Genomic DNA, 56220 nt, shown 5'->3' with positions numbered 1-56220 from the left:
AGTCGACCAGCACGCGCTGGCCGTTGGCCTCGACCAGGTAGCGCGAGCCGGTGACTGTGCCCGCGGCGCCGAGGAACTGCAGGGTGGGGTTGGAAGACGCTGTCATAACGTGACTCCTGTCTCGGAAAGAAGCGATTGCGGGAGGCGTTGGAAGGGCCGATGCGCATCCCCGTGCGACGCGCCTGGTCAGGGGCGAACGAGCTCCACCGTGTCGTTGACCTTGGGGCTGCCGGAGATCACTTCGGCATCCGCGTAGTGACCGTCGAACAGTTCAACGATCCGCACTTGGCCGACGTTTTCACGGCGGTAGCGTGGACCGCCGGTCCGCGAATGCCGGATGCGGCGCTTGTGCCGGATCACATCCAGCACCTGCCCGACCTGAGCGCCGTCGGCCTGTCCGACGCAGACGACGAGCGTTTCGTCCTGCTTCTCCAACACTTGGCCGCGCATCAGTACGTTGTGACGGAACCCACCTTCACTCGCCGAGGCGACACCCGGCAGTGCGAAGGCGAACAGAGCAGCCAAGGCCAGCGCGGCATGCCAGCGGCGGGGATACGTGCCTCGGGCCCTTGGGTGGGCAAGGTGCGTCGCGGGATTCATGGCGTGGACTCCTTGGACTGGATGCGAGGGGAGGCGGCAACGTCCGCCAGTGGAAGGCGTTTGAGAAGCAAGGCATTGAGGGCCACGATCACCGAACTTCCCGACATCGACAGGGCGGCGATTTCCGGCGACAGCACGAACGGATAGAACACGCCGGCCGCGAGCGGGAAGGCCAGCACGTTGTAACCCACGGCCCAGCCGAGGTTCTGGTGCATCTTGCGCAGGGTGGCCCGGGCGATGGAGGTCGCGCGCACGACGTCGTAGGGGTCGCTGTGCATGAGCACGATGTCGGCGCTCTCGATGGCGACGTCCGTGCCGGCGCCGATCGCGAAGCCGACGTCGGCCTGCGTCAGCGCCGGTGCGTCGTTGATGCCGTCGCCCACCATGCCGACCTTGAGGCCCTGCGACTGCAGCTTGATGACCTCGTCGGACTTGCCGCCAGGCAACACGTCTGCCAGTACGATGTCGATCCCCAGATCCTGAGCTACGCGTTCGGCGGTGGGGCGATTGTCGCCGGTGATCATCGCCACTTTGATGTTGCGACGATGCAGTTCGTCGATGGCGGCGCGCGAGGTCTCGCGGATCGCGTCGGCAATTGCGAAGAAGCCCGCAAGCTCGCCGCCTACCCCTGCATAGATCACGGTGCGGCCGGCGCCGGTAAGGCGCGCGGCCTCCGCTTCCAGCACGGATAGATCGATTGCGTGTTCGACCATCAGGATGCGATTGCCCAGCAGGACCTGCACCCCGTCAACCACCCCGGTGGCGCCCTGGCCGTCGATGTTGGTGAAGGCCGTAGCGCGTTCGGCTGCCGGACCGGCGCGCTTGAGGATCGCTTGCGCCAGCGGGTGCTCCGAATGCGCCTCGACCGCAGCGGCCGTGGCCAGTAGCCGCTCCTGCGTCCAGCCCGGTGCGACCGCCATGTCGACCACCTCCGGTGCACCGACCGTCAGGGTTCCAGTCTTGTCAAAGATCACAACGTCCAGCCGGGCGCTCTTCTCGATGGCTTCGGCGTGTTTGAACAGAATGCCGTGTCGAGCGCCCAGGCCCGTGCCGATCATGATCGCCATCGGGGTGGCCAAACCCAGTGCGTCGGGACAGGCAATGACGAAGACGGTGATCGTCAGCGTGAGCGCGAACATGAGCGGCTGTCCCTGCCACCAGAACCAGACCGCGAAGGTCAGCAGCCCGATCACGATCGCGGCCAGCACCAGCCACTGCGAAGCGCGGTCGGCGAGCAGTTGCGCGGGCGCCTTGGAGTTCTGTGCGGTCTGGACCAGCTTAATGATCTGCGCCAGTGCGGTGTCGCTGCCGATCCTGGTGGCGGTGTAGGCAAATGCGCCGCTCTTGTTGATCGATCCGCCGACAACGGAGGCCCCGGGGTCTTTGCGCACGGGCATCGACTCGCCGGTCAGCATGGATTCGTCGACCTGGGAGCTGCCTTCAGTGACGGTGCCGTCGACGGGGATCTTCGCCCCGGGCCGCACCACGACGATATCGCCAACCAGGACTTCGGCGGTCGGAATGTCGAGCTCCTGTCCGTCACGGCGTACCACCGCGCGGGGCGGGGACAGCTTCAACAACGCCTTCATGGCATCCGAGGCGCCGGCGCGTGCCCGCATCTCGAGCCAGTGGCCGAGCAGTACGAAGGTCAGCAGGACCGCTGAGGCCTCGTAGAAGTTCGGTCCGTCGAAGAAGAACGTCGACGCGATGCTGAACCCGTAACCGGTGCCCACGCTCAGCAGCACCAGCACCGCCATGTCCAGCACGCCGCGGCGCAGCGAACGAATCGCCGCACTGAAGAACGGCCAGCCCGGATACAGCACGGCGCCGGTCGCCAGCAGGAACAACCAGACGTTCTCGCGCAGTCCAAACGGCACCGGCGGCGGCTCCATCAGGCCGCCCATGGGCGACCACACGAATACCGGGATCGCGAAGGCGAGGGCGACCAGGAAGCGGCGGCCCATGTCGCGCGCCGCGGCGTGCAGATCGCTGCCGTGGTTCATGCCCGCATGCGCGTCGTGACCTGCGGCATCCCTGGCGTCATCGCCGTGGCCGGCGTGGGCGTCGGCAGTGTGCGCCGCGACCGTATCCTGTCCGTGCCTGGCATGCGCAGCATGGTCGTGCGCGCCTGTGGCGGAGCCGGCAGCGGGCATCGAGGCGTCGCATTGAAAGCCGCAGTCACGGATCGCGGTGGCGACCGCACCCGACGACAGGCGGGCCGGGTCGTAGGACACCTGCAGGGTCGCGGTGGCGAAGTTCGCGCTGGTGGCGTTGACTCCAGGCAGCGCGGCCACGGCCTTCTCCAGCGTGCGCGCGCAGCCGGTGCTCACCATGTCGCCGATGGGCCAGGTGCGCGTGCGCACCGTGGGTTCGTGGACCTGCATCATCGGGCTTCTCCTTGGGATGGGGCGGGGCCGCGCCGGCGTCGGGGGATGAAGGCCGGCACTTCCTGCATGTAGCGGACGTAGTCGTCGCCGAAGCGGCTCAAGCAGTCTTTTTCCTCACGGCGCGCCAGTCGGGCATAGGCCCACACGAGCACCGGATAGCTGGCGAGCGTGAGCAGCGTGGGCCACTGCAGCAGGAAGCCGGTCAGCACGAGCACGAAGGCGACGTACTGCGGGTGACGCATGCGCGCATACACGCCCTCGCGGGCGAGCCGGCCTTCACGCTGTGCCCGATACAGCATCGGCCAGGCGGCCGACAGCAGCCAGAAGCCGCCGCCGATCAGGACGAAGCTTGCGATGTGGAATGGGCCGAAATGCGGGTTGGCGCGCCAGCCGAACCACATCTCGAGCAGATGGCCCGCGTCATGGCTGAGCCAGTTCACTTGCGGATAATTGGCACTGAGCCACCCGCCCAGGACGTACAACGTCAGCGGGAAGCCATACATTTCCGCGAACAGGGCCACGACGAAGGCGGAGAACATCCCGAACCCCCGCCAGTCCCAGCGGGTCAAGGGCTTGTAGAAGCTCCAGGCGAAGAAGATGAAGAACGCGGCGTTGATGGCGGCCAGCAGCCAAAGGCCGTAGCCGGAGTCGGGTGCCTGCATGTCAGTGCCCTCCGTTCGAGGTGTCGGACGTTTCGTCGTTCAGTGCCCGCTTGCTACGGCTCTCATGCTGGCCATGGGGTGTGTCGTCGGCATTGCCGTCGCGCCCATGACTTCCGGAACCTCCATGACCGCCATGCCCCTTGTGCATGAACACATGCATCAAGGGACATAGCAGCAGGATGGCCAGGGGCAACCAGCGAAGCGTCCCCCCAAGGTGGGCGCGGTGCTCGACGGCGAGATAGAACACGGCCAGCGCCAGGAAGATCCAGAAGACCCAGCGTCGGGAGCCTGAGGGGGCAGGACTGGAGGCTGTCATGGCAAATTCTCCTCTGTGGGGCGGCGTCCAAGAAGTCGCCGGGGGGTGGACTTGACGAACCCGCCGCCTTCAGCAGCGGCAACAGATTCGATCAATGCGCAGACGTCATCGCCAGTCGGAATGGAGTCCGGAAGCTCCGCCCAGGCGTGGATGGCACGCTCCATTCGTCCGTGCATGGCGAGCAGCCTGTCCAGTTGTTGGCGGGTGTCGTCGAGCCTGCGCCGAATGATGTCCCGCACAAGCGGACAGGGACTATGTCGCAGCAGGCTGTGGTGGATGATTTCCTCGATTTCCCCCAGCGTGAAGCCAAGGTGTTGCGCCGTGCGAATGAAGTGCAGGCGAAGGAGCTCCGAGGTGGAGAACAACTGGTAGCCGCCCTCGGTACGCGTGGCCGCTTGCAACAGACCGCGCCGCAGGTAGTTGCGCACCACATGCACCGTGACATCGCCCTGCCGTGCCAGCTGGCGGACCGTCATCAGCGGCAGCGTCACTTCTTCCTTGGTCGTCATCGGCTTGCTCCCGGCGAGGTGTTGATCAGGCTAGACCTGTGTCTCGCACACAGGTCAACCGGCCTTGCGGTGGGCGAAGCCAGTAACGCGCGAATTGGCCGTAGACGGACGGATGTTCGCGGCCACAGTTGCATGAACCGTCGGTCCCTGCCTGCGTTGAACGGCCCCATCACTACTTCTCCTTGGGTAGTGCGGAGGAGGGGTGCGGCTTCCTGGCCAGCTGCCGCTGCTTGATCAGCGAGTACAGCGCCGGGATCACGACCAGGGTGAGGATGGTCGAAGACACCATGCCACCTACCATCGGCGCAGCGATTCGGCGCATGACTTCCGAGCCAGTACCGCTGCTCCACATGATGGGCAGCAGGCCCGCCATGATCGCGACCACGGTCATCATCTTCGGGCGCACGCGGTCGACCGCGCCTTCGATGATGGCCTCGCGCAGGTCCCGTGAATCCAGTGCCCGGCCTTCGGCCTGCCTCTGCGCGGCACGCGCTTCAAGTGCGTGGTCGAGGTAGATCAGCATCACCACGCCGGTTTCCGCGGCGACGCCGGCCAGCGCGATGAAGCCCACGATCACCGCGACGCTGGTGTTGTAGTCGAGCATCCACATCAGCCAGATGCCACCGACCAGTGCGAAGGGCACCGACAGCATCACGATCAGCGACTCGGTGACGCGGCGGAAGTTGAGGTACAGCAGCAGGAAGATCAGCGCCAGCGTCACCGGAACGACGACACGCATCTTCTCCGCGGCACGTTGCATGTACTCGTACTGTCCACTCCAGGTTACGTAGTAGCCAGGCGGGAACTGCACCTGCTCGGTGACCGCTTCCTGCGCAGCCTTCACGTAGCGGCCGAGATCGCTCTCGCGGGTATCGACGTAGATGTAAGCCGCCAGCATCGCGTTCTCGGTGCGGATGCTCGGCGCCCCCTTCCTGACCTCGATCTGCGCCAGTTCGCCGAGCGGCACCTGGGCGCCGCCGGGGACCGGCACCAGGACTTGGCTGCCTATCCGGTGCGGATCGTCGCGGAGTTCGCGGGGATAGCGCACGATCGCGCTGAAGCGTTCGCGGCCCTGGAGGATGGTGGTGACGATCTCGCCGCCCAGCGCGGCGGCCACCACGTTCTGCACCTCGCCCAGGGTGACGCCGTACTGGGCCAGGCTGCCAAGGTCGGGGGTGATGTCGAGGTAGTAGGCGCCGGTCAGGCGTTCGGCGAACGCGCTGGTCGTGCCCGGCACTTCGCGCACCACGGCTTCGATCTCGGTGGCCAGCGCGTCGAGTTGCTCAAGGTCCGTGCCGAAGAGTTTGATGCCCACGGGCGTGCGGATGCCGGTGGCCAGCATGTCGGTGCGCGCCTTGATCGGCATCGTCCAGGAGTTGGCGACGCCCGGGAACTTCAGCGCCGCGTCCATCTCGGCGATGAGCTTGTCGGTGGTCATGCCGTCCCGCCAGTCGTCCTCGGGCTTGAGGTTGATGACGGTCTCGAACATCTCCAGCGGTGCGGGATCGGTGGCCGTCAGGGCACGGCCCGCCTTGCCGAACACCGACTCCACTTCCGGGAAGCCCTTGATGATCCGGTCCTGCTGCTGCAGCAGCTCCGAGGCCTTGGTCACCGACATGCCCGGAAGCGACGCGGGCATGTACAGCAGCGTGCCTTCGTTGAGGGTTGGCATGAACTCGCTGCCCAGCCGCGATGCAGGCCACAGGCTTGCAAACAGGGCGACCAACGCAAACATGATTGTGGCCATGCGATGCCGCAGAACGACGTTGATCACCGGCCGATAGGCCGCAACCAGGAACCGGTTCACCGGATTCTTGTGCTCGGGCACGATCTTGCCGCGCACGAACAGCAGCATGAGTACCGGTACCAGCGTGATCGACAACAGCGCGCCACCGGCCATCGCGAAGGTCTTGGTGAAGGCCAGCGGCTTGAACAGGCGACCTTCCTGAGCCTCCAGGGCGAACACGGGCAGGAACGAGACGGTGATGATCATCAGGCTGAAGAACAGCGCCGGCCCGACCTCGCGACAGGCATCGATGATCAGCTGGGTCCGGCTGCGGGAGCCGTCGGAGCGCTCGATGTGCTTGTGCGCGTTCTCGATCATCACGATCGCCGCGTCGACCATCACGCCAATCGAGATCGCGATGCCGCCCAGGCTCATGATGTTGGAGTTCATGCCCAGCATGCGCATCGCGATCACCGCGATCAGCACGCCGACGGGCAGCATGATGATCGCGACCAGCGCGCTGCGCGCATGGAACAGGAATACCAGGCACACCAGTGCGACGATCAGGCTCTCCTCGAGCAGCGTCGTGCGTAGCGTCTTGATCGCGCGCACGATGAGATCGGAGCGGTCGTAGACCGCCTGGACGCTGACGCCCTCGGGGAGTCCACTCGCAAGCTGGGCGATCTTGTCCTTCACCCCCCCGATCACGGCCAGGGCGTTTTCGCCGAAGCGCGCAATGACGATCCCGCCCACAACGTCGCCTTCGCCGTCCAGGTCGACGATGCCACGGCGCTCATCGGGTACCAGTTCGACCCGGGCGACGTCGCCGATCAGCACCGGTGCGCCCCCTTCGGCGCGCAGAACCAGGCTCTCGATATCCTCGATACCGCGCAGGTAGCCGCGGCCCCGCACCATGTACTCGGTCTCGGCCATCTCGATCACGCGGCCGCCGACGTCGCGGTTGCTCTCGGCGATCACCTCGGACACGCGTGAAATCGGGATGTCGAACTCGCGCAGCCGGACCGGATCGACGGTGATCGAGTACTGGCGCACGAAGCCGCCGACGCTGGCGACCTCGGCCACGCCGGGCGCGGTGGTGAGCTGGTAACGCAGGTACCAGTCCTGCATCGCGCGCAGCTCGTCCAGCGAGTGGCGGTCGCTCTGCAGCACGTACTGGTAGACCCAGCCCACGCCGGACGCGTCGGGTCCCAGTGCCGGTGCCACGCCAGCCGGCAGGTTTTTCGACGCGACGTTGAGGTTCTCGAGCACGCGCGAGCGCGCCCAGTACAGGTCCGTGCCTTCTTCGAAGATGACGTAGATGAAGGAGGCGCCGAAGAACGAGAAGCCGCGGACGTCCTTCGACTTCGGCGTCGCGAGCAGGGCGCTGGTCAGCGGATAGGTGACCTGGTCCTCGACCACCTGGGGCGCCTGCCCCGGGTACTCCGTGAACACGATCACCTGCACGTCCGACAGATCCGGTTGTGCGTCCAGCGGCGTGTTCATCAGTGCGTAGATGCCACCGGCGACAATCGCCAGCGCCATCAGCAGCACCAGGAAGACGTTGCGCACCGACCATTCAACGAGACGGCCAAGCATGTCAGTGCCCCTCGTGGCCGGTGGGGGCGGGCGGAGTCTCTTCCGGGGTAGCCGGCATGGAATGACCGGCGTGCGGATCAGAGGCCTCGTCACCATGACCTGCGTGCGGGTCGGCGGCGTCCTCGCCGTGCCCGGCGTGTGGATCCTCAGCGGTGCCCGAAGGCGCGCCGTGTCCTGTGTGACCCTCAAGACCCTGGAGTGCCGACTGCAGGTTGCTTTCGGCGTCGATCAGGAAGTTGGCGGAGACCACGACCTGTTCGCCTTCGGCGATCCCGTCGAGCACTTCGATGCGATCGCCGCCACGGCGACCCAGGGTGACGTCGCGCGGTGCGAACCGGCCGGGGCCGGTCTCGACCAGCACCACCTGGCGCTTGCCGCTGTCGAGCACGGCCGAGCGCGGAACGGTCAGGACCGGTCCAGCACCCGGCTCCTCCAGCACCACCGTCCCGTAGAGCCCCGGCCGGAGGTCGCCGTCGGGGTTGGGCAGGGCGATGCGCACATCCACGGTGCGCGTCATCGCATCGATGACGGGCTGCACGAAGGTGACCGCGCCCTCGGCCACCTGGCCCGGCAGGGCCACGGTTTCAAAGCGTGCGGGCTGGCCGGGCTGGATGCCCGCGGCCTGCGCCGCCGGGACCTTCGCGATCACCCACACCGTCGACAGGTCCGCCAGGCGCAGGATGGTTTCGCCGGGCTCGAAGCGTGCGCCCTGGACCACCGGCTTCTCGATCACGACCCCGTCCGCGGGCGCGGTGAGCACCAGCCCCGTCTTGCCGAGTTGCGCGTCGCTGATTTCCCAGTTGCGCAGGCGGGTGCGTGCGGCATCGCGCAGGCGGGTCATCGATGCCGCGCTCGCGGGATCGGACCCGGCCAACCTGCGGGCGGTCTCGTCGGCCAGCCGGTATTCCTCCTGCGCCGCCGCCAACTGTGGGCTGTAGACGGAGAGCAGCGGCTGCCCGGCGCGGACGCGCATGCCGGTCTGGTCCGCGTACAGCCGCTCCACCCAGCCTTCAAAGCGGGGCGCGATCGCGTACTGCCGGGTCTCGTCGACCTCGACCGTGCCGCTGGTGCGCACGGTGGCGGACATGGCTCCTCGCTTGACCGCCTCGGTGCGCACGCCCAGCGCCTGCACCTTGTCCGGGGGCAGCACCACCGTACCCGGCGCCGCCGGCGGGGCGTCGTCGGCATAGACCGGGACGTAGTCCATGCCCATCGAATCCTTCTTCGGCACCGGCGACGTGTCCGCCAGGCCCATCGGATTGCGGTAATAGAGCACCTTGCGTTCCGCGGCCGGTGCCTCGGCGGACGTGGCTGCGGTGGGCGAATCGTTCGTGGCGCGGCCCGCCATCCAGCCGACGGCGAGTGCGGCGAGTGCGACGCCGATGGCGAGCGACAGGGTCTGGACACGGGTCATCGGATCTCTCCTTCGATGGCGCGCACGGCGGCGGCGCCCAACAGTTCGTCACGCAGTGCATCGACCCGTGCGAGGTCGGCGCCCTGCCATTCATTGAGTGCTTCCAGCAGCGTCCCGAAGTCGACTTCGCCGACCTGGTAGCTGGCCAGCGCGGACTGCCAGGTGGCGTCGGCCTGCGGCAGCAGCGTGTTCTCGATCAGCGCGCGGCGCTCGCGTGCGCTGGTCCACTGCGACCAGGCGGAGGCGCCGCTTTCCTCGACGGCCCGCAGCGTGGCGTCCCTGCGGGCAAGCGCTGCGTCTTCGAGCAGGCGCGACTCGCGCTCGCGTTCGCGGCGGGCGCGCTGCTGGAACGGGATCTCGACCTCGAGCATCAGCTCGGTGCTTTCGATGCCGTTGCCGTACTGCATCGCACCCACGCCCAGGGTGATGTCGGGAAAGCGGTTGCGACGCTGCAGTACCACGTTCGTGCGCGCGGCCTCGGCGCGGGCCTGCTGCGAGCGCACCGCGGGGTGCGCATTTGCGTCATCCAGTGCCTCGGTGAGCGAGGCGCTGTGGACGACGAGGCGCGGCGCCTCATCGGGAGTCGCCAGCGGTGCATCGGAACGGCGTCCCAGCACCGCGTTCAAGGTGGCGGCCGCCTCCTGCTTGGTCGCGAGGCGTTCGATCCGCTCGCGCTGTAGGCTGGTCTGCTCGACCTGGGCGCGGATGGCATCCTGCTGCGCCGCGCGACCCAGGGCGTAGCGCACGCCGGCTATTTCCTCGACCTGCCGGAGCAGGGCGATGCGGCGGTCGAGCACGGCCACGGCCTGATCGGCATGCCAGTAGCGCACGTACGCCGCTTCAGCCTCTGCCAGCAGGTCGCGCGCCGCGGTGATGCGGTCAAGCCCGACCGCGACCGCGTCCTGGCTGGCCGCGGTCCGCGCCAGACCACGCTTGCCCCAGAGCGGGAAGCGCTGACGCAGCGCGTAGTTCACCTCGCGCTCGGCACCGGCGGTGCGCCAGGGCTTGTCCGGATCGAGGCCGCGGAATCCAACCGAGGCCATCGGATCGGGCAGGGCACCTGCGGGAAGGATCCTCGCTTCGGCGGCCTGGGTTTCGAAGTCCATGGCCCGCAGCTCGGGGTTGTGTTCCAGAACCCAGGTGCGGATCGACTCGAGGCTGTGCCCCGGGATGGGTTCGGTGGCGGTCGCGGGCAGCGCCAGCGTCCACAAGCCGCCGGCGAACACGCAGGCAAGCAGGTGCCGGAGCAGTGGCCGACGGCGGAACAGCGGGTAAGGGTGCAGGCGCCTGGCCTGCATCGGGTCGAACAGGGATGCCATATCAGTGTCCTTGGGCCGACGCGACGCAGGTCGCTCGGACGAGGCAGAACACATGCCGTGACGCGCACGGCACGAACGCACAGCACTGCGCCGCACAGAGGCGTGCGGAGCAGTCAGCGTTCGGGCATCAGATCAGCAGGAGAGCCGCTGGATGGGCGGTGGGGCGGTGCCAGGCGGGCCTGGGTGGGGCGTCTACCCAGGCAGACGAAACTCCGGGACCGGCGTCTGCGGTCTGAGCGACCGCGAACCAGGAGAGCCACGCACTGACAATGAGCGGTGGCACCGGGGAGATGCGACTACTGTCGGCCGAAATGCCCCCTTCGTTGCAATGTGCGGCACACAGCGCCGTGTCCGCTGAGGGAAGATCGGCGTCACAGCCATGGTTGGGATCGTGTTGGGCGTATGCGTCAGCCCCCTCTGCGGTGGTCGCTCCCGGGAGATCCAGGCAACCGCCATGACCGGCCAGCGCGAACTGGGACCAGAGCAGCGCCGCCATCGCGAGGAGGGCGGCGCGCTGGAACCAGTTCCGGTGGCGACGGCGGATCATGACTTGAGGTTACCTCTTTCGCGGTCCGATGCAACTGATCCAGATCAACCCTGGGCCAGACCGGGCGTCTGGTCTGGCACGGTCGCCTTCGGTGTCGCCGGAATTGCCGCCGACTTGGCCAGGCGCAGCGCGTTGGCGACCACCGACACCGAGCTCAGGCTCATTGCGAGCGCCGCGACCATCGGGCTCAGCAAAATCCCGAACGCGGGTAAAGCACCCCGGCCGCGATCGGGACACCCAGCGCGTTGTAGAAGAAGGCGAAAGTAAGGTTCTGCTTCATGTTGGCCACCGTGGCCTGCGAGATCCTCCGGGCGCGCAGGATGCCGCGCAGGTCGCCCTTGACCAGGGTGATCTGCGCGCTGGACATCGCGACGTCGGTGCCCGTGCCCATGGCGATGCCGACGTCAGCCGCCGCCAGCGCCGGCGCGTCGTTGATGCCGTCGCCCGCCATCGCCACCCGCCGGCCTTCGTGCTTGAGGCGCTGGACCAGCTCGGCCTTGTCTTCGGGGCGGACCTCGCCGTGCACTTCGTCCAGGCCCAGCTCGGTGGCGACGGCGCGTGCGGTGGTGAGCCCGTCGCCGGTGGCCATAATGATGCGCAGCCCGGCGGCGCGCAGCTCGTTGATGGCGGCCGCAGCAGACGCCTTGATCGGGTCGGCGACCGCAATCAGGCCGGCGAGGCGACCATCCACCGCGAGGAACATGGCGCTCGCGCCCTCGCGACGCAGGCGCTCGGCCACGTCGACATGAGCACCCGGATTCGCGCCCAGGTCGTCCATGAGTGCGGTATTGCCGAGCGCAAGCTCGCGGCCCGCCACGGTTCCGCGCACACCCATGCCGGTCACCGAGTCGAAGTCCTCCACGCGGTCGAACTCGAAGTTCCGGCGTCGGGCCTCGGCCACGATCGCATCGGCCAGCGGATGTTCGCTGCCCTGGTCCAGGCTGGCCGCCAGGTGCAGCACCTGGTCGGCGTCGAAGCCCTCGAAGGCCACGACTTCCTTGAAGGCCGGGCGTCCTTCGGTGAGCGTGCCGGTCTTGTCGACGATCAGGGTGTCGATGCGGCGCATGTGTTCGATGGCCTCGGCATCACGAAACAGCACGCCGACTTGGGCCGCTTGGCCGGTGGCGACCATGATCGACATCGGCGTGGCCAGGCCCAGCGCGCAGGGGCAGGCGATGATCAGCACCGAGACCGCGTTGAGCACCGCGTAAGTCCACGACGGCTCCGGGCCGAAGACGCCCCAGATGAAGAAGGTCGCCACCGCGATCGCCAGCACCGCGAGCACGAACCAGTAGGCGACGGTGTCCGCCATCCGCTGCATCGGTGCGCGGGAGCGCTGCGCTTGGGCAACGAGCTGCACGATCTGGGACAGCACGGTGTCGGAACCCACCTTGGCGGCGCGGATCACCAGCGCGCCGGTGCCGTTCTGGGTCGCACCGATGACCTGGTCGCCGGCGGTCTTCTCGACCGGGATCGGTTCGCCGGTGAGCATCGACTCGTCGACGCTGGAGCGGCCTTCCACCACTTCACCATCCACCGGCACCTTCTCGCCGGGGCGCACGCGCAGGTGATCGCCGACATGCACGTGGGTCAGCGGGATGTCTTCCTCGGTGCCATCGGGATTGACCCGCCGGGCTTCCTTGGGTGCCAGGCCAAGCAAGCCCTTGATCGCCGCGGACGTTTTCGAACGTGCCCGCAGCTCCAGCATCTGGCCGAGCAGCGTCAGCGACACGATCACCGCCGCCGCCTCGTAATACACGCCGACGCGCCCGTGCTCGTTGAACGAGGCCGGGAACAGCCCGGGTGCCAGGGTAGCGACCAGGCTGTAGCCAAAGGCCGCCGCGACGCCGATCCCGATGAGCGTGAACATGTTCGGGTGGAGGTTGCGGATCGACTGCACGCAGCGCTCGAAGAACGGCCAGCCGGCCCACAGCACGACCGGCGTGGTCAGCACCAGCTCGACCCAGGTCTGCACGTGGATCGACAGCGGCAGGATCTGCACGCCGCCCAGTTCGAGGCTCGGGAGATGCCGGCCGAACATGGCCAGCACCAGCGTCACCACCGTCAGCGGAAGCGTCCACCAGAACCGGCGCGAGAAGTCGCGAAGTTCCGGATTGTCATCGTCTTCCAGGCTCGGCATCTCCGCTTCCAGCGCCATGCCGCAGAAGGGACAGGTGCCGGGACCCTCTTGCCGGACTTCAGGGTGCATCGGACAGGTATAGATGGCGCCGGGCTGTGCCACCTCGGGCTCATCCCGGGGCGACAGATAGCGCTCGGGATCCTCGACGAACTTCGCGCGGCATCGCTCCGAGCAGAAGTGGAAGGGGACGCCCGCGTGGTCCGCATGATGCGCCGTGGTGGCGGGATCCACCTGCATGGCACACACCGGGTCGATCACCTGTCCATCCACCGTCTCAACAGCGGTGGTCGCGCCTTCAGCTCGGGAATGATGATGGGGAGAGGGCGAGTTCTTGCAGGTGCTCGTTGCATTGGGAGTGGCTGCCAAGGCAGTGTGCCATAGGGGTTTGACAGCCGGACCGGCCACTGTGATCGACGAGGAGGTACTTGCGCTGGCGCCCACGCATCTGCCGCGTCCGCCCGCGCACTGAGCCATGCGACATTATATTGAGGGCGACGCGCTCTACGCCGATCTCCGCGAAGACATCGCGGCGGCCGGTTCCACCATCCGTCTGGAGTCCTACATCTTCGCGGACGATGAGGCCGGAGAACCGATCCTCGATCTCCTGGCCAGTGCCGCTGCGCGCGGGGTCCTGGTCCGATTGCGCATCGACCCCGTCGGCTCCTGGGGCATGCTTTCCAGTGCGCGGCTGGCGGCGTTGCGCTCGGCCGGGGTCCAATTGCACTGGAGCCGTCCCTGGTCGTGGAGGCGGCCGTGGGCGTTCCATCGGCGCAACCACCGCAAACTGGTGGTCGTGGACGACACGGCCGCCTATCTGGGCGGGTTCAACATCCATCGGGACAGTTCGGCCGCCGCCATCGGCCCCGGCAGGTGGCGCGACACCCACCTGCGGTTCCAGGGTGAACTCGTGCAGGATGCCATCCGCCACTTCGATGCCTTCCCGCGTGCGCCGTGGCCACCCGCCACGCACTCCGGCCGGCAGCTGGTACCCAACAGCAACGGCCGCTGCCGGCACGTCCTGCACTGCGAATTCACCGATGCGTTCCGCGCCGCGCGTCGCCGGATCTGGCTGACCACGCCCTACTTCGTCCCGGACCGAAGCAGCCAGGCGGCGCTGCGCGATGCGGCCAGGCGAGGCCTGGATGTGCGCCTGCTGGTGCCGGGCAAGAGCGACGTCGTCATCACCCAGTGGGCCGCGCGCGCAGCCTATGGCAGCCTGCGGGCGGCGGGCGTACGGATCTGGGAGTACCAGCCCCGCGTCCTCCATGCCAAGACAGTCCTGGTGGATGACGACTGGGCCACGGTGGGTACGGCGAACTTCGATTACCGCAGCTTCTTCGTCAACGATGAGCTCAATCTGTTCGAACACGGCCCGGCGCTGAACGGGCAGCTCGCCGGGCAGTTCGTGCTGGATCTGGGCGACGCCGCCGAAGTCACTGAAGACTGGCCGCGGCGCAGGCCATGGCACTCGCCGTTTACCCAGCTGATCGGCTGGTGGGCACGCCGCTGGCTTTGAAGGAAACGCGAATGGCAGTGTCCGGCCCGACCAGGGGTGCATTTGCTGGTGCCGACGCACCACCTGCAGCCATGAGTTCAGTCGGGCATCGCTTCAGGCTGGTCGCCTGGCCGCGTACCCAGCCTCGCCAAGCGCTGAGAGGAACGCGCCCTCGTCCATGCCGCTATCGACCCTCACCTCGCGCGTCGGCGGATCGGTTTCGATGCGGGCTTGCGGGTCGACGCTCAGCAGCGCCTTGGTGACGGACTTGGCACAGCCGCCGCAGGTCATGTTTGGGATGTGGAAGTGAAGCATCGCGATCTCCTGGTTGCCGGGTGTCTGGTCAGTATCGGGTTTGACAGCGTGGCAAGGTCAAGCGGTTGTCAATGAAATGCTTGCACGCTGTTCGCGGCGGGCTGGCAACGATGCCGTGATCTCTCCTGCGACCGTACATTCGATCACGAATGCGCAATCTCGACGCGGCGGTTGCGTGACGAGGCGGGCGTGTCGACTCCGAACAGAGGCGTCCTGTGTGGAGTCTGCGGACGCGAGTCCACCGCGGCGGTTGGCTCAGCCAGATCCGCAAGGATCGGGCAGTCCGGCCGATCATCGCCGTGGCAGTGATCGGCCAGATGTTCGAGCGTTTGCACCATCGCCTGTAGTTCGCCGATCTTCGCCTTCAGTCCGGCGGCATGGGTAATCGCCATCGCCTTCACGTCGGCGCTCGCGCGGTCACGGTCGCGCCACAGGACCAGCAGTTCCGAGATCTGTTCGACCGAAAAGCCAAGGTCGCGTGCGCGACGTATGAAGCGAAGGCTGTGGGCGTCAGGCGAGCTGTAATGTCGGTAGCCAGCATCGGAACGAACAGCTTTCGGGATCAAGCCAATCTGTTCGTAGTAGCGAATCATCTTTGCCGAGACGCCGGAAAACCTGGCTGCTTCACCGATATTCATCATTCTTTTCTCCTGGTCAGCCAAGGGTGATTGGTGCTTCGCCCCGGGATCAATGCTCATCCACCAGGCGCGACTGGGGCGATGCCGCACCGCTCCCCGGCATGTCGGCACGGGTTTCGACCGTCATGGGTGCCTGGAAGCGCTTGAGCCGAAGCGCGTTGCCGAGCACGAAGACACTGGAGAGGGCCATCGCGGCCGCCGCGAAGATCGGCGAAAGCAACATGCCGTTCACCGGGTAGAGCACACCCGCCGCGACAGGGATCAGCACGGCGTTGTAGGCAAAGGCCCAGAACAGGTTCTGCTTGATGTTGCGGATCGTCGCCTGGCTGAGCGCGATGGCATTCGTCACGCCGCGCAGGTCGCCCGACATCAGCACCACGTCGGCGGCCTCGATCGCCACATCGGTTCCCGTGCCGATGGCGAGCCCGACGTCCGCTTCGGCCAGCGCCGGCGCGTCGTTGATGCCGTCGCCCACGAAGGCGACCCGCGCGCCATTGGTCCGGAACTTCTTCAGCGCCGCGACCTTGCCGTCGGGCAAGACCTCGGCCGCGACTTCATCGATGCCGAGCTGCCTGGCGATCGCCGCGGCCGTCGCGGCATTGTCGCCGGTGATCATCGCGACCTTGAGTCCCAGCGCATGCAACGCCTTGATCGCCTCGGGCGTGGTCTCCCTGATCGGGTCGGCCACCGCGATCACCGCCGCCAGCCGGCCGTCGATCGCGGCATAGAGCGGACTCTTGCCTTGGTCGCCGAGACGCTGGGCGACAGGCAGGAAGTCCGCCACATCAATGCCGAGCTGCGTCATGAACCGGTCCGCGCCGACGGCGACGGTGCGACCGGCGACCTTGGCCGACACGCCGAAACCCGGCGTGGCCTCGAAGCCCCCGACGGGTGCGAGCGTGATGTCCCGCTGCTTGGAGGCGTCGACGATCGCTTCTGCGATCGGGTGCTCGGAGCGGGTCTCGACCGCGGCGACAAACGCCAGGACTTCGTTGTATTCGAAGCCTTCGGCAGGCACCAGGTCGGTCAGCTCCGGGCGCCCCTTGGTCAGCGTGCCGGTCTTGTCGAGCGCGATGACACTCACATCGCGCAGCGCCTGCAAGGCCTCGCCCTTGCGGAAGAGAACGCCGAGCTCGGCCGCGCGGCCCGTCCCGACCATGATCGAGGTCGGCGTGGCCAGCCCCATGGCACAGGGACAGGCGATGATGAGCACCGCGACCGCATTGACGAGCGCGAAGGACAGCGCGGGCTCCGGTCCGAAGGCCAGCCAAACAAGGAAGGTCAGCGCGGCCCCGGCCATCACTGCCGGGACGAACCACATGGTGACCTTGTCGACCAGCGCCTGGATCGGCAGCTTGGAACCCTGCGCTTCCTCGACCAGGCGGATGATCTGCGCGAGCACCGTGTTCGCGCCGATCCTCGTCACGCGGAAACTGAAAGCGCCGGTCTTGTTGATCGTGCCTCCGACGACATCGGCGCCCACCCCCTTCGATACGGGGACCGGCTCGCCGGTGATCATGCTCTCGTCGACATAGGAGGCGCCCTCGACGACCTCGCCGTCCACCGGAATCTTCTCGCCCGGACGAACCAGCACGACGTCACCGGTCGCCACCTGATCGAGCGGAATTTCGACCGTATCGCCGTTGCGCTCGACGCGCGCGGTCTTGGCCTGGAGTCCGACCAAGCGCTTGATCGCCTGTGAGGTTCGCCCCTTGGCGCGCGCCTCCAGCGAGCGCCCCAGCAGGATCAGGGTCACGATGACCACGGCGGCCTCGAAATAGACGTTGGCGGTGCCCGGGGGCAGCACGTCGGGGACGAAGGTCGCGACGACTGAATAGCCGTACGCGGCCGCCGTGCCAACCGCGACCAGTGAATTCATGTCGGGGGCAGCGCGCAGCAACGCTGGTACGCCCTTGCGGAAGAAGCGTAGCCCCGGACCAAACAGCACGAGGGTGGCGAGCGCGAACTGGATATACCAGTTCGTCTGCTGACCCAGGACCCCCATCACCCAATGATGCATGGCGGGAATCAGGTGGGACCCCATCTCGAGGATGAAGACTGGCAAGGTGAGGACGGCGGCAATGGTCAAAGCCCGCCGCAGCCCCCGTGCCTCGCTCTCACGACGCTCGGCGTCATGATCGCCTGCACTTGCCGTATCGACGGACAAGCGGCGGGACTTGTAACCCGCCTGTTCGACCGCCGCTTCAAGGTCCGCCGTGGAAACGACCCCGGCAAGGTGGCGCACCCGCGCGCGCTCGGTCGCCAGGTTGACGTTGGCTTCGAGCACGCCCGGGATCTGTGCGAGCGCCTTTTCGACCCGGCCCACGCACGACGCGCAGGTCATGTCCTCGATCGCGAGCTCGGTGGTCTCTTCGCGCACCGTGTAGCCGGCACTCTCGATGGCGCGAACCGCAGCCCGCGGATCGGCCAGGCCAAAGAAGGTGAGGTCGGCACGTTCGGTGGCGAGATTGACCGCGGCCGCCTGCACTCCGGGGACCGCGTTCAGCGCCCGCTCGACGCGGCCAACGCAGGAGGCACAGGTCATGCCCTCGACTGGCAGGCTCAGGCGGGAGACGGCGGAGCTGGGTGGATTGGCGACCGGTCGGGTGGCGACGAAAGTCATGGAACTATCCCTGGAATATGCGCGGGAAGCCCAGCTTAAAGATTCCCACGATGGCAAGGTCAAGGCCCGGCAGCTCGGCAGGTCGCTACCGCGCAGCCAGCTCATGCACTGCCATCGTGCGGATGGCGATTGCGGCTGTTGAATCAGCTCGCTGGCCTCTGGACCGCTGTCTGTAAGACGATCGGTCGACCGAAACCGGCTCCGGTGATCAACGTCATGGACCGCGCGTTTCGAAGTTGGACAGCGCCGGCGGCACATTGTCGAGTGCCATCATGCGGCTGCCGGTCTCGGCGCCGGAGTTTGGCGAGTTCTGGAGCGAGGCCGGGCGGCATTTTTCTCGGACACCGGGCAGCAGATGGAGGCAGATCCTCGGCCTAGTCGAGACGGGATCTGATGCTCTCCATCTGGTCGATCTCGGAGCGCTGCGCTTTGGTGATGTCGTCACACAGCGCGAGCAGTTCGGCGTCACGCAGTCTGGCTTCCCGGCACATGAGGATCGCACCTGAGTGATGGGGGATCATCGAGTCGATGAACTGACGGTCATCTACAAGCACCTGCGCGCGCGTGGCGCCGAACGAGCCGAGCGTCACTGCGGCGAAGATTGCGTAAAGCGCCATGTTCAGGCCCTTCTTGGGGAACATGCCAGGCATTGTGGCGAGCATGAAGATCCCCATCGGAGCCCACATGGTCAGTGCCATGTAGAACATGTTCAGGTTGTTCCGGAAGTCGCGGACACCATCGATCATCGAAAACATGACGATGTACATCACCGCGAGACCGAGCACCATGTTGATCCAGAACAGCAGATAGGGACGCCCGCTGCCCTCGGCGTGCTTGTGATCTGTCCCTTGAACAGCGTGTGCCATGTTGCTTCTCCTAGTGTTTCCGGAACAGTGTCCCACCCGACGTCAACCATCCTGGAAAGCGTTGCACCGCGACAGTTACGGCAACGTGTGCGGTCGCACCTGGTTCTCGGGTGCGTCGGAGACGTACAGGCGGCACCAGTTAGGCCTGCCAGCGTGTGTGTCGTTGAAAGGTATGGTCAAGCGGGGCTGAGCGTCCCGAGCACTGAAACGACAATGAGGATCAGGATCGCCAGCGCAGCCTCGGCCGCAACGCTCTGCCGCAAGGCTCGCACCTCCTGCGAGGGATCTCCGCCGGCCAGCGCCCGTTCAAGGCGCGGCACCAGCGTCCATCGGTGCATTGCTCCCAGGCCCAGCATTCCGCCGAACAGGGCAAGTTTGAACAGCAACAGGTTTCCGTAGGTGCTCTGGACCAGCGTCGACAATGACCACGCGGTGAGATCACCGTAATGCGCGATGCCGGACACAATGAGCGCAGCAACGAAAATCGTTCCAAGCGTCGAGAATCCACGCAGGAAGTCATGCGTTGATCGCAGACGCCCGTTGCCCGCAGCGCCCTTGCCGCGCAGGAGCATTCCCAGGAACATCAGGACCGCTGCGATCCAGCCGCCTGCAGCGAGAAGATGGACGAGGCCCGCAGAGAGCCGGACCGCGCCTGCCACGCCCTCGCCAGCGGCGGCGTGGCCGTTCCATGCCAGCGAGGCGAGGGCGCCGCCCGCCAGCGTCGCCGCGAACGGGAAGGCGGCCTCCACCTTCCCGCGACGACGATGCCATCCGAGTACAAGCACCATGGCGATCAGCAGCGCGCCTCTCGCCATGGCTGCGCGGCCTGCGGACGTATCAAACAGATACCAGCCGAGCGATTCGCGATCAACGTCGGCAATCGGCATTCCCATGATGCCCGCGGTCTTGAAGACGACATCGGCCCCGGTCAGCACGAGCCCGACGGCGGCACTCACCAACAGAACGCCCATGAATGGCCACCCGGCCAGGGCGTCGGCGAGTGCCGGTCGACGCGAACCGTACCAACCGAACAGTGGAACCCCGAAAAGAACCATGAGAACCAGATATTCGAGGAATCTCAGTGCATAAGCCGACAGGTCGAACATTCGCGACTCCTCAGCGCACCGTGAAGCTGAAGCTGCCCGGCATGGGGTGGTTGTCACCACCGACCGCGCGGTACTCCACGGTGTAGACGCCCGGAGCAAGCGGACCAGTCAACCTGGCGCGCAGGGTCTTTCCGTTGTTGACGATCTCGGTGGTGAAGTTCTCGATCGGCATGGCGGAGCTGCCGTGCTTCATGAGCAACTTGAGACGCGACGCCCGCGGAATCAGTGTTTCGTTGAACACGAGATCGATCTGGCCTGGAGAGGCCACCACCGCATCTGCCGCCGGTGTGGACTGCTGCAGCGCAGCGTGGGCATGCGCGATCTGCAGCGAGAACTGCCCTGCAGCGATCGCCAGGACGAGCGCGAAGGATTGGGAAAGGTTTGACGACTTCATGGATTGTCCTCTTTGCGAGTGTGATGCAAGGTCCCGTTCCTGGGGCCGTGCAGTGGTGGACCCGACAGCGTTGGCTGCCTGCTTGTCAGTGAAACGACGGTTCGTCGACTCTTGATGCTTGTGGTTTCGCGAAGTGAGGATCCCGCTGGTTACGGCGGGATCCCCGACGCATCAGGCTGCCATGGCACTACAGCTTTCCGCGCAGCGGCGACAGGCATCGGCGCAGCGCGTCATCTCGGGGTCGTTCATGGCATCGCATGCATCGGCACACTGGCGGCAGATCTCCGCGCAGGCACCGCAAACGACGGAGTGAACGCTGGCGCCACGCAGCGTCGCGTCGGCGCTGGTGGCGCAGATATCGGCACACGTCGCCAGCAGGGCGATGTGCTCCGGTGCTGCGTGGGCACCGCCTTTGCCCAGGCAATAGTTGATGGTCTCCAGGCAGATCGCGTGGCATTGCGTGCAGTTGTCGATGCACTCGTTCATGGCCTGAGACCGGTGGTCTTCGGAATGGTGAGTCATGTGGATCTCCTGCTTCATCGCGGACGAGAATCGGCGCGCCCGCAACACCGCCCCCTGTTGCTCTTGCGGATCAATGCTGTGCGAAGGGTTCGGTGGTTCCGTCGTGATGGACCAGCTCGACCGTATACGGCTGCTGGCGTCCTTCCGGGACCTCCATGCCCGGCGAACCGAGCGGCATTCCGGGCAGGACCAGGCCGCGTGCGTCCGGCTTTTCTTCGAGGAGGCGCTTGATGTCCTCGGCCGGGACATGGCCTTCGATGACGTATCCGCCGACCTCGGCCGTGTGGCAGGAGCCCTTTGCATAGGGGACACCCAGGCGCTCCTTGACCGGCCCCAGGTCATCCATGTCATGCACATCCACGGCGAAGCCCGCCTTTTTCACGTGGTCGATCCAGCTACCGCAGCACCCGCAGGTCGGGGTCTTGTGGACCGTCATGCGTGGCAGGGTAGCGGGAGTCGCGTCGGCCGTTTTCGGGGCGACCTGCGCTGTGGGCGCGATGGTGGATTGCGCGGGTGTAGCCGCCTGGGTGCAGGCACCCAGGCCGGCGACCGCAAAAGCCGCCCACGCCAGTCGGTTCAATCTGCAGGTTTTCATTTCTGGTTCTCCGCTCAGCGCTTGGTCCGCGAGGACCAGTGGATGTGGACGATCCGCCAGCCATCGGCGGTCTGCTTCAGCACCATCGTCTCGGTGCTCTGGACGGTCAGCGGCTTGCCGTCCTTCTGGGCGTGCAGCTCGCTTTCGGTGCCGACCCACGCGAACTCGCCTGCGACCCGTGCGCGTTGACGGAGCAACTGGCGATGGGCGCCCTTGAGGAACGCCGCATCGCTGACGGCGTGATGGCCCAGATATTCCTCGCGGCTGCGCTCGGCCCCCCCGGACTCGAGGATGAGGACGTCGGCAGCGAGCAGGGATCCGACCGTGGCCAGGTCGCCGTTGGACAGGGCGGTGTTGAACCGCTCCGCCACGTCGACGGCGGCCTCCGCGGCGGCCGGCACGTCTACGTCCGCCGCTGCCGCAGCGGCGGGGTGATGTGTATGCGACTGTGCCGTCTGCGCCATTGCGGGCGACACCATTGCGAGCATCAGCGCGAGGCCAGACGAAATTGCTGTTGCATTCATTGTCTAACTCCAGGTTTTCAGTGAGTGTGCGCAGGGCCGTCTTCGGCCTCGGTCATACGGGGTGAAGGTGGAGACTGCACTTTGCCGTCGGCATGGCGATGCTCTACCGCGCGGACTTCTGTGTCGGTGACACGCGTTCCGTGGTCATCGTCCATACCCGGCGACTGCGCGTGCGGCATCGCGTCGCTCCCAGCTGTGGGCTGGGCAGGGTGATCCTCCGTCGCCGCCTCGCCATGGTCGTCGTCGTGTGTCTCGCCGCCGCCATGCGCGTGGCCTTCGCTGCTGTCGACCAGTTCCCTGTATGCAGCCGCGTCGAGCGTGGGCAGCACCTGCAGGAACGCGGCCATGTTCCATATGTACTCGTCCTCCATGTTCTTGCCCCAGGCGGGCATGCCGCTTGCTTTGATCCCGTGCTTGATCACCCAGAACGCTTTTGGCGCATCGACCCCGTACTGGCTGAGGTTGGGCGGGGCTGGATACAGGCCTTGGCTCATCTCTGTTTCGGCCATCGATGGAGCCAGGTGGCACCCGGCGCACATCGCTGCGTAGTTGCCCGCGCCCTGCACGATTCTCGCTGGATCGTCCAGGCCCGGCGGGACGTCCAACCTTCCCGCACGCGCTAGGATGGAGCGCTCGCGTGCGGTCTCGAGCACAAAGTGCACGGGCCTGGTGTGCATGTCATCCGCGGCGACGTTGTATACGCCGCCCCAGATAAAGCCCGCCGCGCCCACTGCGGCAACCAGGGGAACTCCGATCAGCCAAACACGCTTGCGAGTCTTCGGTTGCATACGAGTACTCCGATCAGAACCAGATCCTCACGCCCGCCACGATACGGGTGTCGTCGACATCACCGGACTCCGCGCGACGGAAGTCTGCGGTTCCGCCGTAGGCACGCTCCCAGACCACGCCGACATACGGCGCGAACTGTCGATGGAACTCGTAGCGCAGCCGGAAACCGGCTTCGACCTTGCTCAGCCCACTGCCGATTCCCACCGCCGGATCGTCCTTGCTCCAGGCCTCGCCTTCGACCAGCCACTGGCCGATCAGCCGGTTGGTGAACAGCATTTCGTATTCGGCTTCCGCACCTACCCCGAGCTGACCGGACTCGCCTAGGTAGGCCGTCGCGGAGACTTCGAATTTGTACGGCGCAAGACCGATCACACCGAGCGCGGCATAGGTGCGCGACGGCCCGCCGCCGAAGGCGAAGTCATGGCGGACACCGGCGACTGCGTCCCACCATCGGGCGATCGCTCGGCCGTACAGCACTTCCACATCCGCCGACTCGGTGGATCCACCTGCACGCTCGCCCTCGCTGCGCAGCCAGAGCCGGTTCAAGTCGGAACCCACCCAGCCTTGTGCTTCCCAGGCCATGCCGGTGCCGTCCTCGTCCGCGTCCCACGCCTCTAGCCGGTCAAGCGCCCAGTAGGAATTGATCGATTCACCATGCATCAGGTGCTCGTCGAGGTCCGGGAACGCCGCAGCCCGATCTGTCGGCGTGACAACCGGGATTGGCTCGCGCGGCTCGGCCGTCGGCGGCAGGTCCTCGCTGACACCAGGTTGATGGCCCATGGAAGCGTGATCCATGCCCGAGTGATCCATGCCGGAGTGATCCATTCCGGAGTGATCCATCCCGGAGTGATCCATCCCGGAGTGATCCATCGTGGAGTGGTCCATCGTGGAGTGGTCCATCCCGGTGTGTTCGCTGTCGGCAGGATTCGCAGCTCCGTGCCGCATGTTCCCGTGGTTCATCGTCCCGTGATCGTCGGAACTCTTGTCCGGTGAAGTCGGCAGATGGCCGGCGTGCGGATCCGCGGGCCTTGGCGACGATGGTGACGCAGCCGGCTTGGCTGCCGGATGGTGTGCGGCGTGGTCCGTCTCCTGCGCCCACGCCGGGGCGCAACCAGTTGCAAGAACGAGTACGGACGTCAGGCCGATGGCTAGGGAGTGACGATTGGAACGGCTCATGGCGTTCATTCCTCCACCCGCACTTCGCGGAACATGCCGGCTTCCATGTGGTAAAGCAGGTGGCAATGGAACGCCCAGCGACCCAGCGCGTCGGCGCGCACGCGAAAGGCCCGCTTCGTACCAGGCGGCATGTCGATGGTGTGCTTGCGCACCATGAAGTTGCCGGACTCGTCCTCGAGGTCGCTCCACATGCCGTGCAGATGGATCGGGTGCGACATCATCGTGTCGTTGACCAAGACGACTCGCATGCGCTCGCCGTACTTCAGACGCAGGGGTTCGGCGTCAGCGAACTTCACTCCATCGAACGACCATGCAAAGCGCTCCATGTGACCGGTCAGGTGCAGCTCGACCGTGCGGCCGGGCGCGCGCCCGTCGGGGTCGGGGAACGTGCTGCGCAGATCGCCGTAGGTCAGTACGCGTCGGCCGTTGTCGCGTAAGCCAATGCCCGGATCATCGAGTCTCGGCACAGGGGCCATCGTCTGCATGTCGACCAGCGGGTTGCCGGTTTCGGTGGCTGGATGCTCCTGCATCCCGCCGGCACCGTGGTCCATCCCGGCCATGCTCCCTCCGGCGGCCGTGCCTGCTCCCATCGACGACATGTCGTGACCGCTGTGGTCCATTCCGGCCATGGCACCGCCGGCCATCGCACCGTGCGACATCGAAGACATGTCGTGACCGCCGCCACCCATCCCGCCGTGGCCCATGTCGTCCATGGTGAGGAGTGGCTTGGGGTCGACGTCCGGCACCGGCGCCCGCAAGCCTTCCCTGACGGCGAGTGTTCCGCTGATGTATCCCGTGCGGCCGCTGTCCTGGGCAAAAATGGTGAACGCATCCTGCCCGGTCGGCTCGACAATGACGTCGAACGTTTCAGCGGTGGCGATGCGGAACTCATCGACCGTGACCGGGCGGACGTACTGTCCATCGGCCGCGACCACCGTCATCTTCAGGCCCGGGATGCGCACATCGAAGTACGTCATTGCCGACCCGTTGATGAAACGGAGGCGGACCTTCTCGCCCGACCGGAACAGCCCGGTCCAGTTGCCGAGCGAGGTCGTGCCGTTCATGAGGAAGGTATAGGTGTTGCCGTTGACGTCCGACAGGTCGGTCGGCGTCATCCGCATCTGGCCCCACATCTTGCGGTCCTCGACCGTAGCGGCCAGGCCGTGCTGCTTCACGTCGTCGAAGAAGTCGCCGACCGTCTGCTTGGAGAAGTTGTCGAAGTCAGACCGCTTCTTGAGCCTGGCGAACAGGCGCTTCGGATCGAGGTCGGTCCAGTCGCTGAGCATGACCACGTAATCGCGGTCATAGGCGAAGGGCTCGGGTTCCAGCGGCTCGATCACCACTGGCCCGTAGAGACCGGCCTGCTCCTGGAAGCCGGAATGGCTGTGGTACCAGTAGGTGCCGCCCTGCACGACGTTGAAGCGGTACTGGTAGGTCTCGCCACGGTTGATGCCGTTGAAGCTCAGCCCGGGCACGCCGTCCATGTCGGCCGGCAGCAGGATGCCGTGCCAGTGGATCGACGCCTGCTCGCCATGGATCGAGCCGCGGGGCAGGGCATTGCGGACCCGCAGGTTGACGGTGGTGCCTTCCCGCCAGCGCAGCAAGGGTGCGGGAATCGATCCGTTGACTGTGATCGCGGGGCGCGTGGCGCCGGTGAAGTTCATCGGCGTCTCGCCGATGGTCAGGTCGAATTCGGTGCCCGAGAGCACGTTGGGCAGGCCCTCGGCCTTGACGGCCCAGCTGGAACGGGGCCACAGGCCCAAGGTTGCGACGGCCCCGCCAACAGCAAGGCCCTGGACGAAGCGGCGGCGCGACGGGGCAGACAGCCCCTCGGCACGGCCGAAAGAATCGGATGACATGGGAACTCCGGGAAAGGTCGAAGGCTCGCGGGACGAGCGTTACCCTGTCAGTGCGGAGCAGCGGACAGGATCCATCAGCGCCTCGGAAGGCGCGCAGGGACACTTAGCCGATCGGAGGTCGGAAGAGATTGGTCAGGGCCGCGGACGCGTGCACCGACAGGAACGGTTCGGCGGTGTGCCGGTACCGGATGGTGAAATCGGCGAGTGCCGACCCGGCGAGCGCCGCTGCGCAATGGTGCATGCAGGGGCAGCAATTACCCGCCTCACAGCAGTCGTCCCACGGCGATACCGCTCCGGCCTCGTCAGTGGCCTGGGGGTGATGGTGTTCATTGGCCCCCGTAGCAGCCGCTGCTCCTCCATGGCAGGCCGCCATGGCCTCGGCTGCTGTCGGTGCCGAGGTGACGTCACCGGCGGAGTCGCGCACGTGCTCCATGTGCATGGACGCGCCAGCGATGCCCGGACCGTTGGCGAGCAAGGCAACGACCAGGAACAACCGCATCAGGAGCGCGCGGAAAGGCATGCGCCTTAGTATACGTGCGGATATAAACTCCGGATGAATACAGTGACAACGCACGGGGGATCGAGCCGCGGGTCTTCGTCGCCTGCCTGACCCAACGTCGCCTCCCGCTTTTCGGCTACAGGGCCATGTCTTCGTAGCTGCGGGGATCGGAGACCGGTTCCAGGTGCCCGGTCACGCGCATGGCGGGAAACTCCGCCACGATCTTCTCCACCAGGTCTTCCATGGCGTCATGCCCGCGCAGCACCGTCCAGTCGCCGGGCACCAGCATGTGCATCTCCATGAACTGGCGGGCCCCGGACTCGCGCGTGCGCACGGCGTGGAATTCGCTCCGGCCCGGTTCGGCGTGCGCGTCCAGGATGGCCTGGATCCGGGCGTTGTCCTCGGGGGACAGGGTCGCGTCCATCAGGCCGGAGGCGGATTCGGACATCAGCCGGTAGCCGACAAACCAGGATGTTCACGCCCACCAGGATCGCGATCACCGGATCCAGCCAGTTCCAGCCTGTCAGCCACGCCAACCCCAGGCCCACCACGACCCCGACCGAGGTGTACACGTCGGCCATCAGGTGCTTGCCGTCGGCGCGCAGGGTGATGGAGCGGTGGCGCGTGCCGACCTTGATCAGGATCCGCCCGACGATGCCGTTGAGGACGGCGGCCATGATCGAAACGGCGAGGCCGATGCCGAGCGATCCCAGCGGCCGGGGGTTGAGCAGGCGATCGATGCCCAGGTAGATGATCGAGGCCGCGGCGACGAAGATCATGATCCCTTCCAGCGCGGCGGAGAAATACTCCGCCTTGCTGTGGCCGAAGTGGTGGTCGTCGTCGGCCGGCCGGGCGGCGATGGTCAGCGAGACCAGGGCGACGATGGCGGCCACCAGGTTGACCATCGATTCGGCGGCGTCCGACAGCAGGCCCACCGAGCCGGTGATCGCCCAGGCGCTGCCCTTGAGCAGCACCGTCAGCACCGCGGTCACGATGGCCAGCCAGGCGTATTTCCTCAGGTCCGGCGTGGCTTCGGCCGGTCTGTCGCGGGGTTTCATGGCGACCATTGTCTGCTGTGCGCGCGGGTCCGGCCAGCCGAAGCCTGTCGCCTCACGATCACCAGGGTCGCCCGGAATCTCCACGTGGCCCGTACGTACACGTTGTCATTGCGGCGCGCGCCGGGCGATTTCCTCGCGCGGCGGAGGATGCCCCCGTTGGTCATGGTCTACCACACCCACCGCACCCCGAGCAGTTCGTCGCTGACCTGAAATCGCTCAGCAACAGCTAGCCGTTGGGGCGCCGAGTAAACGATACCGGCGCCGTGATCGTAGGCCGCTTTGGCCGGAAGCGAACATCGATAGGGCAGGGGATTAGGTGGATTTATCGAGGGTAGGGAAGGGGGCTGTCCGACCCAAGAATTCGACTATAGAGCGGTCCGTCCGGCTACCTAGCGAGTGCCAAGTCAGCCAGTGCGTCCAGCCGCGCCTTGGTTCGTTTCCAGTCGGGAAGGTGCCGGTCGAGGATTCGATAGAACGCTGGGCCGTGGTTGTGCTCCCTGAGATGGATCAGCTCATGGAGCAGCACATAGTCGATGCATTCTCGAGGCACGCGCACTAAGCCCGCGTTGAGGGCAATGCGTCCTTGGGGAGAACAACTACCCCACTGCCTGCTCATGCGCCTGATCGACAGCGGTGGAATCGCCTTCACCCATTTCAGGCGCTCTGACATCATCGCCAGACGTCGCGGCAGGAACTCTTTTGCCCTGGCTTGGAACCACTGCTCCAGTTCGTGTCTTACGGTCTCCGGAGACCTGTTGCTCACGGCCACCTCCAGGTAGCCGCCCCGAAGGCGAACCTGGTTTCCGCCTTGGGTGCTTACGACCTTAAGGCGATAGCGGCGGCCCAGGTAAACCGCGGTCTCTCCGCTGACGTACTCGCGCGGGGTGAGCACCATCTGGCGATTTTCGACTTCCACCATCCGTCGGTGGATCCAAGCCAATCGGCGCGTTATTGCCAAGCGGATGTCAGGGTCGGCCGCCTGCAGGGGGGCATCGACCACCACGCGTCCGTCCGGTTCGACATGGATGGCGACGCTGCGCTTCACGCGTTGCTTCGAACGCCGAACCTCACAGCGAATTCGACTGTCGCCGTAAGGAAGTACCAAGCGGGTGCTGGTCTGCGCCTCCTTCATGCGCGGCTGAGCCCAATCCGGGTGATTTGTACCACCTGCTCCACCACGGCGCGGGCATGATCAAGCCCGATCAACTGGAACAGCCTGGGCAGCAAATTCTTACGGATCGCGGACTCGATGCTCTGCGGATTAAGCGAGTTCTCGGCGACTGCGTCACGGACGACGGTGTCGATCTCCATCGAGAGATCAGTCAGACTGGCGCGCTCGGCCTCAGACATGGCGTCAATCTTTTCGTCGCCCAGCTCAAGACGGATAGCGCCGTAGTAGGCCTTGGCCTGCCGATTGGTCTCCAGACCATTCGGTATCCCGGGTACCTGCAAAGCTTCCAGGCGATCTTCGAACTTCTTGAACAGGGCGTATTGCTTCAGCGGGTGATCGAACATCGCTTCGGCTTCAGCGATCGCTTGGCGTAGCAGTTCACCGAACACCTTCTGTGCGTAGGGATCGCCAGCGAGATCCTGCTCGATGGTTTTGCGGATACGCGTCCGGATCAGGTCCGTCTCGTTGCGAGTCTTTTCCTCGGTCCAGCCCTCTGGATCCTCGGGCTTGCCCAACTCATGCACCAGGTACACGCCTTCCGGTTCCCGAACCTCGGTACCAATGACCTGCTTGTCGACCAGTCGCCGGATCTGTTCTTCATAGGCGCTGTATTCGACCGTCTCCATGGCATCTTGCCGGGCAATCCGACGAAGGCTGGAGAAGAAGCGCAGGTCGTCTTTGTACCGACGAATCGTTGTCTCGGAGAAGCTAGCGTCCTCGAAGAAGCTGCGCGACGACAGGGCCATTTGCAGGCACAGGCCGAACTCGGTCAAGGCTGTGGAGAAGTCATCGCGCAGCTTCTGACGCTCGTCGTACTCCTCGCCGTCCTCGCCTGAGACGAAGCGGGGGCTTAGGACCTGTCGGTACTGTTCTAGATCCTTGCGGTTGGCAACGCCCTTAAAGAAGGACCAGACGCGGTCGTGCAGGCCCGGGAGGCGCTTGTATTCGGTGCTGATGGATTGATAGAGCCCTTCGAGATCGGCCAGATCGAAGCCGGCCTGGGTCTGGGCTTCGAGGTCTTGGTATGCCCGCACGGCCGTGTCGAGCTCCGGGAGGATGCCGCGGTAATCCACCAGGACGCCGTAGCGTTTGGCATCATGCAGTCGGTTGACCCGAGCAACGGCTTGGATCAAGTTGTGGCCCTTCAAAGGCTTGTCGATGTACAGAACCGTGTTGCGCGGTTCGTCGAAGCCGGTGAGCAGCTTGTCGACGACGATCAGGAGGTCAGGCGCGTCGTCGCTGCCGAAGTCTCGGATGACGTCCTTCTCATACCCCTCCGGGTCAAGCTTGCGGTCGATGATGTTCTGCTTCCACCATCGCTGCACCTCAGGCAATGATTCCTCATCCACCTCGGTGTTGCCCTCACGGGTGTCGGGTGGTGAGATGACGACCGCAGTACTGACGAGCCCGGTTTCGTCCAGCGCCCGCTTGTAGCGGATGGCGTCTAGCTTGCTGTCGGTGGCAATCTGCCCCTTCAGCCCCATGCCGAGTTGCTTGATGTTCTCGTTGAAATGGGTGGCGATGTCCCAGGCGATCAACTCGATGCGGTTCGCCGCGCCGTAGATGGCGCGCTTGCTGGCGAACTTCTTCTTTAGATCTGAACTCTGTGCGTCGGACAGACCAGCCGTGATCTTGTCGAACCAGCGGTTGACGGCCGCTTCGTTGACCTCGAGTTCGGGCACGCGCTCTTCGTAGAGCAGCGGCGCGACGGTTTCGTCCTCCACCGCGCGCTGCATCGAGTAGGCGTGAACGATAGGGCCGAACTTGTTGGCGGTCTTCTCGTCCTTGAGGAGCGGCGTGCCAGTAAAGGCTAGGTAGGCGGCTTTGGGTAAGGCCTTACGCATTCGCTCGTGAGTCTCACCACCATGGCTGCGGTGGCCCTCGTCCACAAGCACGATTAGGTCAGCCGATTCGTTGCGGCACTCGGGCAGCTTTGACGCTGTGTTGAACTTCTGGACCAGTGAGAACGTGATTCGCTCGGTACCATGTCCGATACGACGTGCCAAGTCGCGGCCGGTCGTCGCCTTGCTGCGCTCGCCTTCTTTTTTTGTGGCGATGGCTGAGCCGAACGCCCCGCCACTGATGAAATTGCGCGACAGCTGCGTCTCCAGGTCGACGCGGTCAGTCACCACGACGACGCGGCATTCCTTCAGAGCCGTATCCAGCAGCAACGCCTTGGTCAGGAAAACCATGGTGAAGCTTTTGCCTGAGCCGGTGGTATGCCAGAGCACGCCGCCCTCTCGCCCTCCATCCGGGCGGATCTGGCTGATCCGGGCCAGTAGCGCGCGAATGCCAAAGAACTGTTGATAGCGAGCGACGACCTTGCCAACCTTCCGGTCGAACAGAACGAAGCAGCGCAGGAACTCTAGGAGCCTCGCGCGAGTCAACAGGCCTACCAGCAGGCGGTCCTGGTCGGTGGGCAGCATGGGCTGGGACCACAGCGACTCACAGTAGACGCGCACCCGGGCCGGCTTATTGTGGAGTATTGCGTCCAGGGTGCTGCTCGGTAGCGTGTGGTTCTTGACGGCCGTGAGGTGTGCTTCGTCGAACTCCTCTTCGCGCCATCGCGCCCAAAACTTGGCGGGGGTATGGGTGGTGCCGTAGCGTCCGTCAGTCAGGCTGATGGACAGCAGAAGCTGCGCGTAGGCGAACAGTTGCGGAATCTCGTCCTGGCGTTGGTTGCGTAGGTGCTGGCTGATGCCCTCGGTTACCATGGCCTTGCCGGCGTGACCGGACTCGGGGCGCTTGGCTTCGATCACTACCAGTGGCAGACCATTTACGTAGCAGACGATGTCCGGCGTGCGGTGGTGCGTGCCCTGGGTGGACAGCACCTCGCACTCGTCGGTGACGTCCCAGAGGTTGGCGGCGGGGTCGGTCCAGTCGATCACCGGAATAGTCGGCTGGTGCTTCTTGCCGTCCGGCATGAATTCGGTGACGGTGATACCTAGTGCCAGCAGCTGGTACAGGCGTTCGTTGGCGACCAGTAGCCCCTCGCCCATAGGCAGCGCCGACAGCTCGCGGACCATCTGATCGATCGCGCTGGGCGAGAGTGGGTACTGCTGGCCCTTGTAGTCGAAGCGACGAGCCTTCAAGGCCTCGATCAGACGTGACTTCAGCATTACCTCGCGGGTGCCGTCACGTAGCGCCACGCACTCGGCCGCCCCCCGGTAATGCCAGCCCAGGTTGGCGAGCAGATGCAACGCAGGAAGTTGCGCGCTGACCTTCTCGCGGGTGTCGGGGGCGCTGTCGTTCATGCCGGCATACCAAGCATGTTTAGGAGGCCGTCTAGCTCAAGGGAGATCTGAGCTCGTTGTTTCCTCAGCGCGACGATTTGATCGTCGAATGTGTTCAGCGCGCCTGCAATAGCCAGCTGCTCTTCAATCTTTGGAACTGGAAAGCGCATTCGTTCGAAATCACGCTTTGACAACTCGAGGAAAGTAGAACCACATGCCCGCCGGACAAACTCCTTCTTATAGAATCGAAAGAGGTGGTACAAGAAATCGGCAGCGTAGCTGCTCGTTGGAGTTAGGCTCTTGAACCCTTGGTTCGTGGCCATCGGAACTTTGGAAATTGCTAACTCACAGATGGTCGCGCGCGTGCAGACTAGCAATGTGCCGGGTGGCATGACCTTCGCAGAACTTGCCGCGAGGCCGTCGGCAGTCAAGCGTCGTTCCGTATTGTAGATGTAACGACCGAGAACAGCGGAAATGTCGCTCGGGGTTGCCCAAGGAATGTCGCCGTTCCAGAACGAAGCATCATCTGTCTCGGGAGTGCCTCCAGACGTGACATGGCCAAGATCCTTGATCGAAACTTCGTTCCATTTATCAGAAAAGCCCGGCAGTCTGTCTAGTTGTAGCAACAGGCGCCTAGTGAAGTGCTTCCGTTGAGTTTCAGTTGTTCGGATCAGGTCATCGATAACGTTGATGGCACGCTCCCAATGCTCTAAGCCAGTCGCAATACGCGATTGAACACTCTTCGGTGGAACGTTGACAGGAATTCGCGAAAAATCCTTGGGATACAGCCTCAATCGATCATCCGTTAGGCCGTACGAGTACGCTCGGAAGAGATACAGAAGCTTGGGGGTCTTGAAGAGGTATGCGGCGTACTTCGAATCGACTGACTTTGTCGGTTTCAATACAGCATATGCAGGGCTAACAAGGCCCTCTTTGTCAGAAAGACCAAACGCCCCCTGCCACATACGCATCATGTTGTATGCAATATCTCCAGCCTTAACAACAAGGTGCTCCTCGGGGAGCAGATTTGTATCCTGCTTTCGATCTAAGTCACTTCGGACAACGAGACCGTCATCCATCGTCACGGAGAGAACAGGTAGTCCGTCGCGTCCCCTTTCGCGTCGGCTTTGAAACAAGTCTCCAAGGCGGCAGTTTCCTTCGTAGATCATTGCTGCCTCCTTCCATCAAAGGCGCGCACGCTCCCTTTGTGCAATGCAACGGATAGTGGCAGCTCACTCATAGCCTAGCTCCTTTAGATAGCCGGCCATCTGCTCTTCCAGGCGGGCGAGTTCGTCCTTAAGCTTCTCGCGTTCGCGCCGCACGGCCACCAAGTCAATCTCCTCCTCTTCCTCGAACGTATCGACGTAACGCGGAATGTTGAGGTTGTACTCGTTCTCCGTGATTTCGGCCGGACTGGCGAGGTAGGCGTACTTGTCAACGTTCTGGCGCACCTGCACGGTGTCGAAGATGCGCTGCAGGTCGACCTCGCGCAGGAAGTTCTGGTTCTTGCCGTCCTGGTAGTCGCGACTGGCGTCGATGAACAACACCTTGTCGTCCGCCTTCTTCTTGCGGAACACCAGTACCGCAGCGGGGATGCCCGTGCCGTAGAACAGCTTCTCCGGCAGGCCGATCACCACGTCGAGCAGGTTCTCGTCGATAAGCTGCTTGCGGATACGGCCTTCGGCGGCGCCGCGGAACAGCACTCCGTGTGGCACGACCACGGCCATGCGGCCGCTACGCGGCTTCATGGTTTCGATCATGTGAAGGATGAAGGCGTAGTCGCCCTTGGTACGCGGCGGAACGCCGCGACGGAAACGACTGAACGGGTCGGCGTCGGCGCCTTCGTGGCCCCACTTCTCCAACGAGAACGGGGGATTGGCAACAACTATGTCGAAGTGCTTCAAGCCATTTGCGCCGTCGAGCAGTTTGGGGTTGCGGATGGTGTCGCCCCACTCGATGCGGTGATTGTCCTCGCCATGGAGGAACATGTTCATTTTGGCCAGCGCCCAGGTGCTACCGATCGCCTCTTGGCCATGAAGCGCGTACTTTCGGGAGCCGGTGCGCTCACGGATCAATCGCCCGCATTTCAGCAGCAGTGAGCCGGAACCGCAGGTGGGATCGCAGATCTCGTCGCCTTCTTGCGGCGCCATCAACCGGGCCATCAAAGTGGAGACTTCCGGTGGGGTGTAGAACTCGCCAGCCTTCTTGCCGCTGGTGGAAGCAAAGTTCTTGATGAGAAATTCGTAGGCGTTGCCGATGATGTCCAGGTGACCAATGCGGCTGGGGCGCAGGTTGAGCTCGGGCTTGGCGAAGTCCTCGAGCAAGTGGCGGAGGATGTCGTTCTTCTGCTGCTCCTCACCCAATTTGTTTGAGTTGAAGCTGATGTCTTGGAAGACGTCACGTAGCTTGCCAATGTTGGCGTCTTCGATGGCGTGCAGCGCCTTGTCGATGCGTTCGCCGTTGCCGGGCTGGTGGCGCTTTTCATGTAGGGCGTAGAAGTTGGCACTGGCTGGAAGGACGAAGCGCTCGTTCTTGAGCATCTCCTCGATCAGTTCCGGGTGGTCGCCGTATTGCACCTTGTATTCGTCGTAATGGTCTTGCCAGACGTCGGAGACATACTTGAGGAACAGCATCGTCAGGACGTAGTCCTTATAGATGCTGGGATCCACGGTGCCGCGGAAGGTGTCGCAGGCGGACCAGACGGCGGCGTTGATGGTGTCCTGGGTGAGGTCGGTCGTACTCATTCTGGTTTCCATTTCATTAGGCGAGGAGGCGCTCGGCGAGGATCGCCAGCTCCGTTTCCCGGTTCTTGATAAGTGATTGCATTGCTTCGCGCTCCGCGCGCGCTAGCCGCTCGAGCTCGACAACGACACGTTGCTGCTCGAGCGGAGGAATTCGGATCTGTGTTGCATCGAGTACCGAGCGACGCACGCTGAGCTGGTGGCTGCCTTCCGCCGATTGGCGGAGGTAGCGCTGGGCTGGTGGCTGATTGAGTTGCCAGGCCAGGAACGCGGGAAGCACGTAGCCGGGTTCTTTCACCCGCACTACATAGATGTGTTGAGAGCAGACCGTTCGCTCGGGCGCGCGAGGGACCGGGGCGGCATAGGCATTGGAGCCCTTGGCGACGAAGAGCACGTCCTCGTCCTTCAGCCAGTCAGGATCCTTTCGGCCTTCTAGTTCGGTGCGAAGGAGGGCGTCGCAGTCTCTGAGACCGTGGCGGCTTAAGTCACGTATCTGAACCACGCGTGCGCTACCCCCCTCGACCTGCGGCACAGCTCCTCGGAAAGGGTGCCCAAGCCGGACGTCAGCGATCTCGTTCAGAAGAGCATCATTTGCCATGATGCGAAGATTGCTTGACAACGCCGATAGTTGTCAAGTACAAATGCTCCATCGATGATGATGCAAGGAAAGTCCGGTGGCGCTGACGAAGAAATCCAGCAAAAAGGCCGGACGGTTCTCGACCCCGGCGCCGATCCGGCAGTTGGTTTGGGTTCGGGCCGCCGGCCACTGCGAGCAGTGTGGCGCGGACGTCACCCAGGATTTCCGAACTGGCAAGACCTTCCGCTGGGCCGAAGTTGCCCATGTTCTGCCGGCCAGTCCTCAGGGTCCGCGCGCGACGACGGGCCACGACGAAGACGCTGCCAGGCGCCGTACGGCAGACCCGGACAACCTGATGCTGCTGTGCCCGTCATGTCACGAAAAAATCGATATCGACGCGGATGGGTATCCGCTGGAGGACTTGTCGCGCCAGCACCGGGATCACGTGGAGCGGGTCCGATTTGCAGCACGGCGGGGAGAAACCCAGCGCGCTACCGGTTTGGTCGTGTTGGGCGGCCATTTCGCGACGGAGAACGTCGTTCGGGCCAGGGATCTCGCGGAGGCGATGCTGTCCGAAGGGCTGTGGGCCGAAGGACCGATCCATGTTCTTAAGCTTCGGCGACCAGGTGGCCGTGGTCGCGACGACCTGTACTGGCGTGCGGTTGAACAGGATATCGACGAGGAGCTGCGGGACCGTTTGAACAAGCGCACGAGCGCCGATGGCGATCCTCTCAGCCTCGCCGTTGTCGGGCTGGCGGACATCCCATCGTTGATTCGGGTGGGGCGCCAGCTCGGCGACCGCAGCAATCGCTTCTTGTATTCTAAAGATCGCAGCGGAGGCTTACGTTGGACTGATCCGGACGCACCGCCTCCGACTTGGACCTACACGCCGGCACCGAGCGGCGACGGACCGCTCGCGCTTGTTCTCGCGTTGTCCGCGGAACTCGCTGACGACGCGATTCTCCAGGCGCTGCCCGGCGCGCGCATCGCACGGTTCACCGTGCCGCTGCCGGAATATGCCCTTGTGCGGAACCGGAACACGATCGACTCGTTCCGCAGCGCCATCCAGCCGCAGCTCAGCCAGCTGGAAGCGAGCACTTCCGAGCCCATCCATCTGTTTGCGGCCGTGCCGGCGGCGATTGCCATCGAGTTTGGGGCTTTGCTGTCTACCCAGCATGCCCATCCCTATCGAATCTATGACCGGGGCGACGGCAACCGCTTTGTTCCGATGATGGACCTCGGCCCCCGCCGCTGACGCCCCTTCACCTTAGGAGTCAACATGGATACATCCGCCGCAACTACCGCCGCCGACGCCCACCTTGCCGCATTGCTGGAAGAAGTGGATCTCCCCGAGCGCGCCTACGAGCTCGCGGAGGGTCGCTATGAAGATCTTGCCGACTGGATCGGGCGTCCCGGGTCAGCACTCGCCCGGTACGACTCGCACATCTTCGTCCAAGGCTCATTCGCCCTGGGTACCGCGATCCGTCCCGTAAACGATGGTGAGGAGTACGACCTCGACTTCTCCTGCAAGCTGAGGCGTGGCGTTTGCAGGGACACGCAAAGCCAGGCTCAGGTTAAAGCGCTGCTTGGCGCCGAGCTGGAGGCCTACCGCGTAGCGCGCCAGATCCAGAAGCGGCTTGATGAAAAGAGGCGATGCTGGCGCTTGGGCTACCGGGACGACATGCCTTTCCATATGGACGTGGTGCCTGGCATTCGAGCGGACGAGCTCCGCCGGCGCGAACTGCGCGAACTGATGGAACAGAAGGGTGTTGAAGGCCCCATCGCGCAGGAAGCTGCGAGGCGGGCCTTGTGGATTACGGACATCCGCGATCCCGCGTATCACGCGCTCGGTGCGGCGTGGCCCTCGAGCAATCCCGGCGGGTACCAGCTCTGGTTCAGGTCGCGGATGCGGGCTCTCGAGAAACGCATGCTGGCGGAGGCGCAGGTGGACCCGGTGCCTGTGTATCGCAGCAAGAGTCCGCTCCAGCAGGTCGTGCAGTTGCTCAAGCGCCACCGGGACAAGATGTTCAAGGACTTGGCGGACGCCAAGCCGGCATCGATCATCCTGACTACCGTGGCGGGCCACGTGTACCAGGTCGGCGACTCTCTCTCGCAGACAATGAGACGCGTGCTCGATGAGCTTGAGCGCATCCGGGTCTCGGACACGGACAAGATCCTCAACCCGGTGAACCCGGCGGAGAACTTTGCCGATCGCTGGGGGTGGCAGGACTGCGCTCACCTCCAGTTGAAGAAGAACTTTCATGACTGGGTGAGGCAGGCGAACAGCGACTTCACTAAGGTGATGAGCGACGCGTCACGGCAGCGGATGGTGGAGATTGCCGAGGACGCGCTTGCGGTCAAGCTGTCGGATGACACGTTGCGGCGTCTGGGCTACGTGGCCGCGCCTGCCCAAGCTCCTGCCCGTGTGGTTGCGGCTGCCGAGGCGCCGCCCAGGCCGTGGGCGCGCTGAGCAGTGCGTTTTTCGCAGGACAATGTTGATGACCTGCTAAACGCATGGCCTAGCTTGCGTCGCGTACCCAGCACGCGCGCTGATGCGACCGTCTTGGAGGGTCGGCTTGATTTCGTACTCGACCCGCCCCGATTCCCACCTATCGAAGACTGCTACTCGGTTCGCATCGAAGTGCCTCTGGGTCCTACGGACAGCGTTCCGGAAGTGTTCGAAACAGGGCGGCGAATTCCTCAGGACTCCGATAACCACGTCAATCCGAATGGCGCGCTGTGTCTTGGATCGCCGTGGCGAGTTCGGCAGCTTCTCGGGCATCCGGTGTCCCTTGTCGCCTTGGTGGAGCGTTGTGTCGTTCCCTTCCTCTATGCGGCCACGTGGCGTGCGCAGGGAAATAGTGGCTACCCTTTTGCAGAACTGCCCCACGGTCGGGCCGGGCTTCTGGATGACTACTCTTCCATTCTGGGCGTCGAGCGCCCCGTAGCGGTCCTCCAGGCACTGGAGGCCTTGGCGCGGCGCCGGCGTGAGGCGAACAAGCTGTCGTGCCCATGTGGTTGCAGGGTCCGTTTGGGACGATGCCGATACCGATTTGTGCTCGATAAACTGAGGCAGGGGATGGCGAGGTCTTCCTTTCGGCGCCTTCGCGATCAATTCAGGCTCGAGTACCCTCCCGAAATGCCACCGCGGAGGGCGCGTCGTAAGCTGCGCTCTTGGCGCACGCAAGGCCGACGAGGGCGGAAAAATTGAGGAGGCGCTTCTCTCGGCGTGCAACAACGCGTGCAAGGCATGTGTACGAAGACGCCATGTCCCATGAGTAGTGCGAGGGGCACCTAACTTGAGGTAGCGTATTCATGTTCATTGCGAGCGAAACCACTATCACTTGAGTAGGCGTGCCGCTGGATTGTCTTCCGCAGCTCCGGCTTGAAAGTACCCAATTACACTCGCCACGGAACGGTGTTCCGTCATGGCCATCACCGCTGGTAATGGCACGCCTTGCTTGCCTGCCTCAGTGACGAAGCCAGATCGCAGGCTATGCGCTCCAAAATCTCCCTCCAATTCCGCCAAGCGAGCCCGGCGCTTCACGATGCTCGCGACAGAACCCGGGAGTAGGGCAGGGCCGATTCGCCCTTTCCAGATTCGCCGAAAGATCGCCCCCTCGCGGATCTCCGCCGCATCGAGCCAGGCCGCGAGTGCTTCGGCACTGCGTCCGAGGATTGGCTTGTCCGGCGTCGAATCTGCCTTCACCCCCGATTGCTGGGTCTTCGAATACTCCAGTCGGTAGATGTAGCCGTCGTCACCGACCTTGCGTAGGTCCCGCATGTTGGCAGCAGCGATCTCGCTACGACGACGCCCACCGCTGGCAAACCCAAAGCAGAGCAGGGCGCGATCGCGCAGGCCCTCCAAGCTGTCATCGCAAGTCGCGAGCATGGCCTCGAGTTCAGGCCGGGTAATCGCGGTCTTCTTGGTCGGGCGCTCGCCGCGTTTGACCGCAGCACGTCGGGCGCGACTGAGCAGCGTTCTCACGCTCGGCAACTCACAGGGGTTGGCCAGACGCTTGAGCTTATGTGCGGTGGACAGTACGGCCACGCGCTGCACCACGGTCGATAGCTTGAGCGGCCCAACTCTGGCCTTGAGGCCGGCCGCCACCAACGCTTGATCCAAGGCGGGTGGCAGTTCGCTGATCAGGCCGGTCTTGTTCCTGCGCTGGATGTGGTCAACCAGGAACTGGATCACCACGGCCTCACTGACCGGCAGGCTCAGATCGATGCCGTAGCGGCCTTGATGCCAGCCGGCCCAGTAGCGCAGGGCGGTGGCGTAGCTGCGCGTGGTGTTGGCCGCGGCCGCTTCCGCGAGCAATTCGCGCACGGCGTCCGCGGCTTGCTGTGCCAACTGCTCGGGCAGCACCAGGTGGGTCGCCGTCGCGGGGGTGGTCATTGATGTGCTATTTCGTTTCATACTATGTAATGTAAGTTATGAAATAGGGTGTCTACTAGCGATAATCATCACTTATCGTCAGTACGGAATCAACAGAGTAGGGCGCCTGTGTAGGAGGCACACCCATGGCACGAGGCATCACAGAATCAGACGTCCACACTGCCGCGGATAAGATCGTCGGCGCCGGAGAGCGGCCGACCGTCGAACGTATCCGCGCCCACCTGGGCACCGGCTCCCCGAACACCGTGACCCGCTGGCTAGAGACCTGGTGGAAGGGGCTCGGTCAGCGACTGGAGGTACAGCAGGCGAGTCTTTCGCTCCCGCAAGCTCCAGACGCCGTGGCGAAAGCCGCGGGTGAGCTATGGCGCCTGGCGCTGGAACATGCCCAAGCCAACGCCAAGGAGGCACTCGAGGTGGAGCGCGCGGCCCTTGAAGAGGGACAGACCGCGCTTCAGGCCGAACGCGAATCCTTCGCCGTTGAAGCCACCGCCCTGCGCGACAAGGCCGAGGTGGCCTCCCAAGCTGAACGCGTAGCTTCCACCCAGGCGGCCGAGCTCAACCGGTTGGTCAGCCAGATGGAAGGCCAAGCTGCTGAATTGGCTCAGCAGCGTGACGTCGCGCTGGAGCAAGCCGCGAACGCCGAGATCGCGCGACAAGCAGCTGAGCGACGCCTGCAGGCGCTCCAAGACGCTGCCCAGACCGAACGAGAGACGCTGGCGAAGCATGTCCAAGCGACCGAGGACCGGGCCCATGCCGAAGTCGATCGCGCCCGGCAGCAGAGCAGGGAGCTCCAAAGCCGTCTCACGGCCCTTCAAAAGGAACAGACAGCGTCCCAGAAAGCGCACCTTGTGGCCCTGGAGCAAAGCAACGTCAAAGCCATGGAGGCACAGCGGAAGGCTGAGATCCAGCAAGCCAAAGCTGAGGCGCTAGCAGGACAGCTGTCGCAGCTGCGCGACTTGCCGGCCGAGTTGGAGTTGGTTCTACGCCAGGCCAAAAAGGCCACGCCGAGCCCCAGAAAGATGGCCCGACGGAACGTGCAAGCGTCCCAGAGGAAGAAAGTGTCAGCGGCGAACCGGAAGACGTCAGCCGCGGACCTTGACTAGGCCACGCTTGGAACCGTGCCATAGAGTTGCACTACGCCTTCAGACGGATCCAGACATGATCAGCGAAAGCGAACTTGAGGAGCGCCTAGAGCGGGCTCGTGGGAATCCGGAGGCGGATCAGGAATTCTTCCGACTTCTGCTTGAGGCCGCGGTGTACGCCCATGTTCCGATCTCCGACGACTCGGCAAAGTTCCGCCTGATTCAGTTCAGGCACCCTGATGGCTTCGACGCGTTGCCGTTCTTTACGTCTGAATCCAAGGCGGCCGCCGCTGCTGGCCGTTCGGCGAGAGTCGTGACATTCACGGGGCGCGAACTACTCGAAGTCACCCGCGGGGCTACCTTGATGCTCAACCCGAATGACGGTGGCGCCGTGTTGTATCCGGAAGAGGTCGAGTCCTTGTTGACGACCGGGAACATCGCTCAGTTCAGGAAAGACCTATGGCCAGATGGGGGGGCGTGGTTTGGCGCCCCAGACTACCTGCCTTCTTGGCTGATTCCCGCGTTGACCCAAACGTTGAAGAGACAAAGCCCCGTCATGTCGGCTTACGTGATCCAAACCGCTCCCGAAGCTAATAAAAACGACGTCTCCTTGCTGATTGTGCTCGGCGTAGCACCTGACCAAGCGGAGCGCGCAGTGCGAGCGTGCCTGACATCGATGCAACCGGAGATCCAGCGATCACCACCGGAGCTGGCGATTGACCTGACGGTGTTCGATCCGGCCCAGGGTGTCCCGGACTTCGTTACTGAAAGCTGTGTAGAGCCTTTTTACCGGGTCCAGGAGGCTTCGCCGCATGCAACAGTCGTCTGGAACTCAGGACCGCGTGGAAGTCGGGGCTCTTAAAGTGCGTCAGCGTGATTTCTGAGGAATTACGCCTGCGGACATTGAGACTGGGGATATCAGAGTGCGGAAAATGGGGATGGTTGGCGCGGGTGCAGGGGACAATCAAGCGCGCTCAACAAAAGCCCGCAAGACCAGCGTGAAGAAGATCGCTCGCAGTTCAACCAGTCGGACGGTCAAGTGCGCTCAACACTAGCCGAGGGCAGTCCAACGCGCTCAACAGCCGCATCAGTGCTCACCGAAAGCTGCGGAAATCGCAAGAGTGCACACGCCTCTGTGCGGTAGAAATTTCGATGTACACGTGTGAGTGCGTTGGAAGTACATCGAATGTGTTCGCGCGGTACACCAAAGAGTGCGGTGCCCAGCGAGGTGGGCGATCGCGCGTGGGCGCGCGGCGCTCAGACGGGTTTCTTGAAGAACAGCCGGATCTCGTGGGTGGTGCTGGACTGGATCACCGTGACCAGTTCCCAGCCCTGTTGGCCGTGCTTGTCCAGTTCCTGCTGCACGCGCTCGGTCTGGTCGTTGAACAGCTTGTACGCGACCGCGACGATCTTGTGCTGCCAGCGGTTACTCATCCTGGGGTTCTCCATCGTGGGCGTCGTCCGCGGGGGGCGGCGACGGGGGGGGCTGGGGCTGCGACAGGCGGCCGGCCTTGCGCAGCGCATCGCGCAGCACGTATTCGATCTGGGCATTGAGACTGCGCAGTTCGTCGTCGGCCCAGCGTTGCGCCGCGGCCAGGACCTCGGCGTTGATGCGCAGCGGATAGGCTTTCTTCTTCTCGCTCACGAGGGGTCGTCCCCGTTGCCCGGATCGTGTCCCTGCGGCGGCAGGTAGTCGTGGCGGGCGCGGCGCACCGCCACCAGCAGCGCGACGCCCAGGCCGTTGACCGCCACCAGCAGGGCGATGGTGACCAGGGCCAGGCGCGACTGTTGCTCACCGGCCCAGTACATCCCGGCCGCGCCCAGCAGCAGGGCGACACCGACCAGGGCCAGCAGCCGTGCCATCCGTGCCGCGACCCGCTGCGGGTCGCGCAGGCGCCGCGCATCCAGGCCGTTGAGCCAGTGCAGGTCGCCGCTGCCGACCCGGAACGCGATCGCGAACATCGGCAGGCTGCTGGTGGCGAGGATGGTAGGGATCAGGAGGTCGGTCATCTGTGGGTATCGAGTGCAGGGATACGCGATTGGTTGAGAAGGCCGCCCCGGAAGCGCGGGCTCATGTACAGGGATGCGCGATTGATTGAGAAGTCCGCACACGGACGTGCGGGTTCTCGCGCACGGATGCGCGATCAGTAAAGCGTGCCGGCATTGACGATCGGCTGGGTGCTGCGGTCGCCGCACAGGACCACCAGCAGATTGCTGACCATGGCCGCCTTGCGCTCCTCGTCGAGGTCGACCACGCCGTTCTTCTGCAACTCCTCCAGCGCCATCTCGACCATGCCGACCGCGCCGGCGACGATCCGCGTGCGTGCGGCGATCACCGCGTTGGCCTGCTGGCGCTGCAGCATCGCCTGGGCGATCTCCGGGGCGTAGGCGAGGTGGCTGATGCGCGCCTCCAGCACATCCACGCCGGCCGAGGTCAGGCGCTCGTCGAGGTGCACCTTGAGGCGGTCGGAGATCTCGTTGGGATGACTGCGCAGGGAGATCTGATCGTCCTCGTGCTGGTCGTAGGGGTAGCTGGTCGCCATCGCGCGCAACGCCGCCTCCGACTGGATATGGACGAAGCTCTCGTAGTCGTCGACGTTGAACACCGCCTCGGCCGAGTCGACCACCTTCCACACGATCACCGCGGCGATCTCGATCGGGCTGCCGTCGAGATCGTTGACCTTGAGCCGGCCGCTCTCGAAGTTGCGCACCCGCAGCGACACCTTGCGCTTGCTGTAGAAGGGGTTGTTCCAGCGCAGGCCGTTGTCGTGAACGGTGCCGACGTACTTGCCGAACAGGCTCAGCACCGCCGATTGATTGGGCTGCACGGTGTACAGGCCGGCGAGCATGAAGATCACCCCGGCGATCAGCGGGATGGTGACCAGCAGCAGGGCCGGGCTGTTGCTGGCGACCGCGCGCACCGCGCTGAAGCCGGCCAGCAGGACGATGAGCAGCAGGACCGCGAGCAGCGGAATGCCGGGCAAGGAGCGGATCGGGTTTTCCTTCATGGCGGTGTCCTCGAGTGGATGCCTGATAATTTGATATCAAATTGATATCAAGTCAATAAGAATTGGACAAGCGCTGCCGCCCGGCACCTCCGCTACACCAGACTTCTCTGTGTTTTTATTTTGAAATCAGTCGCTTGCTGGCTCGTCGCCACCGTCGCGGGACGGCGCGCGGATCAGGTAGAGCGGTGCCGGGATGAACTCGCCGGTCGCGAACACACCGCTGCCGTCGCGGTTCCAGCCCATCGCCTCGGCCTGCGGCAGCCATGGCAGGGCCACCAGCGTCGGTGCGCGCGACACCGCCTGGCCCCAGCCTTCGGCGCCGATGCGCGGGTACAGCAGGAGGTCCTTGTAGGTCATCACCGCGAGCGTGCGGCCGTCCGTAGCGACATCGGCGGCGGTGACCTGGTGCTCGACCCGGAGGCGCCGCGAGGCGTTTTCCGGCAGGTCCGTCGCCGGCGTCGGCACCCCGGCCAGCTCGCCGATTGGACTGGCGGTCTGCAGGCCGGTGCCGTACGGCCGCAGCGGCAGCGAGAACAGCTCCGGCGGGGTGCGCTTCTTCGACACCAGCAGGACCTGGCCGGCCTCGGCGTCGACCGCGACCGCCTCGCAGTCGCGTGCGCCGTCGGGCCAGCGGAACGCGATCGACCAGGCCGGGGTCAGGCGCGCGTTCTCCAGCGTCTCCGGCTCCTCGAACACGTGCAGTTGCAGGCTGCGGCGCAGGCCGCCGTTGTCGCCGGTGTCGGCGACCAGCAGATAGGCGGTGCCGTCCAGCTCGAAGCTGGCCATGTCTTCCCAGTCGGTCTTGGTCACGCCCTCGACCCCGAAGGTCGCCAGCCGGCTGCCGCTCTCGTCGGTGGCGAACAGGCGTTCGGGATTGCCGCCGTCGTCGTGCATCCAGATCACCCCGGGATGGCGGCGCGACACGGCGAGGCCGCTGATCTCGTTCATCTGCGGGTCCAGCAGCATGCCCATCCAGCGATGGCCGGGGGCGTCGGCGTCGCTGCCGCGATCGCCGCAGCCGGCCAGCGCCACCGCCAGTCCCAGTGCGATCGCGGCCATGCGCGGGCCGCGTCCGCCGGGCGGGGCGCTCCTGCGATGCGGCGATGGCGGCATTGGCGACATGGCCGAAGGATGGCATGGCCCCGCCGGGCACCCAAGCGGGTCGGGCCGGCGGGCCGTGGAAGTTAGACTAATGCCCCAATTCCCGCCATCGAGGCCCCCGGCATGACCACCCTTGGAACTCCGCTCTCGCCCCACGCCTTCCGGGTCCTGCTGCTGGGCTCGGGCGAGCTCGGCAAGGAGGTCGCGATCGAGCTGCAGCGCTTCGGGGTCGAGGTGGTCGCCGCCGACCGCTACGCCGACGCGCCGGCGATGCAGGTCGCCCATCGCAGCCACGTGCTGGACATGCTCGACGGCCAGGCGGTGCGCGACCTGGTCGCCAGCGAGCGGCCGGCGCTGATCGTGCCGGAGATCGAGGCGATCCACACCCAGACCCTGGTCGAGCTGGAGCGCGAGTTTGCCGAGCGCGGCTCGGACATCCGGGTGATCCCGACCGCGCGCGCCGCGCGCCTGACCATGGATCGCGAAGGCATCCGCCGGCTCGCCGCCGAAACCCTGGGGCTGCCGACCTCGCCGTACCGCTTCGTCGACAGTGTCGAGGACTACCGCACCGCGGTCGCCGAGGTCGGGCTGCCGTGCGTGGTCAAGCCGGTGATGTCGTCCTCCGGCAAGGGCCAGAGCACCCTGCGCGGCGAGGCCGATATCGAGACCGCCTGGGACTACGCGCAGACCGGCGGCCGCGCCGGCGCCGGTCGCTGCATCGTCGAGGGCTTCATCGACTTCGACTACGAGATCACCCTGCTGACCGTGCGCCACGCCGGCGGCACCGCGTTCTGCGCGCCGGTCGGCCACCTGCAGCGCGACGGCGACTACCGCGAGAGCTGGCAGCCGCAGCCGATGTCGGCGCGCGCGCTGGAACGCGCGCAGCGGATCGCCCGCGCGATCACCGACGATCTCGGCGGTTGGGGCCTGTTCGGGGTCGAGCTGTTCGTCAAGGGCGACGAGGTCTGGTTCAGCGAGGTCTCGCCGCGTCCGCACGATACCGGCCTGGTCACCCTGGCCTCGCAGGTGCTCAGTGAGTTCGCCCTGCATGCGCGCGCGATTCTCGGTCTGCCGATCCATGCCGATGGCGACGGCTGGATTGCCCATGTCGGCCCGACCGCGTCCTGCGCGGTGCTGGCCCAGGGACATGGGGTGCCGGTGTTCTCGCACGTCGACGCCGCCCTGGCCGCGCCGGGCACCCAGCTGCGCCTGTTCGGCAAGCCCAGGGTGGAGGGGCAGCGCCGGGTCGCGGTCACCCTCGCGCACGGCGCCGACGTCGACGCGGCCCGCGCCGTTGCGCGCGAGGCGGCCGAGCGGCTGAAGGTCGAGCTGCGCTGATGCCATGCCGGCAGGCTGGCCGGCGACTACCGAGTACTGTTCGAACCGATCAAGGAGATCCGATGAACGACACCCGCGGGTATGCCGTGTTCCTGTTTCCCCAGGCCGTCGAAGCGCTTGGAGGCGCGATCAAGCCCTATCTGCAGGGCGAGGTCGGCGGCGAGCACGTGATGTGCCGCGAAATCGACACTGGTGGCGCCTTCATCAAGATGATTCTCGACGGCCGCACCGAGAAGGGCGAGATGGTCGAGCTGGAGCTGATGGTGCCGGCCAGCATGGTGCGGATGGTGGTGTCGGCGCGCAACGAGGAATCCTTCGGCTTCGGGCCGCGCTCGGCGCACTGAGCCGCCGGGCGCCCGCCGTCGGCACTCAGCGCCCGCTCGCGCCGTCGCTGCTCCACTCGACATCGACCCACACCAGGCGGTGGTCGCTGGCGCCGACGAGCTCGGCGCCGGGCTGGTCGGGCTGCGGCCAGTACACGCCGCTGTCGCGCACCGCCATGCCGGTCGACGGCAGCACGTAGTCCAGTCGCAGCGTGCCCACGCGCTCGCCGTAGTCGCCGGTCGCGTGCGCGGGGGCGCCATGCCGGGAGATGCTGCGATAGCGCGCGGCCGCCGCGACCGCGCCGTCGCTGCGCGGGGTCGGCATCCGCGCCACCCGCGGATGCTCGAGCAGCTCAAGGATCGCGCCATGGTCGCCGTCGCCATCGGACGGGTCGTTGTTGAGGTCGCCGACGATCACGAAGCGGGCGTCGGCACCGAGGCCGCCGCAGCGCCCGGCGTCGTCGCACAGCCAGGGCGCGTCGGAGCCGTCGATGTATTCGCGCCAGAGCCGGATTTCGTCGGCGTTGCGCGCGCCGTTGCGGTCCTCGGGGCCGTCGAACACCGGTGGTGTCGGGTGCGCGGCGAGCACGTGCAGGGTGCCGCCGGGCAGCTTCACCGGCACGTCCCAGTGCGACTTCGACGACAGCCGCAGCTGCGACCAGATCGACGGCGGATAGTGCGCCGCGCCGGTGGCCGGATCGTGCGGCTGGCGCGCATTGGGCATCGCGCTCCACTTCAGTGCTTGGAAGGTGCGCGCCGCGTCGGCATCGATCGGGTGCTTCGACAGCACCAGCATGCCGTACTGGCCGGGATGCAGGCCGTAGCCCCATGCATCGTTGCCGCGCGCGCGGCCGTCGCCGCCGACCTCGCCGTTGCCGTCCAGGTCCAGTCCGCTCGGCACCCCGGTGTTGACCGGGGCGAGGTAGCGGTACGGATAGCGCAGCGGCTCGCCGCCGCCGGGCTGGGCGAGCTCCAGATAGCGGCGCTGGAACAACTCCGCGGCGCGGTGGCCGTCGTCGTAGTCGAACTCGTTGAGCAGGACGATGTCCGGGCGCACGCGCTGCAGCACCGCGGCGATCCGCCCGGCATCGGCGTCGCCGCGTTCGAGCCGGGCGATCAGGCCGCCGGTGGCTTCGTCGTAGAGCGAGGTGTTGTAGGTGGCGAGGCGGAGCGGAGTCGTCGGTCGGGCGGTCATCGGTTCTGCGGGGGCCGGGGCGCGGTGCGCCTGCACCCGCAGGCAACCGGCCAGCGCCAGCATGGCGAGACCGGTGGCGAGGGTTGCGATGGCAGAGGCGGTGCGCTGGGGCGTCAGGAAGCGGCTGTGGATGCGGGTCATGCGGTGCCGGAGTCGTTGTCGTTGGGAGTGCCGCCGACCGGCGCGGTGCCGTCGTCGAGCCGCTTGTTAGGTGCGCCGTCGGCTTCCTCGAAGGCGTGCCAGCCGCGTCCGTCGAAGCTTTCCAGCGGATGGAACCGGCGCTTGTAGTCCATCTTGGCGTGGCCGGCGATCCAATAGCCGAGGTAGAGGTGCCTGCGGCGCTCGCGGCGGGCCCACTCGATCTGCCTGAGGATCGCCAGCGTGCCGAGGCCGCGTTGCGTGAAGTCGGGGTCGAAGAAGGTATACACCGCCGACAGCGCATTTTCGGTGACATCGGTGACCGCGACCGCGAGCAGTCGGCCCGGACGCGGCGGGCCGGCCTCGCGCAGTTCCATGAAGCGGCCATCGCTCCAGCTGCCGACCAGGAACTGGTCGAACTCGACCGCGCCGTGTCCGTCCATGCCGCCGCCGGCGTGGCGCGCGGCCAGGTAGCGCCGGTACAGCGCCAGTTGCTCGTCGGTGCGCACCGGCTGGCAGATCCGCATCTCGATGTCGCGGTTGTGCTTCAGGCAGCGGCGCTGGCTGCGGCTTGGCCGGAAGCGGTCGACCGGGATGCGTACCGCCACGCAGGCGCGGCAGCCGTGGCAGTGCGGCCGGTAGACGATGTCGCCGGAGCGGCGGAAGCCCCATTCCAGCGCCAGCGGATAGCGTTGCGCCAGGCGCGGGTCGCGCGGATCGAGCACCAGGTCGCGCGCGGCGCGCTCGGGCCAGTAGCCGCAGGCATGCTCGCCGGTGTGGAACAGGCGCAGGTCGTTGTCGTCGGGGGCGGGTGTCTTGCCCATGGGCTCAGTCTAGGGCCTGCGGGGGCCGTTGGTGCGGATCGGGCGGTCGTCCGCTGTCCATTGCCTGAATCTGCCTGAATCGTTCCGGCGCGCCATCGAATCCTCGTTGTCAACGCAAACGGTGCGCGGACGTTGATGGGGACAACGGCGCATGCAGTGCAGTCCGAATACGCCCTCATCCGACGCGCCGAGAACCGGAGATCACCCGATGAAATCTTACAAGCACGTCCGTTCCATCCCCGTGGTCGCGACCCTGGCCGTCGCCACCCTGGTCGCCATCGCCGGCACCGCATTCGCCGCGGGCGCCGAGGACGACATCGTGGCCGGCTGGCGCGGCCCGCAGCAGCGCATGGCCCGGCTCGATACCAACGGCGATGGCGCGATCGACCGCAGCGAGGCGGCCGCCGCGCCGCGTCTGGCCGAGCACTTCGACAAGCTCGACCGCAACGGCGACGGTCGCATCGACGCCGGCGAGCGGCCGGCGCGCCGTGGCCACCACCGCGGTCGCGGCGGCCGTGGCGGACACGGCGGCATGCAGCGCATCGTCGCGCTCGACAGCAACCAGGACGGCCGCATCAGCAAGGCCGAGGCCGCCGACATGCCGCGATTGGCCGAGCATTTCGACGACATCGACGGCAACCGCGACGGTTACATCGTCCGCAGCGAGTTGCGCACCCACCACGAACGCAAGCGCGCCGAGCGCACGGCCAAGGCCGCCGAGCGTCGCGAGGCCAGGTTCAAGGAGATCGACAGCAATGGCGATGGTCGCCTGAGCCGTTCCGAAGTCGAGGCCGGCATGCCGCGCATGGCCAAGGCTTTCGCCTTCATGGACGAGAACCGCGACGGCTACCTGAGCCGCGAAGAGTTGCACCCGAAGCGTTGAGGCCCGGGCCCGGCGCCGGCCGCGGAGGCGGCGCCGGAACATAAAAAGACGCCGGCCGGGCATCGTGCCCGGCCGGCGTCGTCATGATGGTGCCGCGGTCGCGGCGGCCGTGCCCGGATCAGGCCGACTGGTAGAGCGGGTACAGGTTGCTCTCCTCGCGCTCGATGCGCTGGGCGAGCAGGGCGCCGACCGCGCCGTAGTCGGCGACGAACTGTTCCCGGACCGTCGCGTCGAACGCGGCGAACTGGTACTTCTTGACGAAGTCGACGACGCCGCGCGCGATGGTGTTCATCTCGCGGCGGAAGTCGCGCATCAGGTCCATGTCGTGCGCGTCCGGGAGGTTCTGTTCCAGGTACACGTAGAACCGCACGTTCTCGGTCAGGATGTGGGCCTCGAAGCGGGTCTTGAAGTTGACCAGCTCGCTGCGGATATCGCCGAACTGGCCGGCTTCCAGCAGGGTGCCGATGCGCTGGTAGAGCGCGACGAGTTCTTCGTGATCACCCTTGAGCCGCTCGATCAGCGTCGGGTCGTAGCTGATGCCGCGTGGCGTCCCGGCATGATGCGTCGCTACGGGCGCCGGCTGGGACTCCTTCTTGCCGAACAGCCTGTCAAAAAAACCCATGGTGGTGCTCCCCTGTTAGGTTGGCGCTGAATAGACAGCCCAGTATCGACACTGTCGGCCGCAGGTGCTGCGACCAACAGGTGGATATGTGATCAATAGCGCAGTTTGCCGTCGTCCGGACCGGCCTCGATGCACGATCGCACCCCCCAGATTCCCGCAGAGTCGCCGCTGCGTCGTGAAGGCGTCGTCAACTCCGCATCATCGACATCGCCGATCCCGTGCGACGACGCGATGGTTCAAGCGTTGAAGCCACCGCTTCTACATATCGCCCAGGCCATTCCCGCGATGGCGATCAGACTGGCGACGGCCATCGCCTTCCGGCCCAGCATGTACGGATACCAGCGGAGCAGGCGGCGGTTGGCCGGATCCTGCAGCATCGGTGCCATCAACCGCTGCATCGGTACCAGCCACTGATAGTTGATCACCGCCAGCCCCGCCAGCGTGACCGCGCTCAGCGGCGCCCAGCCGCGCGCCGACTGGCTGGTCAGCATCATGGCGACCGCCCACACCGCGGCGGTGCTGGTATGCATCCAGAAGAAGCGGTGGATGCGGCGGCGGTCGTCGGTGTTGCGCGCGAAGCGCAGCATGTACCACAGGGTGAACGCCCAGCCGGCGAGGCCGCCGATCGCGCCGCCAATGAAGGCGCCGCTCGCCGACGCGCCGTGGAACAGGGTCTTCAACGTCATTGCCAGCGATCCTCCGGCAACGCCCCCGGACATGCCCGAGCCGACCACGGCGCCGCTGCCCAGCTTGCCGACACCTCCGCCGAGCAGGCCGGAACCGATCGCAGCGGCCGCGCTGACCGCCGGCGAGGCCAGTGCCAGTCCGCCGATCACGGTGGCGGTGAAGGCCGCGCCGGGCGCGCTGCTGCGGGCGAACTCGCCGAACCGCGCCAGCATCTGTTCGCGCACCTGTGCCCGCGCCCGCGACAGGCGCTTGCGCACGGCGGCGTCGCTCAGGCCGAGCAGGGCGGCGACCTGCTTCGAGCGCTGACCTTCGCGGTAGTACAGCAGCAGGGTTTCGCGGCTGTCTTCCGGCAGCGCCGAGATGATGTCGGCGGCGGCCCGCTCTTCCTCGGTCTGCAGCATCCGTTGGGCGGGCGAGGGCGACGGGTCGGCGGCGATGTTGATCGCCACCTCGGCGCCTTCGCCGGTCATCGGCCGGTGTCGTGCCGCGCGCAGGTAGTCGCGGGCGAGATTGCGGGTGATCTGGCGCAGCCAGGGCAGGAAGCTGGCGTGGTTCTTCAGTGTGTCCAGGCCCTGCCAGGCCTTCAGGAACGCCTCCTGGGCGATGTCCTCGCTGGTGGGCACATCGCGCACGATCGCCAGGGCGATCGCGGTGACCGGGCTCTGGCAGGCGACGACGATCCGTGCGTAGGCGTCGCGGTCGCCGCGGCGCGCGGCGGGCAGGTGGGTTGCGATCAGGCGGTCGATCGGGGCGTCGGAGTAGAGGGCCGGATGGGCGCTCATGGCGGGCTCGTGGGGCGTGCGGCATGCACGGTCGCAACCAGGACGGGCCGGCGCGGCGAATGTGACCGCCGGCGACGCCGGCCCCGGTCGCACCCCCGCGGCAATGGATCAGATCGCGACGTCGCGCGGCACCGCGGTCACCTGCCAGCGGTCGTCGATCCGGCGCACTTCCAGGGTGCGGTAGTTGGCGAACATCCGGTGGTGATAGGCGCTGAAGTCGGCGACGCCGGCATCGGCGGCGGAAGGGCGGAAGTAGCTGACGTCGACGATCAGTGCCGGCTGGCCGCTGGCGGCATGGGTGCTGCCCTCGGTTTCCTCGGCATTGCGCACGCAGGCGGAGGCGGAAACCAGTCGCAGCGCACTGCCGGCCGGCAGCGCCGCCTGCAGCGACTCGATCATCGGCGCCGGCGCATCGCGGCCGTCGATCGACAGGCAGGCGATGTCCAGGCGCGACCGCGGCAGTTCGCGGGCGAAGATCGCCTCGGCGACCGCGGGCGGGGTGGCTCGGGCGCTGCCGTCGAACGGCGGTTCCAGTGCCTGCGAGGGGGCTTGCGGCGTGTCCGGCGAGGTCTCGGGCGCCGGCGCCGCCGCTTCCGTTTCCGCCGCCGCCTGCGGCTGCGGCCGGTTGCGGATCATCGATACCGTCATCACCCCGGCGGAGACCAGCAGCACGGCCAGCAGGCCGTACTTGATCCGCACGACCCGGCGTCGGCGCGCATCGGCCTGGGCGACCTGCGCATCATCGCCGCGGAAGGTCGCGACGAAGCTGTCGCGATGGCGGGTGGAATCGATCAGGCCGGCCTCGCGCAGGATCTCGCGGGCGCGGACCTGGTCGTCGGACTTGACCACCCAGACCGCCGGCTTGGGCACATCGGCGTCGCGATAGCTGAAGGTGCCGCGACGGTTGCCGCGATAGGACCGGCCGTCGGTGATCCGCACCTCGATGCAGGCGTCCTCGAGCAGACGGGCGACGCCTTCGACGTTCTCCAGACGCGGGCTGCTGAATACCTGGCGCATGCGGGCCTCAGCCCTTGGCCGGAACGTGGCGCGCGGCGTCGGCGTCGGCGACCACCCGGATCAGACCTTCCTGGGCGGTGCTGGCCACCAGCCGGCCCTCGCGGTCGAAGATCTGTCCGCGCGCCAGGCCGCGACCGGCCTGTGCGCTGGGGCTGTCGATCGAATACAGCAGCCAGTCGTCGGCGCGGAACGCTCGGTGGAACCACAGCGCGTGGTCGAGCGAGGCCATCTGCACGTTCGGCTGGTAGTAGCTGATGCCGTGCGGGAAGGTCGCGGTACCGAGCAGATGGAAGTCGGAGGCGTAGGCGAGCAGGGCGCGATGCAGTTCGGGCGCATCGCCAACCCTCTCCGCGAGCTTGAACCAGACCTGCTGGAACGGCGGACGCTTGGGCGGATTGAGCTCGTCGCGCGGATACACGTGGCGGAACTCGAACGGGCCGCCGCGCGACAGCCAGCGCTGGATCTTGGTCGGCAGCTTGGCCATCACCGCGTCGGGCACCGGCGGTGCCGGGGCGATGTCCTCGGGCATCGGCACCTCGGGCATCGACAACTGGTGCTCGGCGCCGGATTCCTCCTTCTGGAACGAGGCTGCGAGGAAGAAGATCGGTTGGCCGTGCTGGATCGCGGTGACCCGGCGCACCGAGAAACTGCCGCCGTCGCGGGTGCGATCGACCTGGTAGACGATCGGCGCCTCGATATCGCCGGCCTTGAGGAAGTAGGCGTGCAGCGAATGCGCCGCGCGCGGCTCCTTCATCGTCGCCTGCGCGGCCGACAGCGCCTGGCCCAGCACCTGGCCGCCGAACACGTACTTGGTGCCGATGTCGCGGCTCTGGCCGCGGAACAGGTTGTCCTCCAGGCGTTCGAGCGACAGCAGCTCGACGAGCTCGTGGACGACGGGTTCGGGGGCGGCGGAAGTCATGCGCGGGCATCGACGGCAGGGCGGGCCAGTATAGCGGCCGCCCCGGCGGGGCCGGCCGCCTCAGGGGGACGGCAGGCGCCGCAGCGGCAGCGCGGCCAACACCCGCGCCCACGGGAACATCGGCCCGGGGTCGCGCTTGCGGCGCACGAGCAGCGAGGGATCGTCGCGGGCCTCGATCTCGTCGGTGTCCAGGTCCTCGTGGCCGGCGATCAGTTGCAGCGAGGGCAGTTGCATGCGCAATTGCCCGATCAGGCCGGTCAGGCTCGCGATCTGGGCATCGCCGTAGGGCTCGTCCATCGCCTGGTGGGCGGCGTCGTGCCAGTGCGGCCAGCGTCCCCGGTTGACCAGCTCGATGCCGATCGAGCGGGCGTTGTAGCCGCGCACGTGGTGGGCGATGCGGGCGATGTCGACCCATTGCTGCACGCTGCCGTCGCGGTCGACGTAGAAATGCCCGCTGTTGCCGGTGCCGCTGCCGGGGTAGTGGATGCGCTCGCCGAACTCGCGGGCGATCGCCAGATCGGGCAGCTCGGTGCAATGGATCACCACCAGATCGATCGTGGCGGTGTCGCGTGCCTGCAGGCGGTCCTGGTAGGGCAGGGGCGCATGAACAATGGAGGGAGCCGGCATGGCCGGATGCTACCATCCGCTCCCGGCTTTGCCGTGCCCCGGGCACGCCGCCGCGCCTACCGGAATCCGCCATGTCCCAGCCCCCCGCCGACTCCGCACTCGGCAAACTGATGGCCAACCTGCCCCGCGCCGGGCGGGTCGAATGGATCGGCCTGCGTCCCGCCCGCGACGTGCCGATGCAGGTCGTCGACCGGGTCGAGGCCTGCGCCGGTGGCGGCCTGGCCGGCGACCGCTATGGCGGTGGCAGCGGCAAGCGCGGGGTGACCCTGATCCAGGCCGAGCACCTGCCGGCGATCGCCGCGCTGGCCGGCCACCTTGTGGTCGAGCCGATGACGCTGCGTCGCAACCTGGTGGTCTCGGGCATTCCGCTGGTCGCGCTGAAGGGGCGCCGCTTCCGCATCGGTGGGGTGGTCCTGGAAGGCACCGACCCCTGCGACCCGTGCTCGCGGATGGAAGACGCGCTCGGTCCCGGCGGCTACAACGCGATGCGCGGCATGGGCGGTTTGTGCGCGCGGATCGTCGAGGGCGGCGCGTTCGGGCTCGGCGATACGGTGGAGGCGCTGCCGGCCAGCGCCGACGGTGGCGGGAACGATTGAACATGCGCGGGCACTGCATTCTTTCCCACGGTTTCGAGAGCGGCCCCGACGCGACCAAGGTCACCGCCCTGGCCGAGGTCGCCGAACGGTCGGGCTGGAGCCACGAGCGACCGGACTACAGCGACCTGGATGCCCGCCGCGAGGTCAGCGAGCTGGGCGACGTGCCGGCGCGGCTGCAGCGCCTGCTCGCGCTGGCGGATGCCGCCGCGGCGCGCGGGCCGCTGTTGCTGGCCGGCTCCAGCCTGGGGGCGTGGATATCCGGGCAGGTGTCGCTGCGGGTCCCGGTGGTGGGCCTGTTCCTGATGGCGCCGCCGGTGCGGATGGGCGAGGCGCCGCGCCTGGATGGCGCCGCCGTGCCGACCTCGATCGTCCACGGCTGGCACGATGAGCTGATCCCGGCCGCGGAGGTCGTTGGCTGGGCGCAGTCGCGCGATGCCCGCCTGCTGCTGGTCGACGACAGCCACCGTCTTTCCGGTCACGTCGAGGCCAGTGCCGAGGCCTTCGCCGCGCTGTTGCGTTCGCTGGACGGAGCCGCCCGCGCATGAACGCCGATATCGCGAACATGGGCGCCGACCAGCGCTTCTTCGCCAGTTGCGGCAAGGGCCTGGAATACCTGCTCGCCGACGAGCTGCTCGCGCTGGGCTGCGCGTCGGCGAAGGCGACCATTGCCGGCGTCAACGCCGTGGGTTCGCTGGCCGATGCCCAGCGGGCGGTGCTGTGGTCGCGGCTGGCCAGCCGGGTGCTGTGGCCGTTGACCGAGTTCGAATGTCCGGACGAGGCGGCGCTGTACGCCGGCGCGCGCGCGATCGACTGGGCTGCGCATCTGGAACCGCGCCACGCGATCGCGATCGATGCGCACGTTTCCGGCACCGCGATCACCCATGCGCGCTACGCCGCCCAACGGGTCAAGGACGCGGTCGTCGACGCGATGCGCGATACCACCGGCACGCGTCCGGACGTCGATCTGGAGATGCCCGATCTGCGCCTGAATCTGGTCGTGCGCAAGGGCCGCGCGATCCTGTCGGTCGACCTGGGCGGCGGACCGCTGCACCGGCGCGGCTGGCGTCGCCAGCAGGGCGAGGCGCCCTTGAAGGAGACCCTGGCCGCGGCGGTGCTGCTGCGCGGACAGTGGCCGAAAGTCCAGGCGGCCGGTGGCGCGCTGCTGGATCCGATGTGCGGCAGCGGCACCCTGGTGATCGAGGCCGCGCTGATCGCGGCCGACGCCGCGCCCGGGCTGTCCCGCTACGAGGGGCTGGCGCCGACGCGCTGGCGCGGGTTCGAC

At 66.0% G+C, this 56220-nt stretch carries 52 protein-coding genes and 2 pseudogenes (1 of these 54 only partly in view); 11 read left to right on the top strand and 43 right to left on the bottom strand.

Annotation, left to right across the window (positions count from 1 at the left end):
• The 10 genes and pseudogenes from FKV24_RS01225 to FKV24_RS01175 all read right to left on the bottom strand — a co-directional run.
• Positions 1 to 106: the beginning of an MBL fold metallo-hydrolase RNA specificity domain-containing protein gene (locus tag FKV24_RS01225; RefSeq protein ID WP_141480899.1), read on the bottom strand. Its footprint begins 1280 nt before the window's first position; 106 of the gene's 1386 nt are visible here — the first part of the coding sequence; its start codon is at positions 104 to 106; the stop codon falls past the left edge of the window.
• Between the two features lie 80 nt (positions 107 to 186).
• On the bottom strand, positions 187 to 600 hold the full coding sequence (locus FKV24_RS01220; protein WP_141480898.1) for a hypothetical protein: 414 nt from the start codon (positions 598 to 600) through the stop codon (positions 187 to 189).
• Entirely contained in the window at positions 597 to 2987 is a 2391-nt protein-coding gene (locus tag FKV24_RS01215; RefSeq protein WP_249040861.1) for a heavy metal translocating P-type ATPase, read from the bottom strand. Before FKV24_RS01215 ends, FKV24_RS01220 begins: the two co-directional genes overlap by 4 nt.
• Complete coding sequence (locus FKV24_RS01210) at positions 2984 to 3649, bottom strand: methyltransferase family protein (RefSeq protein WP_141480897.1); 666 nt, start codon at positions 3647 to 3649, stop codon at positions 2984 to 2986. The genes FKV24_RS01215 and FKV24_RS01210 overlap by 4 nt, the downstream gene beginning before the upstream one ends.
• Position 3650: 1 nt before the next feature.
• Positions 3651 to 3965: a DUF2933 domain-containing protein gene (locus FKV24_RS20010; protein ID WP_065427866.1), complete on the bottom strand. Its 315-nt coding sequence runs from the start codon at positions 3963 to 3965 to the stop codon at positions 3651 to 3653.
• Positions 3962 to 4474, bottom strand: a complete 513-nt coding sequence (locus tag FKV24_RS01200; RefSeq protein WP_141480896.1) for a MerR family transcriptional regulator — start codon at positions 4472 to 4474, stop codon at positions 3962 to 3964. The genes FKV24_RS20010 and FKV24_RS01200 overlap by 4 nt, the downstream gene beginning before the upstream one ends.
• Before the next feature lie 172 nt (positions 4475 to 4646).
• Positions 4647 to 7796, bottom strand: coding sequence for an efflux RND transporter permease subunit (locus FKV24_RS01195; protein ID WP_141480895.1), 3150 nt, complete (start codon positions 7794 to 7796; stop codon positions 4647 to 4649).
• Position 7797: 1 nt separating this feature from the next.
• Entirely contained in the window at positions 7798 to 9210 is a 1413-nt protein-coding gene (locus FKV24_RS01190; RefSeq protein WP_141480894.1) for an efflux RND transporter periplasmic adaptor subunit, read from the bottom strand.
• Positions 9207 to 10436 carry a TolC family protein gene (locus FKV24_RS01185; protein ID WP_249040860.1) on the bottom strand — a complete coding sequence of 410 codons (1230 nt, stop codon included), beginning with the start codon at positions 10434 to 10436 and terminating at the stop codon, positions 9207 to 9209. Before FKV24_RS01185 ends, FKV24_RS01190 begins: the two co-directional genes overlap by 4 nt.
• Before the next feature lie 684 nt (positions 10437 to 11120).
• Positions 11121 to 13453, bottom strand: a pseudogene (locus tag FKV24_RS01175) (heavy metal translocating P-type ATPase).
• Positions 13454 to 13688: 235 nt separating this feature from the next.
• On the opposite strand from FKV24_RS01175, the gene FKV24_RS01170 reads away from it, so the two are divergent.
• Positions 13689 to 14732 carry a phospholipase D-like domain-containing protein gene (locus tag FKV24_RS01170; RefSeq protein WP_141480892.1) on the top strand — a complete coding sequence of 348 codons (1044 nt, stop codon included), beginning with the start codon at positions 13689 to 13691 and terminating at the stop codon, positions 14730 to 14732.
• Between the two features lie 93 nt (positions 14733 to 14825).
• Here the strand turns inward: FKV24_RS01170 and FKV24_RS01165 are convergent, their stop codons facing one another.
• The 20 genes and pseudogenes from FKV24_RS01165 to FKV24_RS20105 form a co-directional block, all read right to left on the bottom strand.
• On the bottom strand, positions 14826 to 15026 hold the full coding sequence (locus FKV24_RS01165) for a heavy-metal-associated domain-containing protein (protein ID WP_141480891.1): 201 nt from the start codon (positions 15024 to 15026) through the stop codon (positions 14826 to 14828).
• A 143-nt stretch (positions 15027 to 15169) separates the two neighbouring features.
• A complete protein-coding gene (gene cueR, locus FKV24_RS01160; protein WP_141480918.1) occupies positions 15170 to 15664 on the bottom strand; it encodes a Cu(I)-responsive transcriptional regulator in 495 nt (164 codons plus the stop codon).
• 49 nt (positions 15665 to 15713) lie between these two features.
• Positions 15714 to 18287: a heavy metal translocating P-type ATPase gene (locus FKV24_RS01155; protein WP_141480890.1), complete on the bottom strand. Its 2574-nt coding sequence runs from the start codon at positions 18285 to 18287 to the stop codon at positions 15714 to 15716.
• A gap of 374 nt (positions 18288 to 18661) precedes the next feature.
• Positions 18662 to 19153 (bottom strand): DUF305 domain-containing protein, encoded by a 492-nt coding sequence (locus FKV24_RS01150; protein ID WP_141480889.1) that lies wholly within the window; start codon positions 19151 to 19153, stop codon positions 18662 to 18664.
• Between the two features lie 176 nt (positions 19154 to 19329).
• Positions 19330 to 20259, bottom strand: a complete 930-nt coding sequence (gene copD, locus FKV24_RS01145; protein ID WP_141480888.1) for a copper homeostasis membrane protein CopD — start codon at positions 20257 to 20259, stop codon at positions 19330 to 19332.
• A gap of 10 nt (positions 20260 to 20269) precedes the next feature.
• Complete coding sequence (gene copC, locus FKV24_RS01140) at positions 20270 to 20653, bottom strand: copper homeostasis periplasmic binding protein CopC (protein WP_141480887.1); 384 nt, start codon at positions 20651 to 20653, stop codon at positions 20270 to 20272.
• 171 nt (positions 20654 to 20824) lie between these two features.
• Positions 20825 to 21193, bottom strand: a complete 369-nt coding sequence (locus tag FKV24_RS01135; RefSeq protein WP_249040859.1) for a four-helix bundle copper-binding protein — start codon at positions 21191 to 21193, stop codon at positions 20825 to 20827.
• Positions 21194 to 21245: 52 nt separating this feature from the next.
• Positions 21246 to 21770 (bottom strand): DUF411 domain-containing protein, encoded by a 525-nt coding sequence (locus tag FKV24_RS01130; RefSeq protein WP_249040858.1) that lies wholly within the window; start codon positions 21768 to 21770, stop codon positions 21246 to 21248.
• 14 nt (positions 21771 to 21784) lie between these two features.
• The gene (locus tag FKV24_RS01125) at positions 21785 to 22294 is read right to left on the bottom strand and encodes a YybH family protein (protein ID WP_141480886.1); all 510 of its coding nucleotides are present in this window, start codon (positions 22292 to 22294) and stop codon (positions 21785 to 21787) included.
• Between the two features lie 17 nt (positions 22295 to 22311).
• Positions 22312 to 23082 carry a c-type cytochrome gene (locus FKV24_RS01120; RefSeq protein WP_141480885.1) on the bottom strand — a complete coding sequence of 257 codons (771 nt, stop codon included), beginning with the start codon at positions 23080 to 23082 and terminating at the stop codon, positions 22312 to 22314.
• A 13-nt stretch (positions 23083 to 23095) separates the two neighbouring features.
• On the bottom strand, positions 23096 to 24259 hold the full coding sequence (locus tag FKV24_RS01115; RefSeq protein WP_141480884.1) for a copper resistance protein B: 1164 nt from the start codon (positions 24257 to 24259) through the stop codon (positions 23096 to 23098).
• A 5-nt stretch (positions 24260 to 24264) separates the two neighbouring features.
• Positions 24265 to 26118: a copper resistance system multicopper oxidase gene (locus FKV24_RS01110; protein ID WP_141480883.1), complete on the bottom strand. Its 1854-nt coding sequence runs from the start codon at positions 26116 to 26118 to the stop codon at positions 24265 to 24267.
• Positions 26119 to 26221: 103 nt separating this feature from the next.
• Positions 26222 to 26638 (bottom strand): CopL family metal-binding regulatory protein, encoded by a 417-nt coding sequence (locus tag FKV24_RS01105; RefSeq protein WP_141480882.1) that lies wholly within the window; start codon positions 26636 to 26638, stop codon positions 26222 to 26224.
• A gap of 115 nt (positions 26639 to 26753) precedes the next feature.
• Positions 26754 to 27041 carry a cation transporter dimerization domain-containing protein gene (locus FKV24_RS19690; protein ID WP_249040857.1) on the bottom strand — a complete coding sequence of 96 codons (288 nt, stop codon included), beginning with the start codon at positions 27039 to 27041 and terminating at the stop codon, positions 26754 to 26756.
• A 52-nt stretch (positions 27042 to 27093) separates the two neighbouring features.
• Positions 27094 to 27675: pseudogene (locus FKV24_RS19685) on the bottom strand (cation diffusion facilitator family transporter); the annotation flags it as partial.
• Between the two features lie 385 nt (positions 27676 to 28060).
• The gene (locus FKV24_RS01095; RefSeq protein WP_249040856.1) at positions 28061 to 28720 is read right to left on the bottom strand and encodes a YgjP family zinc-dependent metalloprotease; all 660 of its coding nucleotides are present in this window, start codon (positions 28718 to 28720) and stop codon (positions 28061 to 28063) included.
• A gap of 83 nt (positions 28721 to 28803) precedes the next feature.
• Positions 28804 to 32100: a type I restriction endonuclease subunit R gene (locus FKV24_RS01090; protein ID WP_141480880.1), complete on the bottom strand. Its 3297-nt coding sequence runs from the start codon at positions 32098 to 32100 to the stop codon at positions 28804 to 28806.
• Positions 32097 to 33248, bottom strand: coding sequence for a restriction endonuclease subunit S (locus tag FKV24_RS01085; protein WP_141480879.1), 1152 nt, complete (start codon positions 33246 to 33248; stop codon positions 32097 to 32099). Before FKV24_RS01085 ends, FKV24_RS01090 begins: the two co-directional genes overlap by 4 nt.
• A gap of 63 nt (positions 33249 to 33311) precedes the next feature.
• Positions 33312 to 34823, bottom strand: coding sequence for a type I restriction-modification system subunit M (locus tag FKV24_RS01080; protein ID WP_141480878.1), 1512 nt, complete (start codon positions 34821 to 34823; stop codon positions 33312 to 33314).
• A gap of 16 nt (positions 34824 to 34839) precedes the next feature.
• Positions 34840 to 35214, bottom strand: coding sequence for a restriction endonuclease subunit S (locus tag FKV24_RS20105; RefSeq protein WP_249040855.1), 375 nt, complete (start codon positions 35212 to 35214; stop codon positions 34840 to 34842).
• A gap of 280 nt (positions 35215 to 35494) precedes the next feature.
• On the opposite strand from FKV24_RS20105, the gene FKV24_RS01070 reads away from it, so the two are divergent.
• Positions 35495 to 36652: an HNH endonuclease gene (locus FKV24_RS01070; protein WP_141480876.1), complete on the top strand. Its 1158-nt coding sequence runs from the start codon at positions 35495 to 35497 to the stop codon at positions 36650 to 36652.
• A gap of 24 nt (positions 36653 to 36676) precedes the next feature.
• A complete protein-coding gene (locus tag FKV24_RS01065) occupies positions 36677 to 37867 on the top strand; it encodes a nucleotidyltransferase domain-containing protein (protein WP_141480875.1) in 1191 nt (396 codons plus the stop codon).
• Between the two features lie 870 nt (positions 37868 to 38737).
• On the opposite strand, the gene FKV24_RS01060 is transcribed toward FKV24_RS01065, so the two are convergent.
• Positions 38738 to 39817: a site-specific integrase gene (locus tag FKV24_RS01060; protein ID WP_425481555.1), complete on the bottom strand. Its 1080-nt coding sequence runs from the start codon at positions 39815 to 39817 to the stop codon at positions 38738 to 38740.
• A gap of 104 nt (positions 39818 to 39921) precedes the next feature.
• On the opposite strand from FKV24_RS01060, the gene FKV24_RS01055 reads away from it, so the two are divergent.
• Positions 39922 to 40899, top strand: a complete 978-nt coding sequence (locus FKV24_RS01055) for a DNA-binding protein (protein ID WP_141480873.1) — start codon at positions 39922 to 39924, stop codon at positions 40897 to 40899.
• Positions 40900 to 40954: 55 nt separating this feature from the next.
• Positions 40955 to 41740, top strand: a complete 786-nt coding sequence (locus FKV24_RS01050) for an enhanced serine sensitivity protein SseB C-terminal domain-containing protein (RefSeq protein ID WP_141480872.1) — start codon at positions 40955 to 40957, stop codon at positions 41738 to 41740.
• Positions 41741 to 42135: 395 nt separating this feature from the next.
• Here the strand turns inward: FKV24_RS01050 and FKV24_RS01045 are convergent, their stop codons facing one another.
• From FKV24_RS01045 to FKV24_RS01025, 5 genes are all read right to left on the bottom strand, one after another.
• Positions 42136 to 42312 (bottom strand): DUF4177 domain-containing protein, encoded by a 177-nt coding sequence (locus FKV24_RS01045; protein WP_111266876.1) that lies wholly within the window; start codon positions 42310 to 42312, stop codon positions 42136 to 42138.
• Positions 42305 to 42523, bottom strand: a complete 219-nt coding sequence (locus FKV24_RS01040; RefSeq protein ID WP_111266875.1) for a type II toxin-antitoxin system antitoxin — start codon at positions 42521 to 42523, stop codon at positions 42305 to 42307. Before FKV24_RS01040 ends, FKV24_RS01045 begins: the two co-directional genes overlap by 8 nt.
• Entirely contained in the window at positions 42520 to 42888 is a 369-nt protein-coding gene (locus FKV24_RS01035; protein WP_111266874.1) for a hypothetical protein, read from the bottom strand. Before FKV24_RS01035 ends, FKV24_RS01040 begins: the two co-directional genes overlap by 4 nt.
• A 134-nt stretch (positions 42889 to 43022) precedes the next feature.
• Positions 43023 to 43886 (bottom strand): SPFH domain-containing protein, encoded by an 864-nt coding sequence (locus FKV24_RS01030; RefSeq protein WP_141480871.1) that lies wholly within the window; start codon positions 43884 to 43886, stop codon positions 43023 to 43025.
• Positions 43887 to 44012: 126 nt separating this feature from the next.
• Positions 44013 to 44945 (bottom strand): hypothetical protein, encoded by a 933-nt coding sequence (locus FKV24_RS01025; protein ID WP_141480870.1) that lies wholly within the window; start codon positions 44943 to 44945, stop codon positions 44013 to 44015.
• A 165-nt stretch (positions 44946 to 45110) separates the two neighbouring features.
• On the opposite strand from FKV24_RS01025, the gene purT reads away from it, so the two are divergent.
• Both purT and FKV24_RS01015 read left to right on the top strand, forming a co-directional pair.
• Positions 45111 to 46325, top strand: a complete 1215-nt coding sequence (gene purT / locus FKV24_RS01020) for a formate-dependent phosphoribosylglycinamide formyltransferase (protein WP_141480869.1) — start codon at positions 45111 to 45113, stop codon at positions 46323 to 46325.
• Between the two features lie 62 nt (positions 46326 to 46387).
• Complete coding sequence (locus FKV24_RS01015) at positions 46388 to 46669, top strand: hypothetical protein (RefSeq protein ID WP_111266870.1); 282 nt, start codon at positions 46388 to 46390, stop codon at positions 46667 to 46669.
• Between the two features lie 25 nt (positions 46670 to 46694).
• Here the strand turns inward: FKV24_RS01015 and FKV24_RS01010 are convergent, their stop codons facing one another.
• The gene (locus FKV24_RS01010; RefSeq protein ID WP_141480915.1) at positions 46695 to 47906 is read right to left on the bottom strand and encodes an endonuclease/exonuclease/phosphatase family protein; all 1212 of its coding nucleotides are present in this window, start codon (positions 47904 to 47906) and stop codon (positions 46695 to 46697) included.
• Positions 47907 to 47980: 74 nt separating this feature from the next.
• Positions 47981 to 48805: an arginyltransferase gene (locus tag FKV24_RS01005; RefSeq protein ID WP_141480868.1), complete on the bottom strand. Its 825-nt coding sequence runs from the start codon at positions 48803 to 48805 to the stop codon at positions 47981 to 47983.
• Positions 48806 to 49013: 208 nt separating this feature from the next.
• On the opposite strand from FKV24_RS01005, the gene FKV24_RS01000 reads away from it, so the two are divergent.
• A complete protein-coding gene (locus FKV24_RS01000; protein WP_170288162.1) occupies positions 49014 to 49688 on the top strand; it encodes an EF-hand domain-containing protein in 675 nt (224 codons plus the stop codon).
• Between the two features lie 118 nt (positions 49689 to 49806).
• Here the strand turns inward: FKV24_RS01000 and FKV24_RS00995 are convergent, their stop codons facing one another.
• The 5 genes from FKV24_RS00995 to FKV24_RS00975 all read right to left on the bottom strand — a co-directional run bounded on the left by FKV24_RS00995 (position 49807) and on the right by FKV24_RS00975 (position 54342).
• On the bottom strand, positions 49807 to 50310 hold the full coding sequence (locus FKV24_RS00995) for a hemerythrin domain-containing protein (protein WP_141480866.1): 504 nt from the start codon (positions 50308 to 50310) through the stop codon (positions 49807 to 49809).
• Between the two features lie 236 nt (positions 50311 to 50546).
• Positions 50547 to 51779, bottom strand: coding sequence for an RNA polymerase sigma factor (locus tag FKV24_RS00990; RefSeq protein ID WP_141480865.1), 1233 nt, complete (start codon positions 51777 to 51779; stop codon positions 50547 to 50549).
• A gap of 108 nt (positions 51780 to 51887) precedes the next feature.
• Positions 51888 to 52796: a hypothetical protein gene (locus FKV24_RS19435; protein WP_211371742.1), complete on the bottom strand. Its 909-nt coding sequence runs from the start codon at positions 52794 to 52796 to the stop codon at positions 51888 to 51890.
• 7 nt (positions 52797 to 52803) lie between these two features.
• Positions 52804 to 53715 carry an acyl-CoA thioesterase II gene (gene tesB, locus FKV24_RS00980; RefSeq protein ID WP_111266865.1) on the bottom strand — a complete coding sequence of 304 codons (912 nt, stop codon included), beginning with the start codon at positions 53713 to 53715 and terminating at the stop codon, positions 52804 to 52806.
• Positions 53716 to 53775: 60 nt separating this feature from the next.
• On the bottom strand, positions 53776 to 54342 hold the full coding sequence (locus tag FKV24_RS00975; RefSeq protein WP_141480864.1) for an N-acetylmuramoyl-L-alanine amidase: 567 nt from the start codon (positions 54340 to 54342) through the stop codon (positions 53776 to 53778).
• 71 nt (positions 54343 to 54413) lie between these two features.
• On the opposite strand from FKV24_RS00975, the gene FKV24_RS00970 reads away from it, so the two are divergent.
• From FKV24_RS00970 to FKV24_RS00960, 3 genes are all read left to right on the top strand, one after another.
• The gene (locus FKV24_RS00970) at positions 54414 to 54938 is read left to right on the top strand and encodes an MOSC domain-containing protein (RefSeq protein WP_141480863.1); all 525 of its coding nucleotides are present in this window, start codon (positions 54414 to 54416) and stop codon (positions 54936 to 54938) included.
• A gap of 2 nt (positions 54939 to 54940) precedes the next feature.
• The gene (locus FKV24_RS00965) at positions 54941 to 55483 is read left to right on the top strand and encodes an alpha/beta hydrolase (protein ID WP_111266862.1); all 543 of its coding nucleotides are present in this window, start codon (positions 54941 to 54943) and stop codon (positions 55481 to 55483) included.
• A 17-nt stretch (positions 55484 to 55500) separates the two neighbouring features.
• On the top strand, positions 55501 to 56220 hold a 720-nt coding region (locus FKV24_RS00960), incomplete at its 3' end, for a THUMP domain-containing protein (protein ID WP_249040863.1).

It is taken from the genome of Marilutibacter maris, from assembly GCF_006546735.2.
Classification (GTDB): domain Bacteria; phylum Pseudomonadota; class Gammaproteobacteria; order Xanthomonadales; family Xanthomonadaceae; genus Marilutibacter; species Marilutibacter maris.
Note: the sequence above shows the minus strand (reverse complement) of the source record. Positions and strands in the feature narration are given on the sequence as shown.

What these genes read in the sequence shown, in the direction of transcription:
- FKV24_RS00975 (WP_141480864.1), bottom strand. Translation starts at nt 54,342, where the DNA reads ATGCCGGCTCCCTCCATTGTTCATGCGCCCCTGCCCTACCAGGACCGC.
- FKV24_RS19435 (WP_211371742.1), bottom strand. Translation starts at nt 52,796, where the DNA reads ATGCGCCAGGTATTCAGCAGCCCGCGTCTGGAGAACGTCGAAGGCGTC.
- FKV24_RS01135 (WP_249040859.1), bottom strand. Translation starts at nt 21,193, where the DNA reads ATGAAGCAGGAGATCCACATGACTCACCATTCCGAAGACCACCGGTCT.
- FKV24_RS19690 (WP_249040857.1), bottom strand. Translation starts at nt 27,041, where the DNA reads ATGGACGCGACCCTGTCCCCCGAGGACAACGCCCGGATCCAGGCCATC.
- FKV24_RS01200 (WP_141480896.1), bottom strand. Translation starts at nt 4,474, where the DNA reads ATGACGACCAAGGAAGAAGTGACGCTGCCGCTGATGACGGTCCGCCAG.
- FKV24_RS01090 (WP_141480880.1), bottom strand. Translation starts at nt 32,100, where the DNA reads ATGAACGACAGCGCCCCCGACACCCGCGAGAAGGTCAGCGCGCAACTT.
- FKV24_RS01055 (WP_141480873.1), top strand. Translation starts at nt 39,922, where the DNA reads ATGGCACGAGGCATCACAGAATCAGACGTCCACACTGCCGCGGATAAG.
- FKV24_RS01065 (WP_141480875.1), top strand. Translation starts at nt 36,677, where the DNA reads ATGGATACATCCGCCGCAACTACCGCCGCCGACGCCCACCTTGCCGCA.
- FKV24_RS01120 (WP_141480885.1), bottom strand. Translation starts at nt 23,082, where the DNA reads ATGCAACCGAAGACTCGCAAGCGTGTTTGGCTGATCGGAGTTCCCCTG.
- FKV24_RS01115 (WP_141480884.1), bottom strand. Translation starts at nt 24,259, where the DNA reads ATGAGCCGTTCCAATCGTCACTCCCTAGCCATCGGCCTGACGTCCGTA.
- FKV24_RS01045 (WP_111266876.1), bottom strand. Translation starts at nt 42,312, where the DNA reads ATGAGTAACCGCTGGCAGCACAAGATCGTCGCGGTCGCGTACAAGCTG.
- FKV24_RS00990 (WP_141480865.1), bottom strand. Translation starts at nt 51,779, where the DNA reads ATGAGCGCCCATCCGGCCCTCTACTCCGACGCCCCGATCGACCGCCTG.
- FKV24_RS01080 (WP_141480878.1), bottom strand. Translation starts at nt 34,823, where the DNA reads ATGAGTACGACCGACCTCACCCAGGACACCATCAACGCCGCCGTCTGG.
- FKV24_RS00965 (WP_111266862.1), top strand. Translation starts at nt 54,941, where the DNA reads ATGCGCGGGCACTGCATTCTTTCCCACGGTTTCGAGAGCGGCCCCGAC.
- FKV24_RS01060 (WP_425481555.1), bottom strand. Translation starts at nt 39,817, where the DNA reads ATGAAACGAAATAGCACATCAATGACCACCCCCGCGACGGCGACCCAC.
- tesB (WP_111266865.1), bottom strand. Translation starts at nt 53,715, where the DNA reads ATGACTTCCGCCGCCCCCGAACCCGTCGTCCACGAGCTCGTCGAGCTG.
- FKV24_RS01015 (WP_111266870.1), top strand. Translation starts at nt 46,388, where the DNA reads ATGAACGACACCCGCGGGTATGCCGTGTTCCTGTTTCCCCAGGCCGTC.
- FKV24_RS01150 (WP_141480889.1), bottom strand. Translation starts at nt 19,153, where the DNA reads ATGGCACACGCTGTTCAAGGGACAGATCACAAGCACGCCGAGGGCAGC.
- FKV24_RS00995 (WP_141480866.1), bottom strand. Translation starts at nt 50,310, where the DNA reads ATGGGTTTTTTTGACAGGCTGTTCGGCAAGAAGGAGTCCCAGCCGGCG.
- FKV24_RS01210 (WP_141480897.1), bottom strand. Translation starts at nt 3,649, where the DNA reads ATGCAGGCACCCGACTCCGGCTACGGCCTTTGGCTGCTGGCCGCCATC.
- FKV24_RS01105 (WP_141480882.1), bottom strand. Translation starts at nt 26,638, where the DNA reads ATGCCTTTCCGCGCGCTCCTGATGCGGTTGTTCCTGGTCGTTGCCTTG.
- FKV24_RS01050 (WP_141480872.1), top strand. Translation starts at nt 40,955, where the DNA reads ATGATCAGCGAAAGCGAACTTGAGGAGCGCCTAGAGCGGGCTCGTGGG.
- purT (WP_141480869.1), top strand. Translation starts at nt 45,111, where the DNA reads ATGACCACCCTTGGAACTCCGCTCTCGCCCCACGCCTTCCGGGTCCTG.
- FKV24_RS01035 (WP_111266874.1), bottom strand. Translation starts at nt 42,888, where the DNA reads ATGACCGACCTCCTGATCCCTACCATCCTCGCCACCAGCAGCCTGCCG.
- FKV24_RS01170 (WP_141480892.1), top strand. Translation starts at nt 13,689, where the DNA reads ATGCGACATTATATTGAGGGCGACGCGCTCTACGCCGATCTCCGCGAA.
- FKV24_RS01000 (WP_170288162.1), top strand. Translation starts at nt 49,014, where the DNA reads ATGAAATCTTACAAGCACGTCCGTTCCATCCCCGTGGTCGCGACCCTG.
- FKV24_RS01025 (WP_141480870.1), bottom strand. Translation starts at nt 44,945, where the DNA reads ATGGCCGCGATCGCACTGGGACTGGCGGTGGCGCTGGCCGGCTGCGGC.
- FKV24_RS01130 (WP_249040858.1), bottom strand. Translation starts at nt 21,770, where the DNA reads ATGAAAACCTGCAGATTGAACCGACTGGCGTGGGCGGCTTTTGCGGTC.
- FKV24_RS20010 (WP_065427866.1), bottom strand. Translation starts at nt 3,965, where the DNA reads ATGACAGCCTCCAGTCCTGCCCCCTCAGGCTCCCGACGCTGGGTCTTC.
- FKV24_RS00970 (WP_141480863.1), top strand. Translation starts at nt 54,414, where the DNA reads ATGTCCCAGCCCCCCGCCGACTCCGCACTCGGCAAACTGATGGCCAAC.
- FKV24_RS01165 (WP_141480891.1), bottom strand. Translation starts at nt 15,026, where the DNA reads ATGCTTCACTTCCACATCCCAAACATGACCTGCGGCGGCTGTGCCAAG.
- FKV24_RS01195 (WP_141480895.1), bottom strand. Translation starts at nt 7,796, where the DNA reads ATGCTTGGCCGTCTCGTTGAATGGTCGGTGCGCAACGTCTTCCTGGTG.
- FKV24_RS01110 (WP_141480883.1), bottom strand. Translation starts at nt 26,118, where the DNA reads ATGTCATCCGATTCTTTCGGCCGTGCCGAGGGGCTGTCTGCCCCGTCG.
- FKV24_RS01215 (WP_249040861.1), bottom strand. Translation starts at nt 2,987, where the DNA reads ATGATGCAGGTCCACGAACCCACGGTGCGCACGCGCACCTGGCCCATC.
- FKV24_RS01155 (WP_141480890.1), bottom strand. Translation starts at nt 18,287, where the DNA reads ATGACTTTCGTCGCCACCCGACCGGTCGCCAATCCACCCAGCTCCGCC.
- FKV24_RS01005 (WP_141480868.1), bottom strand. Translation starts at nt 48,805, where the DNA reads ATGGGCAAGACACCCGCCCCCGACGACAACGACCTGCGCCTGTTCCAC.
- FKV24_RS01010 (WP_141480915.1), bottom strand. Translation starts at nt 47,906, where the DNA reads ATGCTGGCGCTGGCCGGTTGCCTGCGGGTGCAGGCGCACCGCGCCCCG.
- FKV24_RS01085 (WP_141480879.1), bottom strand. Translation starts at nt 33,248, where the DNA reads ATGATCTACGAAGGAAACTGCCGCCTTGGAGACTTGTTTCAAAGCCGA.
- FKV24_RS01030 (WP_141480871.1), bottom strand. Translation starts at nt 43,886, where the DNA reads ATGAAGGAAAACCCGATCCGCTCCTTGCCCGGCATTCCGCTGCTCGCG.
- FKV24_RS01220 (WP_141480898.1), bottom strand. Translation starts at nt 600, where the DNA reads ATGAATCCCGCGACGCACCTTGCCCACCCAAGGGCCCGAGGCACGTAT.
- FKV24_RS01190 (WP_141480894.1), bottom strand. Translation starts at nt 9,210, where the DNA reads ATGACCCGTGTCCAGACCCTGTCGCTCGCCATCGGCGTCGCACTCGCC.
- copC (WP_141480887.1), bottom strand. Translation starts at nt 20,653, where the DNA reads ATGAAGTCGTCAAACCTTTCCCAATCCTTCGCGCTCGTCCTGGCGATC.
- cueR (WP_141480918.1), bottom strand. Translation starts at nt 15,664, where the DNA reads ATGAATATCGGTGAAGCAGCCAGGTTTTCCGGCGTCTCGGCAAAGATG.
- FKV24_RS01125 (WP_141480886.1), bottom strand. Translation starts at nt 22,294, where the DNA reads ATGAATGCAACAGCAATTTCGTCTGGCCTCGCGCTGATGCTCGCAATG.
- copD (WP_141480888.1), bottom strand. Translation starts at nt 20,259, where the DNA reads ATGTTCGACCTGTCGGCTTATGCACTGAGATTCCTCGAATATCTGGTT.